The organism is Shewanella sp. HL-SH4, assembly GCF_051164845.1.
GTDB lineage: Bacteria > Pseudomonadota > Gammaproteobacteria > Enterobacterales > Shewanellaceae > Shewanella > Shewanella glacialimarina.
In genome coordinates, this window is sequence record NZ_CP195037.1 from 115,344 (window position 1) to 173,014 (window position 57,671).

The window sequence follows — 57,671 nt, forward strand, 5'->3', positions numbered from 1 at the left end:
ATCACTGATGATCAGGTTAATTTGCGCACCAGCAAGTTTTTTTAGTGCATCGACACCATCGCAGGCTTCCACTGTATTATAGCCCGCCCCTTTAAGGGTAATACTGACAACCTGCCTTAAACTTGCAGAATCATCTACTATCATAATTGTTTTAGCCATTAGTTCTTCCCTGTGTTTTTTATAATTTCCGACGTTGTTTAGTTAGTATTTTAAGATTAAAAGAAGGTTATCTCTTCCATGACATCCAATTTTTGCCTACCTGAGTTATGATTCATTCTTTGATCAAGCATGGCATAACCCTTTTCCATATTAGTAAGCCAATGACTGAGATCTTTGTCAGTAAACTCTTTGCCAATTTGCTTATTTTCATGTGCATGAGCCATGGTCACAGTCAGTTCATCAATACTGTTGTTAACTTGTGTCAAAATTTGGCTAGTTCGGTCTTGAAACTGAAGAGACACTAACATTTCAGATATTTCTTGTTGTATTTTTTGCCCTTCTTGTTGCATTGCCTGTTTAGAATCAGCTAACTCTTCAACAGTAATTGTAAAGCTAGCCAGCACTTCTTTAATGGATTTTTCCGCACGTTCCATGATGCCATCATCATCCTTAGTGGCTTTTTCTGCCACCGCAAATGCGCCATTAACGGCACCATTAATGACATTAACTTTTTCGGTCATATTTCTGCCAGTTGCACTGGACAATGACGATAATTTTCTCACTTCATCGGCTACTACGGCAAAACCTCTGCCCGCTTCACCCGCTCTAGCCGCTTCAATCGCGGCATTCAAAGCCAATAAATTTGTCTGTCCTGCAATAGCATCAACTTCAGTAGCCATCTTTTTTAACTCATCAGTGTAAGTCGTTAACATTCTAACTTCATCCAAGATTGCTGCTCTATCATGTTGTGTTGCTTGCAAGGAGGCCATAACACTATTCAGCGCTTTTTCTGAGAAAGAAAACGTTTTCTCTATCGTGTTATCTTGTTCACTGTTTGAACTTGAATGGGACGGAAAAGCTTGGCTTAAACTTTCAACTAACGAGCTAAAATTGTTGGCTAACTCTGTAGTTGCTGTTTCTGTTTGTTTGCGTGTTGTTTCTATTTGACGACTCCAGATAGGGAACACTGCTAAGCAGAGTTTATCTGTGTTATTGATTATTTTATTCGTTTCGATTTGAGTATTAACTTGAGATTTAAGTTCAACAAGTTGTGTGTTAATTGAACTTAACGTTTGACGTGTCCAGTGGCCAAACAACAAACCTAACCCAGTAAGAAGTAAAGCACTGATGATGGTAACGAGGGACACAGGGGAAAATGATAACAAAAGTATGCTACCAAGAACGCCAAGTACTATTGGGTAGATATGAACCTCTGTACGCATAACACTCCCTGTTACTCTGTCGGTTATATTTTTGACGAAAAAACCTGATGCCTTCCAAGATATCTAATTTAATTAAAATGGCTGCTTTCATTAACTATAAAGCACTAATAGACCAATCATTCAATAAAATTTATATAACGTCTGGAATTAAATATATCAGACATTTTCTTATTTGCAATCAAACACAAAAATAAACTTAACCACCATAAAATGAGTCATACTGAGCTATCTTTAGAGTAATTACTTTGTGCTAAATAGCGCTAGATAAATAGAGATCAGGACAATATAAAAAACCTATCCAACTGATTGTATTAACTTTAGCTATGAAAGTTGATTTCGAATACCTAGATGCAACTACACTCTTTAATTAACTACATTATCTATACTTGATTTTAAAGGAGGTTAAAAATCTAAAATAGGCACATTGTACTTGTATAAATGACATAGCTCATTAGAAATACAGGAGTAATACTTTTGGTTTACTTTATTTAATGGTATCTAGTAATTAATAACTATTTTTATTAAGGCTCCAACAGTCAATACCACTTAATTTAAAAATATTCTACCGGCATAACCTATCATTTACTTCAATAAGATAAACAACTGGGAGCTGTACTATTATGTCTTAATTTCTCTCTGCACACCGAATAGTATAAAAATTTAGTTACAGAATTTAGATGATTTAGATGATTTAGATGATTTAGATGATTTAGATGGCTATTTAATAAAAAATTGTGGTTTGAATTACTATCAAAGAACATTAAAGTAACAAATATTAATTGACGATAAAAATCAGAACTAATACATCCAGAAATCTTATAATAAATTTAAGGGCACCTAAGTACCCTTATATAGTTAGTCGCTAATTCAACTATTCTGGTTTGATTATATTAAAGTGCTGATAAGCCCTTTGAGTCGCAATACGACCTCGAGGTGTGCGCTGGATAAACCCTTGTTGAATGAGAAAGGGCTCTAGGACATCTTCAATGGTATCTCTATCCTCTCCAATTGCGGCTGCAAGGTTATCAAGCCCTACAGGTCCCCCCATAAATTTATCTATAATTGCTAACAACAGCTTTCTATCTAAATAATCAAAACCTTCAAGGTCGACATCAAGCAAATCAAGCGCTTGTTCTGCCACTTCCTTAGTAACAACCCCATCATGTTTCACTTCAGCGTAATCTCTGACTCGGCGTAATAGACGGTTTGCAATTCGAGGTGTTCCGCGGGAGCGCCGTGCAATTTCAACCGCGCCTTCTGGGGCAATAGACAAGTTCATCACGTTAGCTGAGCGAGTCACAATCGTGGTTAAATCAGCCACATTATAAAATTCAAGACGTAACGGAATACCAAAACGAGCTCGCAGTGGCGATGTTAATGCACCTGCTCTGGTGGTTGCGCCAACCAATGTAAAGGGTGGTAAATCTAATTTAATCGAACGCGCAGCAGGCCCTTCGCCAATCATTATATCGAGTTGATAATCTTCTAAGGCTGGATATAAAATTTCTTCAACTACCGGGCTAAGACGATGTATTTCATCAATAAACAGCACATCACCCTCTTCTAAATTAGTCAACAAAGCAGCTAAGTCGCCCGCTTTTTCTAAAACAGGCCCAGAGGTTGATTTAATATTAACGCCCATCTCATTAGCAACAATCATTGCCAAAGTGGTTTTGCCTAACCCTGGTGGGCCAAATATAAGCATATGATCAAGCGCTTCTTTTCGATTAAGTGCTGCTTGAATAAATACTTTTAGCTGTGCTCGAGTATCATCTTGCCCGGTATACTCATCAAGCATCTTAGGCCGCATAGCCCTGTCGACGACTTCATCGTGAATTTGAATTTCAGGCTGTATTAATCGATCCGCTTCAATCATGGTGTTACTGTCCTTTTACCTTAAAGCATCGACTTGAGTGCCGCTTTTATCAGTACTTCTGATGTCATCCCAAGCTTGAAATTAGCTGAAACAGCTTTGCTGGCTTGAGCTGGCTTATAACCTAATGATATTAAAGCTGAAATGGCATCTTCTTCAGCACTTTCAGCAACAGGAACTGGGGAATAATTTGATTGCAGCACAAATTCGCGCTCTGATCCTACTGACGCTTCAAGTAAAGATCTTAGCTTATCTCGCATTTCAACAATCAAGCGCTCTGCGGTTTTCTTACCGACACCGGGTAATTTAACTAAAGTGGCAATATCATCGCGCTCAACGCAAGCAACAAACTCACCCGCATTCATGCCCGATAAAATGGTTAGTGCCAATTTAGGGCCAACACCATTGGTTTTGATTAACAAACGAAATAACGCGCGTTCTTGTTTAGTAATAAAACCATATAATAATTGCGCATCTTCACGCACCACAAAATGGGTATACACCATCGCGGGTTGATTAAGTTCAGGTAACTCATAAAAACTGGTTAGCGGTACTTGAAGCTCATAACCTACGCCATTAACATCGATGACGATTTCTGGGGCATGTTTTTCAACTAAAATTCCATTCAAACGACCAATCATTTGTATCTTCCATATGTTCTTGTATTTGCACGGCCGCTTAATGCCACTAAGCTTTGGCTTGTGTGATAATGACATATCGCCACAGCCAGAGCATCTGCCGCATCAGCTTGCGGCGCTGCGGGTAATTTCAATAATTGAGTAATCATATGCTGCACTTGCGTTTTTTGCGCTCTGCCTGTGCCTACCACTGCACTTTTTATTTGTGTTGCACTGTATTCTGCAACGGGTAGGTCTGCACATGTTGCAGCCACAATAGCGGCACCGCGTGCCTGGCCTAGCTTTAGTGCTGAGTCTGCATTTTTCGCCATAAATACACGTTCAATGGCAAATTCATCGGGTTGATATTGTCTAATAATTTCAGATAATCCAGCATAAATCTGCTGTAACCTAAGGGAAAGTTCATCAGATTGTGTACGAATACAACCACTGCCTAAATACTGCTGTTGTCTACCCACACATTTTATTACACCATAACCGGTGATCCGTGAGCCTGGGTCAACACCTAAAATAATTGCCATTAATTGAGTTAGCCTAATTGTTCCATCACATCATTACTTATATCAGCGTTATGATACACTTCTTGTACATCATCATGATCTTCTAATGTATCGATTAATCTTAAAAATTGTTCGGCATTTTCAAGGTCAAGTTCGGCTTTGGTTGATGGCACCATAGTGACCTCTGCATTGTCACTGGTAAATTCAGCTTTATCTAATGCATCTTTTACTTTGCCAAACGCGTTTGGTGACGTATAAACATCAATAGTACCATCATCATTGACAATAACATCATCAGCACCAGACTCTATCGCTGCATCCATCACACTATCTTCGTCTAAGCCTTCAAGATACGAAATAACACCCAGTTTGGTAAATAAGTAAGCAACTGAACCATCTGTGCCCAAATTACCACCATTCTTACTAAAAGCATTGCGAACGCCTGAAACGGTACGATTTCTGTTATCTGTCATGGTTTCAACCATCACGGCACTGCCACCAGGACCATAACCTTCATAGATGATAGTTTCCAGTTGCAGCCCTTCGATTTCACCGGCGCCTCGTTTTACCGCGCGCTCAACAGTGTCACGGGTCATATTATTTGATAAGGCTTTATCAATGGCAGCTCTGAGTCGTGGATTCGCGTCAGGATCTGATCCGCCTTCGCGTGCAGCAACGGTCAACTCTCGAATAAACTTAGTAAATAACTTGCCGCGTTTAGCATCTTGTGCCGCTTTACGGTGTTTAATATTGGCCCATTTACTATGTCCTGCCATGAAAACTCCCTTGTATTTATTTGTAACGCTACCGCTTTTACAATAATCATTTACTGCTTGGTGAAAGCCTGTTGGCCACAAAAATAGAGTGCCATAAACACAGACCGAGGCATAAGCCTCGGAATGTAGGTAAAACTTAGCTTAACAGTAAATTACTCTGCGTCAGCTTTAGGCTTCTCAATCACTTGAATACCTAATTCGATTAATTGCTGTGGATTAGCAAAACCAGGGGCATTAGTCAAAGGACACGCCGCAGTGGTTGTTTTAGGGAACGCCATCACATCACGAATTGAACTAGCACCTGTCATTAGCATAATAATTCGATCTAAACCAAACGCTAAACCTGCATGAGGAGGCGTACCATATCGTAATGCTTCAAGTAAGAAACCAAATTTTTCTTTAGCCTCTTCTTTCTCGATACCTAATAAATCAAACACGGTACTTTGCATTTCAGCATTATGAATACGCACTGAACCGCCGCCTAACTCACAACCGTTTAATACCATATCGTAAGCATCAGATACTGTGTTAGCAGGATCAAGTTTTAATTGCTCTGCGTTCACACCGCGTGGCGCGGTAAATGGATGATGCACTGCGTGTAAGCCGCCTTCAACCTTTTCAAACATTGGGAAGTCAACAACCCATAATGGACGCCATTGCCCTTGCAATAAGTTAAAGTCTTCACCCGCTTTTAAGCGAAGTGCACCCAAGGCTTCTGCCACAACATTAGCTTTATCTGCACCAAATAATATGATGTCACCTGTTTGAGCGCCTGTACGGTCAATAATTTGCTTAACGATGTCTTCATTTAAGAATTTAAGCACAGGAGATTGAATACCATCCATACCTGCATCTACATCATTTAGCTTCATCCAGGCTAAGCCTTTGGCACCATAAATACCGGCGAATTTGGTGTAATCATCGATTTGTTTACGTGATAACGAAGCACCAGTAGGAATGCGAAGCGCCGTAACACGACCTTCTATATCATTTGCTGGACCGTTAAAGACTGCAAACTCAACGTTTTTAACTAAATCGGCAATATCGACTAATTCAAGAGGATTTCGTAAATCTGGCTTATCTGACCCAAAACGGCGCATTGCATCTGCATACGTCATTCTTGGAAAATCACCTAAATCAACATTTAATAAGTCTTGAAATAAACCGCGCATCATTTGCTCAGTTTTTTCCATCACTTGCTCTGATGTCATGAAAGATGTTTCGATATCAATTTGAGTAAATTCAGGTTGACGATCAGCACGTAAATCTTCATCACGGAAACATTTCACGATTTGATAATAACGGTCAAAACCTGACATCATCAATAACTGTTTAAATAGCTGTGGTGACTGTGGTAATGCAAAAAATTGACCTTTATACGTACGACTTGGGACTAAATAATCTCGTGCACCTTCTGGCGTTGCCTTGGTCAATATTGGCGTTTCAATGTCTAAAAAGCCATTGGTGTCGAGAAAGTTACGCACATAACTGGTGACTTTGGCGCGGAATACGATCCGTTCAGCCATTTCAGGACGACGTAAATCAAGATAGCGATATTTTAAACGTTGTTCTTCACTATTATTTTGATAATTATCCATGCTAAGTGGTAATGGCGCAGATGCATTGATAATCGTTAAGCCTTTACCTAAGATTTCAATTTCACCTGTTTTCATTTGCGCATTAACTTGGCTGTCTGGACGAGCACGGACTAAGCCAGTTACTTGGACACAAAATTCACCGCGCAAGGTACTGGCGATATCAAATACGTCTTTTAAGTCAGGATCGTAAACAACTTGAATTAACCCTTCACGATCACGTAAATCTAAGAAAACCACTCCGCCTAAATCACGGCTACGATTAACCCAACCTACTAAGGTAACTTCTTGACCTAAATGAGACTTATTAATGTCTCCACAATAATGGCTACGCATTGAACTCTATCCTTTAAATAAAAGCGATTTTAGCAAAGCAAACGTTCGCATATCAAAAATGATAAAAACGGCATTATATACCCAAACAAACCTAAGATGCTCGTCTCAAGCATAATTTATTAATCCTAATTGAGCCTATATTTCGCGGCGTTAGCTTTTATAAATTAAATAGCTAAAATAGCGGGCTTCATTAAGAATAATCAGGCTATATGTCGTTATCAGAATATAAAAGGCAGTATCAAGGAGAATGAGTTAATTGACCAGAGTAGAAGTGATTATTTGTCATCAACTGAATAAAAAAACGACACTCTATGTCGGCTTGAAAACAATATGTCTCGGTATATTGCAGATTCCAATATAAACGACTGCGATATTAGCCACATACTGGGATGCTCTACTTTAATGATTTGTTCGATATTGATGACCACCCACTCTTTTAGCTTGGTACATCAAAAAATCAGAATGCTTCATTAATTCCTCTGCTGTGACGCCATCATGTGGGTACATTGCAATACCAATACTGGCGGATATTTGAATTGATTTACCTTCAATGTTATCAATTTGAGACAAGCTATTAAGTAACGAACTCGCCAGTTTTTTGGCATCATCAACTTTTTCTAATTGATTGATTAAAAAAATAAATTCATCCCCACCGAAACGAGCAACAGAGTCAGTATCTTTGACAAGCGATTTAAATACCTCAGCAACTTGTGCTAAGAGAAGATCACCTATGGCATGGCCATGAACATCGTTAACAATTTTGAAGCCATCCAAATCAATAAACAATATTGCAAACTTTGAGTGAGTTTTTTGATGGGTCTCAATTGCGATAATTATCAGTTTATCGATTAATGTACGATTAGCTAATCCCGTCACACTGTCATGATTTGCCAAAAATACTAATTTCTCTTCGGCATGTTCGCGACGGTGAATCTCTAATTTTAATCGACGATTGACCACTAAAACCATTACAGTTATCGCACTTACTACCAAAAGCCCGATAATAAGAGAATTCATCCAACGCTGGTAAAACAGATCGTCGGTATTTAATTTAACATCGTTCCACTTTTGATAAAGTTGTTGTTGAGCTGCTTTATCAATTGTACCAATCACCCGATTAATAAGTGGCACCAGCTCCTCAAGGCCCGAAAATATACCAATCCTACTCTGTTGATCAGCTAAATCCGCAAGTAAAGACAGTTTTAAACTAGGGTAATCGCCATTTTTAAGTGAATCAGCCAATGAGGTTACTTTTTCAACAAACATGTCCGCAGTCCCACTCACCACAGCATTTAGGCCTGCACGTGTATCAGGGACTAATACTAATTTCAACTTGGGGAGTTGTTGATTTAATTGATCAATTAACTGATAGCCTTCGACAACAGCAATCGTTTTATTGTCTAATTGATTGATATTAAAAATTGGCGGTTGAGTTAAATCACTGGCCACAGCCCAAGGTGAAGGCCAATAGGGATCACTAAATAAAATGGTATTATCACGCTCACTGTTAGAGGCCAAACTGGCCACTAATTGAATCTCACCACTGCGCAGTTGCTGCATCATTTTATCAAAGGTTTCAAATGCAACAGGGATAACTGACACACCCAAGTGATTAACAAATAGAGACTTAATATCAGAGTTAACCCCTAAAAACTCGCCATTTTTACCTTGAAACTCCATCGGACGCCAATCTTTGACGTAACCCATTTTGATCGCGCCCAGACTCGATAAGTATGTTTTATCTTGACTGGATAAGACAATGTTTTGATGCTGCCCTGAAAAATATCGATCATCAGGATTAATAAGCCATTTTCGTTCTATTTGCAGGCGTTCTTCGGGAGAAATTAATTCAAATCCAGCGCGGATTCTCTCCTCTAAGCCACTGTCTTCCGGGCGGATCAAGCTATAAATATCAGTTGAGAACTCAATATTAATATATTGAGTAAAATCAGCCCAAAGCTTGCTGCCGAGTAAATAATGAGACGTGGTGGCAGAAGAGGCTATAAAACCAATAATGTCACCTTTAAGCGCAGCGTCAACCATCAACTCTGTCGATTCATAAAAACGTAATTGTGCATTTGGGTATAAATTGTGGATTTCAGAAATATAAGGCGCGGTAGGAAACACGCCGATTCGAATATTTTTAAGTGTATTTAAATCAGCTATGTTCTTTTTTAAACTGAAAAAACGGCTCTTCACTGACGTGATATGCCAAGCTTGTTTGAGACCAGTGTTCATTTCATTGCTTTCAGGATACCCAATATGAACATCAGCAAAACCACGCTTAATATCTGCAATAGAGCTGTTCATATCGCCAACAACAAAATCAATACTAATGCCACTTTTGCTTGACCAGAGCTTCCATAAATCAACAAATAACCCGTGGGGTAATCCGTCATTACCGATATCAACAAAGGGTTCTACATTGCTTTGCATGGCAATAAGTAGTCCGGCATTTTGTCGATTGTAACCTAACCAACGCCGCTCAATTCGTTTAATCTGTTCAACATCAACTTTTTCAAATCCTTGATTAATTTTAGCTAATAATGGGGTATTACCTTTTTTAACTGCTGCAACGAGATCAACCTTCGCTATCGGGATCCTTGAGGAACTATAATAGTCATTAGCAATATTTTGCTCCAATGCCATATCACGTTGATAGCCTTCAATTCCAGCAAAGACCAACACCTCGCCATTCATAGCTCCAACAAGTAATGCATCTCTACTACTATATTTGCGAAAATTAAAGTTGGGATTAACAGCTAGAAGTGTTTGTTCATGGGATGAACCGTCAACAATACCAATTTGATAAGGTATTAAATCAGTTAACTGATGCTTTTTGCTAATCGATTTATGAATAAATAAATAGGTTTGCAACGATGTAATTGGATTGGAGAAATCAAACAAGGTTTGCCTAAAAGCATTAGGTGCCATACCGATATGTATATCGGCATCACCCGACTGTAGCTGGTCCAAAGATTGCTGCCAATTTTGTATGAGGAATTCAACTTTAGTATCTGTAACAAGTGCCCACTCACGCCAAAGATCAACTAATAAACCTGCAGCATGCTGATTATCGTCTATGTATTGAAATGGATAAGTATCCTCTCCCATAACAATTTTCAATGTCCCCCCTGCAAGGGCGGTATCTTGTGAGCTTGCAAAAACTATATTGGCAGTACTGATTACCAAACAAAAGAGTAATCCGACGATTAATTTCAAGTGTCATCCCTATCTACTAGATTTACTAATCACTATTAACGGTTCTAAAGCATTGCTTGTTGATGATATTCCAATAATAGTCAACAAAAATTCAACAATCCTAAGAACGTAATTTACCGCAGATTGCGTCACAATTCTAATAAATATTGTCTTGTTAACGGCCATTTGAGCAAGGTTTTTACATAAAACTGCAAATAAGCCATCACACACAAGATAATAAATTTAATATATTTTTAACCAGCACTTGCTGGTCATCACTATGATTAGCTAAAATGTGCTTAGAATTTTAAAACCTGTTATCACATGCACTCAGAATTAGATAATATTTATGCCTCAGCTACTAATAAGGTTGCTGATTTTGTATTTGATCAAAAAGTCGCTGGCGTGTTTAACGACATGATACGTCGATCTGTTCCCGGTTATGGTCAAATCATTAATACTATTGGTGACTTTGCAAGCACTTATGTCACTAAAAACTCTACTGTTTACGACCTTGGCTGCTCTCTTGGTGCTGCAACATTAAGTATTAGGCGTCAAATTGAACAACGTCAATGTAAAATTGTGGCCGTTGATAACAGTCAATCGATGATAGAACGTTGTAGTGAAAACCTTCTAGCCTACGTCAGTGATACGGATGTAGAACTCGTTTGTGGTGACATCCGGGACATAGAATTTAAAAATGCTTCTATGGTGGTGTTAAATTTTACCCTACAATTTTTGCCAATAGCCGATCGTGACACGTTAATTAACAAAATATATCAGGGTATGCTACCTGGTGGTATTCTAGTTATTTCAGAAAAGTTACGTTTTGATGATGACACCATACAAGTGTTACTTGATAAACATCATTTAGATTTTAAACGTGCAAATGGCTACAGTGAGTTAGAAATAAGTCAAAAAAGAAGTGCACTTGAAAATGTGATGCGTCCAGATACACTTAATCATCATCAACATCGCTTCGAAAAATGTGGCTTTCAACACTTTAATGTGTGGTTTCAATGTTTCAATTTTGCATCGATGGTGGCGATAAAATGATAAGCTTTGGCGCATTTTATAAAGAAATTGCAGATTCTAATTTGCAACATTGGTTAGAAACGCTACCGTCTATTTTGGGTAATTGGCAGCGTGAACACAAACATGGCAACTTACCTAAATGGGAAAAAGTGCTCAATAAACTGAACTATCCAACACCAGATCTAGTTGAGTTTACATCAAATGTGACCATTGGGAGTGGCAAACAGCTTACAGATGGCCAGACAGAAAAACTGTCTAATTTGCTCGGCTTATTTCAACCCTGGCGAAAGGGTCCCTTCTCTATCCATGGCATTGAAATTGATACAGAATGGCGAAGTGATTGGAAATGGGATAGAGTTAAGCCCCATATATCGCCATTAAAGAACCGAACAGTATTAGATGTTGGTTGCGGAAGTGGCTACCATATGTGGAGAATGTTTGGTGATGGCGCAAAATGCGTTGTGGGAATAGACCCTTCTCCGTTATTCTTATGCCAATTTGAGGCTGTAAAAAGACTAGCTGGAAATCAGCATCCTATTTATTTGTTACCATTAGGTATTGAAGAACTTCCACCTCTAGATGCTTTTGATACGGTATTCTCCATGGGCGTACTTTATCATCGTCGCTCACCGATAGATCACATTATGCAGTTACGTGATCAATTAAGAATGGGAGGTGAGCTCGTTATAGAAACATTAGTTATAGATGGTGATGAAAATGCTGTACTTGTCCCAAAGGACAGATATGGAAAAATGAATAATGTTTGGTTTTTACCATCAGTGGCGGCATTAATTCTGTGGCTAGAAAAGTGTGAGTTTACTAATGTAAGATGTGTTGACGTCGACATCACTTCATTGGCAGAACAACGCAGTACAACTTGGATGAAAAATGAATCACTTGTTGATTATCTTGATCCAAATGATGTGAGCTTAACGGTTGAAGGCTACCCTGCACCGAAAAGAGCCATAATCATTGCCACTAAAAACCAACCCAATTTAGATTTAATTTAACTCATAATATCCAACAGGAATTGACATGTTTAAGCAGGCACTTGCACTAACTATTGCAGTATTGATTGTTTCAGGTTGTACAGCAACCCAGCATTCCCATGCTCCATCAATCTCAAATGCTGATTTAAACAGCACGCTGCAAACATCCCAAGCACAAATTATTACCGCTTTTAATGATCAATGCAGCAAACAATCTGACGATATTACTGGATTATCAATAGAGTTACGTAAGTTAAAGACACAAGTTAGCGAAGCAATGGCACAGTCGCAAAAGCTCGCTGTTGCCCCTGTAGTTGCTCCAGCACCTAGACCTGTAGCAGTACCGTCACAATGTCCTGAATCTCTCATTGGTGAGAAATTCTTACTAGGTGAAGCTGAAAGTGTTTATATGGATGAAGTTAAAACAACATTCGCTACCCGTATCGATACCGGAGCTGAGTCATCTTCATTAGATGCTCGAAACATTGTCCTTTTTGAACGTAATGGCGAAGAATGGGTGAGATATGATGTAATGACTAATGGCCCAGACAAAGCAGGAAATACTTTCGAGTCAAAAGTTGAACGCTTTGTCCGCATCAAACAAGATGCTACTAGTGATGATGACCGCCGCCCTGTTATTCATGCGCATCTAAAAATTGGTCAATATTCAGCTGAAACTGATTTAAATTTAACTGACAGAAGCCATTTAGATTACCCACTACTTCTTGGCCGTAAGTTTATGAAAGATATTGCCATCGTTGATGTAGGTCAAATCTACATTCACGGTAAAGATAAAAACCAAGTGACCACACTTATTAAATAGGCGACAAAATGCACTCTCGTAAACCGTTTTATATATTTGTATTTTTACTGTTTTTTGTCGGTATTGGTGCCAGCATCTATCGTGGTATTGAGCATAATGTGCCATTTTTGCCCGGTGAACAGGTTCAAAGTTGGGCAATTGATGCAAAAGTCAGCTTTAGTGGCCGTAACCAGCCTGCAGAAGTGCAATTTTCATTACCTAATGATCCCGCGTTTGACATTCTAGTCGAAAACACAACCTCACCAGGTTACGGTTTAACGATTACTGAAGAGCAAAATCGCAAAGCGATTTGGTCGATTAGAGAAGCATCTGGACCACAGTCTTTATTTTACCGTGTCACACTAGTGCCAACAGGCAAATTAGAAATCAAATCTGAACAAGAACCGACTGACACTGAAGTTTATCTTTGGCCTGCAACAGAAAAGGCCGCTGCAGAACAAATTGTAGAAGAAGTTTGGCTTCGCAGTGCGACCAATTTATCTTTTGCAAAGCAATTGTTGGATTTGATCCACGATAAAAATCAAAGTCAAAATATGTCGTTATTGCTATCGACTAACACTTCGACCAAATTATTCTTACAAATGCTACACACTAAAGGTGTTCCAGCACGAAATGTCAGTGGCTTAGTATTAGAAGATCAACGTCGTCGTCAAACATTAACGACTTATGTGCAAGTTTATCAAGATGGTTTATGGCACTTGTTTGATGTTGTTAACAACAAGCAAGGCAGAGACGGTAATCTTGTATTATGGGAATATGCTGGTGGCTCTGTTTTAGAAGTTATGGGCGGTCGTAGCTCACAAGTTAGCTTCTCAATGTTACAAGATACGCGCTCCGCATTAGCCACATCGATTGATATGATGATGACTGATGACGCATTAGATTTTTCTTTGTACCAACTTCCACTTGAGGAGCAAAGTTTATTTAAAGGTATATTATTGATCCCTATCGGTGTGATGGTGGTTGTTTTCCTTCGCGTGATTGTCGGTATTAAAACATCTGGTACTTTTATGCCAGTATTAATTGCGATGGCCTTTATTCAAACCACCCTACTAACGGGTTTAATAGGTTTCTTATTGATTGTCGCATTCGGATTAATGATCCGCTCCTACCTCTCAACCTTAAATTTATTGTTGATATCCCGAATATCCGCGGTGATTATTGTGGTGATCTTCATCATCGGCCTGTTCACCTTAATCTCATTTAAATTAGGTTTAAGTGAAGGGTTAACTGTGACCTTTTTCCCAATGATCATTTTAGCGTGGACAATCGAGCGTATGTCAATTTTGTGGGAAGAAGAAGGCCCTAAAAAAGTGTTCATTTCAGGTGGTGGCAGTTTGTTTGTTGCAACCATAGCTTACCTCGCTATGAGCAGTGAATTAGTACAACACTGGGTGTTTAACTTCCTAGGTATACATTTGGTTATCTTAGGTTTAGTGCTTGTAATGGGACAATACACTGGCTACCGTTTAACCGAGTTAAAGCGCTTTAAACCCTTAGTGGGAGAGAAGTAATGAAGTATGCCTGGCCTTGGGAATTAAGCCGCGCAGGCGTGCTGAACATGAACAAGCGAAACATCGGTTATATAGGTAGATACAATCCACGTAAGCACTACAAACGTGTGGACGATAAGTTAATTACCAAGCAGCTTGCATTAGCAAATGGCATTGCTGTACCCGATTTAATTGGTGTTGTTCAAGAACAACATGATATTGAACTGATACCTGCGATGGTAATTGATAGAAGCGGTTTTGTTATCAAACCCGCTAAAGGGTCTGGCGGTAAAGGGATCCTGGTGATTACTAGAGTTGACAATGGCCGTTATTACAAGGCAAATGGCGATGAAGTAACCCCTAACGAAATATATCGTCATGTTTCTAATACATTAAGCGGTTTATTTTCACTGGGTGGCAGACCCGATGTTGCCATTGTGGAAGGCTTAATTGTATTTGATCCCGTATTCAACGGTGTGAGTTACGAAGGTGTGCCTGATATACGATTAATCGTGTTTAAAGGGTTCCCTGTCATGGGTATGCTGCGTTGTTCAACTGCAGCCTCTGACGGTAAAGCTAACTTGCACCAGGGTGCTGTGGGTATTGGATTAGATATTGCCACTGGCAAAAGTTTACACGCGGTTCAATTTGACGTGCCGGTAGATAAACATCCTGATACTCACTTCCCTTTATCCGACATTCAAGTGCCGCATTGGGAAACGCTACTTCATACAGCTTCTAGAGCCTATGAAATGTGTGAAATGGGCTACCTTGGGACCGACATGGTATTAGATAAAAATCGTGGCCCCTTGCTGTTAGAGCTTAATGCTCGTCCAGGTTTAACCATTCAAATAGCAAATGGTAAAGGCATTCTCCCCCGCCTTAAACACGTAGAGTCTTTAAAAGGCGCGACAATGTCAGTTGACCAACGTGTAGAATATGCGAAAAAGCATTTTTGCGATCAGCCTAAGTTTTAATTTATTGGCCACGGCACTCGCCGTGGCCAATCCTTTAAGCCTGTTTGTAGATCAATGTTTACAATTTGATGCCGAAAGTCAGGTTGCAATTCCTAATGCCTGGCAATCATCAAGCAAAACACCTTATCCTCCCCTAACGCAATCAGTATCGTTAAATGAATTAGTTGCATTTGAATCGTCGCTTCTGTCACTGAATAATTTAAATGATCGCAATAATTACTATCGCCGCTTGACCCAACAAACAGAATATCAGCAGAATCTGCTGATGTGCCAAGTTCATTTAGCCGATGAACTCTCATGGTTACTTAATCAAATTGATCCACAATTATTACAAGCTGACAAAGCCAGCTTCAAATTATCGCCACATCAACAGCCTTATTATTGGTATCTAACCAGTATTCAACAATTAAAAAATGCCAAGCTCAATGTTGACGTTAAATCTATGCTACATGGTTTACAAACAAGCATAGAATACAACCTAAGACAGCAATATCTATTCGAGGCAAACGCAGAATGTGCACTTGAGACAGCCTCTGAATCAACAAAAAAATCTATTAATAATATCTCGACTACTGCACAGAATGTTGCTCGTTACCTGCTTTTACAACCGAAATCATCATGCAGACAACAAGCTTGGTTAGCTTATCAAGGACGAGCGAAAGAGGTTAACCAAACAAATTTACTTGTTATTCATAAAATTAAAACTAAACAGGCAAAAGAAAATGGATTTGCTGACTCTGCTGACTTCCAATTAAAAAACAGTGAGTTGACTGTTGAACAATTATCTCTATTTTTAAACAGCCAAACAGAAAACATCCAAGTTGCGCCTTGGGATTTACCACAAGCATTAAAAAAACAACCCAAAATTGCAACCGAGATTCAAACCACTACGCATTTCATTGACACGGTATTTGAGCAGCTATCCCTATTTAGTTTAGATTTTGAACGACTTCCAACAAGCGCAAATACCACCGATATTTATCGCGTTTGGCATAAAAAAAGATTATTAGGTGAAATTTTTCTGGATATCAATACAGGCGAAGCAGCCCAAGCAGTAAATGTTGACTATTTCACTATAAAGCAGTCTGTTGTAGGACAACAATTAGGCCAATATGCTTTAAATGTGCCTTTTGAATTAACCAAGGTAAAACAGTATGATGACCTAATATTTGCCCTAAGCGATATCGTCAATCAGTTAGCAAAGGGAAGTCAATTTTACTATGTTAATCAACAGAATATTTCGCCACTAAATCAGCAGTTAGGTACTTATTGGTTAGCAACATGGTTAACATCAAATTTAAAACTAGATCATGAACAACACCCTAGGGCCAAACTCATTAATTCATTTAAGAAACAACAGCTGGTCTTTCGCTCCAAAGTTGCGCTACTCTTTTACCAACAAGACCTATCTAAGTTTGAGTTATACCAGCCAATTTTGAACCGAATCTTGTCTCAATCCTTTGAAGACAGCTTTGGTGTGCCCTATTTATCGGCTTCTGATGCAATATTTAGTTATCTTGCTATTGCTAATGAAGGGATTAGTTATTATCTTCTGCTGTGGCAACAAACACTGGCGCAGTTAATCTACAATGAATCACTTTCCAGCAGCCAAGCCAAGGCTATATTTGATGTCATCGTTGTGAATGAACATCATCAAAGTCTTTATGATCAATTGTCTGCCGTATTTAAACAGCCAATGGATTTTGAACATCTATTATGGAGAATCAATTATGTTGGCACTAAGCAAGAGTAAAACACTCTCGTTTTTTGTATTATCCGCTGTACTATTAAGCAGTAGTTTATTTGCTAAAGAATCATACCTAAAACAGACTCATAACTTAACCGATGAACAAGTTTACCAGCAAATCAAAACCAATCTCGAAACTAATCTTTATACTTTACCTCCAAGAGTTCAAGGCCATTACGCTATTCGTCAATTCCGCATGACAGGTGATCCCAAATACGCTAATGGTGCGTTAATTGATTTACTCACCATAGCTGAATCACAAGCTTATTTTGCCTGTAATCTCAATAAACCGCACTTCATTGATGATGAGTCAGCATTGGCAGCAAGTCTGTTAGGTAATAAATCGAGAGGTATAGCACGTAAAGAAGCTATTGCTCCTTATCCAAAATTCATGTTATTTACTGACTTGTTGCGTTTTTCAAGTCGTATAGATGAGTTTGGTTTTACGGGTCCTTGTCATGATTTGCTATTCAGCAGCTTAAAGGCGCATGATTTTACTCCCTCCTTTACCGACAAGAAGATGATTGAGTCATGGGCTGCGCAACTGATTAACTATGTATATTGGGCTAAGCAAATCGGTGTGGGTGATTATTACCAGGCCTACAAAACGGCGTTTATTAATACTTATCCTGATAGTAAAGATGCGACACTTTCAAAGGCACAGTACAAGAATAAGATTTATGGCATGACCCATTTTATTTTTGCTGCCAGCGGATATTATCAAAATGAAGTTGAACCAAAAGAGTTCCAATGGATTTTAGATTATTTTGAAAAAAATCTAGATAAAATTATCGCCGACACTACAGAAGATATCATTACAGAAGTGGGAATTAGTTTCCTAATAACGGGGCATAGCAATCATAACGTCACTCAAAAAGTTAAAAAGCACATCATTGCGGCATATAATCCAGAAACTCAAATGATACCATCACCCAAGGGGAGATCAGACTTATCCTCTGGCGAACACAGAAATGTACTTGCCATGATGCTATTAAATTGGCCAGAAACGCTTCACCCTGGCCCATATCTGAACAATATCCCGAGTACGAAGAAGAATCTTCCTCGTTTAGTTAATGTAAAATCTGATCAAAATACACTCGACAGCAAGCAGTAATCACATTAATAATATCAATATATTTGCCAAGTCTTAAATACAAAAAACCCAATGCATGCATTGGGTTTTTCTTAAGCTAAATAATAAACAGCTTATTCTGCGGCATCTTCAGTGCGGAATTTATCTGCAGTCGCTTTAATAATCGGTTGTAACTCACCTTTTTGGAACATCTCGGTAATAATGTCACAGCCGCCAATCAACTCACCCTCAACCCACAACTGTGGGAAGGTTGGCCAATTTGCAAACTTAGGTAATTCAGCGCGGATATCTGGGTGCTGTAAAATATCTACAAACGCAAACTGCTCACCACAGTTAATCATCACTTGTGCAACTTGAGAAGAAAAACCACAACTAGGTAATTTAGGAGAGCCTTTCATATAAACTATGATTGGGTTTTCACTCAGTTGCTGCTTAATTTTTTCTACAGTTTCCATTTTCATTCCTAATGGTAGATAAAGTACTAATAGCCATATTGTACGACACCTTAAGCCATAACAAAATGCCACAGTTTGTAAGGGTATAGATTAATTCATCTTATGAATGGCCATAATCGAGATTTTTCCAGAAACAATGATTCACATCACAAAAATAATCAGTACAATAGCTGCAGAGCAGTGTACCTATTTAGTATTTAATTTAGGTATAAAAACGATAACCTAACTCCATGGAGAGAGACTAATGGCTTTCGAATTACCAGCATTACCTTATGCAAAGAACGCACTTGAACCGCATATTTCTCAAGAAACGATTGAATACCACTATGGTAAGCATCACAACACTTACGTTGTTAAATTAAATGGTTTAGTTGAAGGCACTGAGTTTGCAGGCAAAAGCTTAGAAGAAGTTGTTAAAACTTCTACTGGTGGCATGTTTAACAATGCAGCTCAAGTTTGGAACCATACCTTTTACTGGAACTGCCTAGCACCAAATGCAGGCGGCGCAGCGACGGGTGCTATTGCAGCAGCTATCGATGCTTCATTCGGTTCTTTCGAAGAATTCAAAACTAAATTTACTGATTCTGCAGTAAATAATTTCGGTAGCGCTTGGACTTGGTTAGTAAAGAAAGCTGATGGTTCATTAGCAATCGTTAACACCAGCAATGCCGCTACGCCACTGACTGATGAATCAGTGACGCCTTTAATGACTGTAGATGTTTGGGAACATGCTTATTACGTTGATTACCGTAATGCACGTCCAGAATATTTAAATCACTACTGGCAATTAGTTAACTGGGAATTTGTGAACAGCAACTTCGCTTAATCACAATCCCGTTATCTTAAAAAGAGCCCTAGGGCTCTTTTTTTATAGGTGTAATTTAGCTTATTTACTTCTTCAGAACAGCAAACCCCTATTGCTGACTATAAATGCAACTATTGCAATTGCTACGTTCCTCCTTGTTTTATAAACAATAATTTACAAAACTGTTGCGCAATATCACACTTTCTATTCTAAGCTTACATTGTAGAGGCCAAAAAGATTGATTGGCAACAACGCCAATATTGCTTAATTCCTCGCCATTGTTGCCATCCCGGCATAGACGTCTAAGGGGCTTATTATGGGCATTTTCGAACATTACCAACAACGTTACGAGAAAAAACTCGATGAGGAATATACCTTAGAGCAATTCCTTGATATCTGTAAACAGGACAAAGGTGCCTACGTTTCAGCTGCAGAGCGGTTGTTAATGGCGATTGGTGCACCTGAAGTCATAGACACATCGAAAAACTCTGTCTTAAGTCGTATTTTTTCCAATCGTCTCATCTCCCGCTACCCTGCTTTTAAAGATTTTTATGGTATGGAAGAAGCGATTGAACAAATTGTTTCTTACCTTAAACATTCAGCTCAAGGCTTAGAGGAATCAAAGCAGATTTTATATTTATTAGGCCCTGTGGGTGGGGGTAAATCATCACTGGCGGAAAAGCTTAAATCCCTTATTCAACATATGCCTATCTATATATTAAGCGCAAATGGCGTGCGTAGTCCGGTTAACGATCATCCATTCTGTTTGTTCGATTTGGATGAGGATGGCAGCATTTTACAACAGGAATATGCAATACCGCACCGCTACCTTAAAACCATCATGTCCCCTTGGGCAGTAAAACGATTACATGAATTTGGCGGTGATATTAGCAAATTTAGAGTCGTTAAAGTTTACCCATCAATTCTGGATCAAATCGGAATAGCAAAAACCGAACCTGGCGATGAAAACAACCAAGATATTTCGGCACTGGTCGGTAAAGTCGACATTCGCCAGTTAGAGCACTTCTCACAGGATGATGCCGATGCCTACGCCTATTCTGGCGCATTATGCCGAGCAAATCAGGGCATGATGGAATTTGTCGAAATGTTTAAAGCGCCGATAAAAGTGCTACACCCATTACTGACCGCTACACAGGAAGGTAACTATAACGGTACAGAAGGCTTATCGGCATTACCTTACACGGGCATTATTCTGGCCCACAGTAATGAATCAGAATGGACAACGTTTAGGAATAATAAAAATAACGAGGCCTTTTTAGACCGAGTTTATATCGTCAAAGTACCCTACTGTTTACGTGTTTCAGAAGAAATGGAAATTTACCAAAAACTGTTGTTTAATTCAGAATTATCTCAATCTCCTTGCGCGCCTGGCACACTGGAAACATTGGCCCAATTTAGTGTGTTATCCCGCATTAAAACGCCAGATAACTCCTCTGTTTACTCAAAAATGCGCGTATATAACGGTGAAAGCTTAAAAGACACAGACCCCAAAGCAAAGTCATATCAAGAGTATCGTGACTATGCGGGTGTCGATGAAGGAATGAACGGTCTATCTACCCGTTTTGCTTTTAAAATTTTGTCTAAAGTGTTTAACTTCGACCATACAGAAATCGCCGCAAATCCGGTGCATTTATTTTATGTGCTTGAGAAGCAAATCGAACAAGAGCAATTCCCCAGTGAAGTAAGTGAACGTTACCTTGAGTTTTTAAAAGGCTATTTAATCCCTAAATACGTTGAGTTTATTGGCAAGGAAATTCAAACCGCTTATCTAGAGTCCTATTCCGAATACGGTCAAAACATATTTGATCGTTATGTAACCTATGCTGACTTTTGGATCCAGGATCAAGAGTATCGAGATCCAGAAACAGGACAACAATTTGACCGAGCATCACTTAATGCTGAATTGGAAAAAATAGAGAAGCCAGCCGGAATAAGTAATCCTAAAGACTTCAGGAATGAGATTGTTAACTTTGTATTACGCGCCCGAGCTAATAATGAAGGCAATAATCCTTTGTGGACCAGTTACGAAAAACTGCGAACCGTGATTGAAAAGAAAATGTTCTCCAATACCGAAGACTTACTACCAGTGATTTCATTTAATGCCAAGACATCGAACGATGATCAACGCAAACATGATGATTTTGTTAATCGCATGATGGAGAAAGGCTATACCAAAAAACAGGTCAGATTGCTGTCGGAATGGTATTTACGCGTACGTAAATCATCATAACCCAACAACATAGGCTTTACTGAACAGTACTGGGATGTAAAGCCTACATTTAGGCTTGGGAGGTGCGTATGGCTAACTTTATAGATAGACGATTAAATGCTAAAGGAAAAAGCACGGTTAATCGTCAACGATTTATTGAACGATATAAAACCCAAATAAAAAAAGCCGTCAGTGATGCAGTGACTAGACGCAGTGTGACTGATATTGATAAAGGAGAACAGATTAGTATTCCAACTCGGGATATTAGTGAACCATCGTTTAGACAAGGACAAGGTGGTAGCCGTGAAAGAGTTCACCCAGGCAACGACCAATTTAATCGCGGCGATAAAATAGCCCGCCCTCAAGGTGGACAAGCAGGCGGCGCTGGTGACGGTGATGCTTCTGATTCTGGTGAAGGTCAGGAAGATTTTGTCTTTCAAATATCAAAAGATGAGTATCTTGAACTGTTATTTGAAGATTTAGAATTACCCAACTTACAGAAAAATCGCTTAAATAAATTGGTAGAATATCAAACGTATCGGGCAGGATTTACCAATGATGGGGTACCTGCCAATATCAATATTATTCGTTCATTACGCTCATCTTTAGCCAGAAGAATAGCCATGAGCGGCAGTAAGAAAAAGCAACTTAACCTACTTGTGCAACAGCTTGCTGAACTTGAAAACACCCCCGGTGCCAAAGCCGAACTTATTTTGGACTTAAAAGCTCAAATTGATATATTAAAAAAACAAATTGCTAAAGTGCCTTTTATCGACACCTTTGATTTACGTTTCAACAATTACGCAAAGCGAGAAAAACCTTCAAGCCAAGCAGTAATGTTTTGCTTAATGGATGTCTCTGGTTCAATGGATCAGGCAACCAAAGATATGGCCAAGCGTTTTTATATATTGCTGTATCTTTTTTTAACTCGTACGTATAAAAACCTCGAGGTGGTTTACATACGCCACCATACCCAAGCTAAAGAAGTGGATGAACAGGAGTTTTTCTACTCCCAGGAAACCGGCGGCACAATAGTGTCAAGTGCTTTAAAATTAATGCATGAAATCCAGCAAGCACGTTACCCCGCCAGTGAATGGAATATTTATGCTGCGCAAGCATCTGATGGTGACAATTGGTCAGACGATTCACCCGTGTGTAAAAATTTGCTTAGTCAGCATATTTTACCTTTAGTGAGGTACTTTAGTTATATTGAAATAACCCATAGACCTCACCAGAGTTTATGGCAGGAATATCAACAATTACAACAAATCTTCGATAATATAGCGGTACAAAATATTAAGCAAGTTGATGATATTTATCCGGTATTTAGAGAACTTTTTAAAAAACAAGCTGTATAGGAGGCACTATGGATACATCTTCCCGTTCGCCTTTAAGCGATGGTCCAGAGTGGACATTTGACTTGTTGCAGGCATATCTGCATGAAATTGAAGTGGCGGCTAAATTTTTTAAAATTGATACTTACCCAAATCAAATTGAAATTATTACCGCAGAACAAATGATGGACGCCTATGCCGGAATTGGTATGCCTATTGGATATACCCATTGGTCGTTTGGTAAACGATTTATTGAAACAGAACAAGGCTACCGTCGCGGACAGATGGGACTGGCCTATGAAATAGTGATTAATTCTGACCCATGTATCGCCTATTTAATGGAAGAAAATACCATTACTATGCAAGCATTAGTGATGGCGCACGCGAGTTTTGGGCACAATAGCTTTTTTAAAAATAACTATTTATTTAAAACATGGACAGACGCGAGTTCAATTATTGATTATTTAGTTTTTGCTAAAAACTATATTCATCAATGCGAGCTAAAGCATGGCGTTGAGCAAGTAGAGTTAACCATTGATTCATGCCACGCCTTAATGAATTACGGTGTAGATCGTTACAAACGTCCTTCTGAAATATCTTTTAGTGAGGAGCAGGCTAGACAGGAAGAACGTGAGGCTTATTTACAAAGCCAAGTCAACGACCTGTGGCGTACTGTGCCCACCAGCAACCAAGAGCAAACCACTAAAAAAAGTAAACAATTTCCGTCAGAACCTCAAGAGAACCTTTTGTATTTTCTTGAGAAAAATGCACCACTCCTTGAACCATGGCAACGTGAGATAGTGCGCATTGTGAGAAAAATGGCACAATATTTTTATCCGCAAAAACAAACCCAGGTAATGAATGAAGGTTGGGCTACGTTTTGGCACTACACTATTTTAAATCGCTTATATGATACCGGAAAAGTCACCGACAGATTTATGCTGGAGTTTTTGCGCAGCCACACAGCAGTAGTCGCTCAACCTGCATACAATAGCCCTTACTACAACGGCATAAACCCTTATGCTTTAGGTTTTAGTATGTTTATTGATATTAGGCGTATTTGTGAAAACCCTACCGATGAGGATAAACTTTGGTTTCCAGATATTGCTGGCAGCGATTGGTTAACCACCCTGCACTTTGCAATGAAAAACTTTAAAGATGAAAGTTTTATCAGCCAGTATTTGTCGCCTAAAGTTATCCGCGATTTTAAATTGTTTGGCATATTAGATGATGAAAAACGTGCTGAATTAAATGTGTCAGCAATACATAATGAACAGGGTTATCAACAAATTCGTCAAATGCTGTCGCAACAATATAACTTAGCGAATATTGAGCCTAACATTCAAGTACAACATGTCGACATTAATGGTGACCGTTCATTAACCTTGCGATACACACCACACAATGACATCCCTTTAGCCAATAATTATGATGAAGTATTGAAGCATTTACATCGTTTATGGAAGTTCAAAGTCAGCATTGAACAAGTCGATTCAAATAATCAAGTGTCGGTTTTATCAAGCTGTCCGGATCCAAAAACTGATACTGGAGATCAAAAGAGCACTATATTATCCCAATAGAATTCTTAACGAATAGTCTAGCCTTGTAAACAGATCCAATGTATCAGTCTCAATTACATCGATAAACATCAGCAACCTCTTCTCATCAATGGCCAGTAACTTGTTAATCAAAGTAGCTGGCCAGCTACTTTTACGCAATCAATAAACTAATACTGTTATTAATATATTTATTGATACAGTCGCTAATAAAGCAACTAGCTGATTTATGATATTGAACCTTACATCAGACATTATTGGTACATTAAGTCAAACTTAACAAATGTTAGTTATTCTCACCATTTATTTAACATTATAACTAGCGCTATAAATTCAACGAAGTCACCTGCAAACAAAATTAAACTTAAGTACCTGTAAGTAAATGATTTATTATTTTGGCACAATTAATGCTTTCAACTTTCATAAACTTATTATTAATTGTTACAAAAGTCAGCGTGACGGCAGCATTTATTGGCGTAGTCTTATTCTTAAGCTACCGCTAAATAATCGCAAGGTAGCACTTGGCTTCACTATAAAGGCAGGTTCCCATGGACAGGTTTCAATCCGTTAAAAAAGTTGTTATTCCTTTTTGTTGTTTAGTAATGTTAGCTGGTTGTACAGGAGATGAAGAGCAAGTAAAAGAACAAGAAAAATTTGCTGTTCCAGTAGAAACAACCTTTGTTGAACAAGGTAATGTGTCATCATTTTACAGCACAACAGCGACCTTAGAAGCCCCACAAGAAGCCCATGTGATGACCCGTATTTCTGGCTTGATAAATACTATCAATGTTGAAGAAGGCGACCGGGTAATTAAAGGCCAGGTTTTAGCAGTTATTGATGCAAAACGCCAACAGTATGACTTCAATCGCTCTCAGGCTGAAGTTCAAATCATAGAGCAAGAATTAAATCGTCTGCGCAAAATGGATAATAAAGAGTTTATTAGCCAAGACACGATGGCAAAATTAGAGTTTAACCTGCAAGCAGCTGTCGCCCAGCGAGACCTTGCTGAACTACAGGTGCAAGAAAGCCGTATTGTCTCCCCCATTAACGGTGTCGTCGCTAAGCGTCATGTAAAGCAAGGTAATACCGTTAAAGAGTTTGACGAACTTTTCTATGTTGTGAACCAAGACCAATTATACGGCATTGTCCACCTACCAGAGCAGCAACTACCTAGTTTACGATTAGGACAACATGCCAGTGTTCGTCAAAATCAACACACTACCGACATAATAGATGCCACCGTGCTGCGTATTAGCCCCATAGTTGATCCCCAAAGCGGTACCTTTAAAGTCACCTTAAATGTACCCAACAACAGTGGCCAATTAAAAGCAGGCATGTTTACCCGGGTTGAAATTAAATACGACACCCATAACAACGTCATTACCGTGCCTTATAACGCCTTAATTAATCAAGATGACACTCAAGCAGTCTATGTCATTAAAGACACTGTTGCTGAACGTCGTGAAGTTAGCTTAGGATATCGTCAAGATAATACCATTGAGATCACCTCTGGGGTGATATTAGGCGAGCAAATCGTTATCCGTGGTCAGCAAAACTTAAAAGATCAATCACTGGTCGAAGTGATAAATCCTCTAAACGTAGCTGCTATCAAATAACGGAGCGACACCATGTCTATCATTAATACTGCTGTCAACCGTCCAGTGACGGTGTGGATGTTCATGCTTGCGGTAATGTTATTTGGTATGGTCGGCTTTAGTCGACTTGCGGTAATGTTACTGCCAGATCTTAGTTATCCCAGTGTCACTATTCGTACCGCCTATGATGGCGCTGCGCCAGTTGAAATTGAGCAACTCGTGTCTAAACCCATTGAAGAAGCGGTTGGCGTTGTTAAAGGCTTACGTAAAATCAGCTCTATTTCACGCTCAGGTATGTCAGATGTAGTCCTAGAGTTCGAATGGGGTAGCAATATGGACATGGCCAGTCTTGAAGTGCGTGAAAAACTGGACACCATTGAACTGCCATTGGACATCAATAAGCCATTGTTATTAAGGTTTAACCCTAATCTTGACCCAATAATGCGCTTAGCCTTTTCAGTACCCGATGCGTCAGAGAAAAATTTAAAACAAATGCGCACCTTTGCTGAAGAGGAATTAAAACGCCGCTTAGAAGCGCTATCAGGGGTGGCTGCAGTAAGATTGTCTGGCGGGCTTGAGCAAGAAGTTCATATTCTCCTTAATCAACAAAAGCTTAGCCAGCTGAACTTAAATGCGGATGATATTAAACAAAGGATCAATCAAGAAAACATCAATCTGTCCGCGGGTAAAGTGATTCAAAGTGACAAAGAGTATTTGGTTAGAACTTTAAATCAATTTAATTCGCTGGAAGAACTGGGCAATGTCATCATCTACCGTAATGATCAAACCCTAGTGCGTCTCAATGAAGTGGCTGAAATTAGTGATGCCTACAAAGAGCGCAGTGATGTCACTCGTATTGGTGACGTCGAATCTATCGAACTCGCCATTTACAAAGAAGGTGATGCCAACACAGTTACCGTAGCTAAAAAGCTCCAAGCTGAGCTGGCTTTAATTAACAAAGCTGATGAAAACAAGCAACTGAATATTATTTATGACCAGTCAGAATTTATTGAAAGCGCGGTAAATGAGGTTACTTCATCGGCATTAATCGGCAGTGTGCTTGCCATGTTGGTCATTTACCTATTCTTGCGCAATATCGTCGCCACCCTGATCATTTCTATCTCTATCCCGTTCTCGGTCATTGCCACCTTTAATATGATGTATTTTGCTGATATCAGTCTCAATATCATGTCGTTAGGCGGTATTGCTCTCGCTATCGGGCTGTTAGTTGATAACGCCATTGTGGTGTTAGAAAATATTGACCGCTATCAATCGCAAGGTATGAGTAAAATTGAAGCGGCGGTTACTGGGTGTAAAGAAGTTTCAGGCGCAATATTTGCCTCCACATTAACGACATTAGCCGTATTTGTGCCGTTAGTGTTTGTCGATGGCATAGCAGGGGCATTATTCGCCGATCAAGCGCTCACCGTCACCTTTGCTTTGTTAGCTTCATTGTTTATTGCGTTAACAGCCATTCCAATGCTGGCTTCTCGCCAAGGGTTTAAAAGCTTACCTGCACCAACTGAAACACCCATCAAAACTATCCCACTATCGAAACTAGGTAAAACCGGTTATTACACTCTTGCAGTTATATCTTGGCCATTCAAGTTGTTGTTTAGCTATATACCAGCAGGTTTATTAACCTTCGGCTTATTGGCTATCCGCTTTTTCAGTTGGTTAATTGGCTTAGTCATGCGCCCACTCGCCAGTGCATTCAATTATGTTTATGACGCCTTAGCTAAAGTGTATGACGGTTTACTGAATAAAGTACTCAAACAAAAAGGGCTTACACTACTGATTGCCCTTGGTATTACTTTAGGCGCAGGAGGTTTATTACCTAAACTGGGAATGGAACTTATTCCACCAATGAATCAAGGTGAGTTCTATGTAGAGCTATTATTACCACCAGGAACCGAGGTCAGTGAAACAGACAAAGTATTACAGCAGTTAGCCTTAAGCATTAACGATAACCCGGATGTAAAACACACCTTCAGCCAGGCTGGCAGTGGCGGATTAATGACATCAGATACCGCCAGAGGTGGTGAAAACTGGGGACGTTTACAGGTTGTACTGGCCAATCCTAGTGCATTTGACGCTGTGGCTCATATTTTAAGACAAGCCGCTAAAAAAATACCCGAATTAGACGCTAAAATTGAGCAACCTGAGTTATTCAGTTTCAAAACACCCTTAGAAATTGAATTGTCTGGCTATGATTTAGCACAGTTAAAGCGAAGCGCCGACACTTTAGTGAGCGCGTTAAGCCAATCAGCCCGCTTTACCGATGTCAATACCACGCTACGTGATGGTCAACCTGAAATCAGTATCCAGTTTGATCACCAAAGGCTCGCCGCCTTAGGTATGGATGCGCCTACGGTAGCAAGTCGTATTGCTCAACGTGTTGGCGGAACCGTTGCCAGCCAGTACACAGTGCGCGATCGTAAAGTGGATATTTTAGTTCGCAGCGAGCTGTCAGAGCGCGATCAGATAAGTGATATTGACTCACTCATCATCAACCCTAACAGTGACCAGCCTATTCCGCTAAGCGCAGTAGCCGACATTAAATTACAGGTTGGCCCATCGGCGATTAACCGTATTAGTCAGCAACGTGTTGCTATTGTGTCAGCAAACTTAGGTTTTGGTGATTTAAGCGATGCAGTGGTAGAAGCTAAACAGATTTTAAGCCAACAGCAATTTCCCTCTTCCATTCAGTCCTCTTTTGGTGGCCAAAATGAAGAAATGGAACATTCATTTAGCTCATTGAAAATTGCCCTAGTGTTAGCAATATTTTTAGTCTATCTGGTCATGGCCAGTCAATTTGAATCATTGCTACATCCATTACTGATCTTAATTGCTGTTCCTATGGCGGTTGCTGGCAGTATTTTAGGCTTATTCATCACCAACACCCATTTAAGTATCGTGGTGTTTATTGGACTGATTATGTTAGCCGGTATCGTAGTTAATAATGCCATTGTATTAGTGGATAGAATTAACCAATTACGTCGGGAAGGAATAGAAAAAATCAGCGCCATTGAACAAGCGGCAAAATCACGTTTACGCCCTATTTTAATGACAACATTAACCACAGCGCTGGGGTTATTACCAATGGCGATTGGTATGGGCGATGGCAGCGAAGTACGTGCTCCTATGGCGATTACGGTTATCTTTGGTTTACTGGTTTCAACATTACTGACTTTGTTGGTGATCCCTTGTTTATATGCCCTGTTTGACCAGAAGTCTTATGCCAAAGAGTCAGAGCAGGCAGTATCAGCAGAGGCAACGGTATGAACCTGACCAAACTAGCGTTAAAACGCCCTGTCACCACCAGCATGTTTTTTGTTGCCATTATGCTATTTGGTATGGCGGCAAGCAGAATGTTGCCGTTAGAAATGTTCCCTGGTATCGACATTCCTCAAATCATGGTGCAAGTACCCTATAAAGGCTCAAGTCCTGCTGAAGTAGAACGCGATATTACCAAAGTACTTGAAGAAGCCTTAGCCACCATGGGCGGCATTGAAGAGTTGCACTCTGATTCCACCCAAGATGGTGCTTATATTCAAATGAATATGAAATGGGGAGAAGCTGTTGCCACTAAAAGCTTAGAAGTACGTGAGAAAATTGACTCGGTTAGGTACCTTTTACCCAAAGATGTTGAACGGGTGATGATCCAGCAATTCTCTACCGCCGATATGCCGGTGCTCACCATCAGGATATCCAGCGAACGTGAACTATCAAACGCCTTTGATTTACTCGACAAACAACTTCGCAAACCCCTTGAAAGAGTTGAGGGTGTATCAAAGGTCACTTTATACGGCGTTGAACAAAAGCAAATTGATATACGAGTAAATGCCGACAAATTAGTTGCAAGTGGGATCAGTAATCAACAACTGCAAACCAGCTTATCAGCACAAAATTTTGTCATCAACGCTGGCACATTAAGAAGCAATGGCAATGTGTTTCAAGTATCGCCTAAGGGTGAGTTTACCAGTTTAGATGATATCACCCGCTTAGTGCTTATTCCTGGTATCACCTTAGGCGACATTGCTACAGTTAAATTTGCCTTACCAGAAAAAATTGAAGGTCGTCATTTAGACCAAAAATACGCCGTGGGTATCGACGTGTTTAAAGAATCAGGGGCTAATTTAGTCGAAGTATCTGATCGGGTCATGAAGGTCATTGAAAAAACCAAACAAGATAAGCAATTCAATGGCGTAAAGTTATTTATTATGGAAGATCAGGCCTTTGGCGTTAAATCTTCATTACAAGATTTACTGTTATCCGGTTTATTGGGTGCCCTATTATCTTTTGGCGTACTGTATTTATTCTTACGCAATTTAAAGATGACGTTAGTGGTGGTCTCTTCTGTGCCTATTTCACTTTGTATGACCTTAGCTGGAATGTACTTTTTTGGATATAGCCTCAATATTTTATCCATGATGGGATTATTGCTCGCCGTGGGTATGCTTATTGATAATGCAGTAGTAGTGACTGAGAGTGTGTTACAAGAAAAACAAGCCGGTCATATAGATGATACCCAGCAAACTAAAGCCAATGAGCGTGCTGTGTTAACAGGGGTAGATAAAGTCTCCCTTGCGGTGTTAGCGGGTACATTGACCACAGCCATTGTATTTTTACCTAATATCTTTGGCGTTAAAGTGCAGCTAACTATTTTTCTTGAACACGTTGCCATTGCAATTTGTATATCATTAGCGGCATCGCTATTAGTGGCGAAAACACTTATCCCGTTAATGCTGAACAGCTTCCACTTCGATATTAAGACAGATGATAAGCAAGGTAAAATGGCGGCATTTTATCAGCGCAGTTTATCTTGGGTATTAACTAGACCTAAGCGTTCTGGGGTTATTGCCGTACTTATTTTAGCTTCAACGGCCTTGCCACTCAGTATGGTTCAACAAGACCAAAATGATGGCGAAGGCAATGACCGCCTTTATATTAACTATCAGCTAGAGGGACGTCATGCACTTAGGGTAACCGAAGCGCTTGTCAGTGAAATGGAGGCTTACTTATATGCCAATAAAGAGAAATTTTTTATTGATGCCGTATACAGTTACTATGCCCCACATGATGCACAATCCACCATTATTTTGCAAAAAGACATTCCTATTGACACCTCTGAACTGAAAAAAATGATCAGAGAAGGATTTCCTAAATACTCCATTGCCACACCACAATTTGGTTGGGGCAATGAGCAAAATGGTATTCGTGTCACTCTAACGGGTCGCTCAACTTCAGAACTGATTAACTTAAGTAATCAAGTGGTGCCTTTACTCAACGGAATTGAAGGATTAGTCGACGTCCGCTCTGAAGTGAATAGTGCCCAGCAAGAAGTGGTGGTGATAATCGATAGAGAAATGGCCGCAAGACTTGATGTAAAACTAAGTGAAGTGGCGTCAAGTATTGCACTAGCATTAAGAGGCACACCACTGAGATCATTTAGGCACGACCCATCTGGTGAGCTGCGAATTGAACTGGCCTACGATAAGCTATGGCAGTATTCCCTTGAGCAGTTAAAGCAGTTACCTGTGTTACGACAACAGGACAGGGTTTACACCTTAGACAGCCTTGCACAAATAAAAATTGTGCCTCGTTTTGACAGTATCAAACATTATAATCGCCAAACGGCTTTATCTATTGGTGCCAATCTAGATAAGTTAACCACTGAAGAAGCCCAGGAAAAAATCACTCACATTATGGATTCGGTTAATTTCCCCTACGGATACAGTTATTCATTGCGGGGCGGATTTGAGCGCCAAGATGAAGATCAAAACATCATGGCGGTTAATATGATATTAGCTATCATAATGATTTATATCGTTATGGCGGCATTATTTGAATCATTGCTACTGCCGACAGCAATTATCACCTCTATTTTATTTTCAATTACCGGGGTGTTTTGGGCCTTATGGTTTACCGCAACGCCTATGTCTGTTATGTCCATGATAGGGATCCTTATTTTAATGGGGATCGTAGTGAATAATGGAATTGTGTTAGTAGACCAAATTAATCAAATGACCCCAGCGCTAGATAAGCTGTCGGATACTATATTAAGTGTCTGTAGCACCCGTTTACGTCCAGTACTGATGACAGTGGCCACGACGGTATTAGGTTTAGTGCCATTAGCCATGGGGGATACCCAAATTGGCGGTGGCGGCCCCCCTTATTCACCTATGGCAATAGCCATTATTGGCGGATTAACCTTTTCCACTGTCACCAGTTTGTACCTTGTGCCATTGTGCTATCAAGCGCTATATAGAGTTCGCCATAACGCGGCGATTAGATTAGGTCTAGCTGACAAATTTGCCAAAAAGCTGCTACCTTGGACTCGGTAGCTATAATGTGTAAATGATATTTTAATAGACTATGTTAAGGAAAAATTATGCCGTTAAGTGCTTTAAACCAAAAAACAAAGCGTAAACCGCTCGCCAACTTACTTGCCTTAACAGTGCTTGCAAGTATGACGCTTAGCGGTCCGAGCTTTGCTGATGACAAATTTAAAGATGTCACTATTACCTCAAAGCAACTCACCGATACCACCTTTATGTTCACAGGTTCCGGTGGCAATATTGGCGTATCGGCTGGCACTGACGGCATATTGATTATTGATGACCAATTTGCTCCGCTGGCGGAAAAAATAACCGCATCGCTTAATAATATTCAACCCGGTGTGCCTAAATATATCGTCAACACCCACTACCACGGCGACCATACTGGCGGTAATGCTCACTTTGGTGAAAAAGGCACTATTTTAGCTCACCATAATGTCTTAAAGCGTTTAGCTTCAGATAGCAATACTCCCAAAAGTGCCCTTCCTGTCATCACATACACTGACAGTATCTCAATACATTTCAATCAAGATACCCTCGATGTGATCCATTTAGGCCCTGGACACACAGATGGAGATAGCGTTGTTCATTGGCAAAAAGCCAATGTTATCCATATGGGCGATTTATATTTTAAAGATAGATTCCCCTATATTGACCTAGACGGTGGTGGCTCTGTTTTAGGTTATCGCGATAATGTCGCTATCATATTAGATAGAATTGATGACAAAACTCAAATCATTCCAGGCCACGGTGATTTAGCCAATAAAACCGAATTACTCAAGTTTAAACATATGCTTGATGACAGCATTAACTGGATGAAATCGGAAAAGACCCAAGGCAAAACCTTAGCCCAGATGAAAAAAATGGGTGTACCAGAGGAATATAAACAGTGGAGTTGGGCATTTATCAATGGCGACAAGTGGATAGAGACACTTTACAATGACTTATAAAGCAATATACAACAGTCACTTAAAAAGTGACTGTGATAAAAATGGGTAACTAACCTAATAGGTGAAAATGGCTAACACAACTGTTAGCCATTTTTATTCAGGTAATATTTATAGTCAGTTTTAATAGGTTTACATCTCACACAAAAACATACCCTACTGTAAATAAAAAACATAGCCTGAAAACCCTACATTTTAAGCGGCTAAAAATGTTTGGCTATACTTAGTGAGGTACGAACAAAAGCCAACTGTTTTTTGTCCGACTTGAAAACCCTTGTTAGCTTTTACTACTCGTGAGCATGGCTACTCCCAACCAAGAAAACCATACAATTTGGCTTATGCCAAAAATTTCTGTGAGCACTTCAGCTGGATAAATAGTGAGAATCCCAACAATGCCAACGAAAAGCCCAAAGTAGTTAAGTATTTTAGGAAGCTCATTACCCTTTAAAGCGGCAAAACTTAACAATAGAACCCATAGACCTCCAACAACTTCGTTCCCACCACCTAGCCCTTCGACTACAGAGTAGATAGCCCGCCAGACTGTCATTGCTTGTTCTGGATCCTTAGCTGATAGCTCCAAGACCGTAGCTAAACCTATATTTGCAATCATTCCACTAGCAATGACTAAACCCACCCATACGACCCCAAAAATAGAAGCAATTTGTGAAAGGATTGGGGTATTCCCCTTCAAGCGTTCATGAAGCGCCAGTACTAATACAGCCAAAAGAATTCCAAATAGTACATACATAATAAGATTTACGATGGACAGGATAACCTGATTTTCTGCTAGAAAAGCAAATTGTTTCACAGAATCAGTATCCGCAGGGTAATTCCAGAATGCACCAAAAAACACGAAAGCTGACACGTAAATAACGGATTCCAAAAGAGCTGAAACTCCCCCAAATTTTTGTAAATTATTCACGATATAGGCTCCATGTTGATTGAATACTCAGAAAGCTAACGCCCCATTAACGGGCTTAAAATTGTTGGCTATAATGTTGAGGGACGAAAACAGCCAACAGTTTTAAGTCCCTGTTTAATGGCTTGTTATGCATTTTACTACCCTATTACTTGATAATTATAACTAGCTAAGTACCAAACTCCATTTTTACTAATTAAGGTTAATGTTTCTCCAATCTTTTCTTTTTCAAATTCGGCTATTAGAATAACTAAGATAATATCTCCCGCCAGTCCAGATGGAAGCTTATTAGTTTTAATGGCTCGATTAAATTCAGATGATTTACGTTCACCATAACTATTTTTAAGAACCGAAAATACTGCTTCCCATTCATCTTTACTAACTGAACCTTTTAAATCATCAGACACTAGATCCCAGCCTGGGGATGAATTCCCCTCTTTATACTCACTTATGAATTCATTTGTAACTTTAAGTGCATTTTGTAGCTCTAAAGGTGTTGGAGCCCAAGTTTTTATATTTTGCTGCTTTGTTGAATTGGGAAGTGTGACTTTTTCTTCACCTGCAAAAACAAATGTACTAAATAGAGCTAAGGAAAGAACTTTTATTAAAATACTCATAGATTATCCTGATGCATAACGCCGCGTTAAACGGCTAAGTAATGCTTGCTAAAATGTGAAGCGAAGCGGAACCGAGCAAGCATTACGGTGTCCGACTTTTTAAACGCCTTGTTAGCATTACTTTACGTACATAAACTTACATACTACTTCAATATTAGATGTGACATCCCACTCAGAGTCACTACTTATCATTTCATCAGAATATTTTGCTATGACAGCACTTCTATCCATAGAGTCACTTGAACCGAAATAAATATCAATTAAACCAAGATAATATGTCCCAGATACTTTAATTGGGTAAATTTCTAATTGATAAAGGCCATGCTTTTTATAAGCCCAGTTACCTGTTGAATACAAACCAGGCCAAGAATAAATGTCTTTCCATATATACTTTTGAGTACCATCGAGAGCTATTTTTTCATCTAGAACTCGATAATACTCCCCAGGAATTTGACTTGACCATGAGAAAAAAGAAAGGACCAATTCATCATTTCCGTCATTGTCGATATCAAACTCTAAATATGGCACTCTCTCTTCTTTATAATTTTTAGAAGTACCTTTAACTTGAATAAAGCCTTCTTTCCATTTAAGTTTGTCATCCGTCTCCGAAATTAAATCAAGAGTTTTTTTCAATTTCATTACATCTGCACGTCTTCCGTAATTCTTAGTGTCATTAACATCAATAGAAATTCTCTTAGAGTATATTTGTTTACATATATCTCTATCGCTACCTTCAGATATCTCCAAATGAGTCGCTTTGGCATTAAATGTTAAAACAAATAAAATAATTAAGAACGAAGAATATTTTGTACAATTCAAAGCTAAACTTTCCCTGTAATGCTAACAGCTTATTGAACGGCTCGACCGATAAAGCCGCCCGTTTAAGTTATTGATTAATATCATCCTACATTTCCTATGTCTTTGAAGTAAAGCAATTTAATGACTCTTACACTCAAATATAAAACTAAAATTGCGCGTTAAAAGTGTCTGCGGCAACTGTAAAAAAATAAACCAAGCAAGATCAATATATTAGAGCAGCCCTATTTTTCTCGACATAGTCCTTTAGACTGCTTTTTGTTCACTTATTATTGTCATTCCGTCAAAACCCATTATAACTGTATATAAATAAGGGCTATCCATTTAGCACAACCAACCACTATATGTTGTGGTTATCGATTTTTAATTGATTGGTACGTTATCGGCTTGGAACGCACTGCTTGTTCAAGCAACCTGTAGAATAATAATCCCCGAGAATCTGACTTTCTTCTATTGAAGCGAAATGCAAACTCATCTAAATAATAATCAAGTTGCTTAGCCTTTACCGCGCCTTGATATGTACCTAAAAGCCATCTTTTACATAATGATGAGACTCGATGTACCCCAGCCATTGTTTCATGTGCAGGTACAGATGAACCTAAATGCACTATTCGGTTATGCTTATATCCTTTCTTGTCTATTTGTTTGTATGCTTGAGAGCCATCACTACAAATTGTACTACCAGGTTCAATTACATCTTGAATGAATTGATGGATATGTTCTTTGGTTGCGCTTTCCACTTGCCTTAAACGTATCCGGCCAAATCCAGAGGGTGATAGCAGCTCAACAGCGACCAAAACTACAGCTTTACGCTTACCCTGTTGATTTTTAATAGATGATTTTGAAACGACGCCACCTATTAGTGTTTCGTCAACCTCTACGATGCCGGACAGTTTATCCCTTTCAGGATCAACCATGGCATGTCTTAACTTGTGCATTAATGACCAAGCGGTTTGATAACTCCCAAGACCTAATAACCTTTGAACTCCAAGAGCGCTGACACCATTTTTTTGATTTGTAATAAACCAGACAGCAGCAAACCAACTTTTCATGGGGATTCTTGTTTTGTCAAAAAGTGTACTTGATGTTACTGAACACTGAGAACGGCAAGCATGACATTTTAACTTGCCATTACTTAACTGATAAGGTGATTGATGGCTTGAACAGCTTGGGCAAATGAATCCGTTTGGCCAACGAAGTTTGTAAAGGTAGCTAATGCAGGATTGTTCATCATGAAACCAATCAACAAATTCGCCCCAACTTGTAGGGTAATCTACACCAGCTTTTAATAAATACGATGAAGTTTTCATCACTACATATTGACACTGGTGGCGCTAAATGGATAGCCCTTATATAAATACAGTACAGGTAACATAAAGGTGGAAATGATGGCAGGAACTGGATATTTAGAAGCGATTAGACCACAAATTAGAGTAAGGCATTACAGCTACCAAACTGAAAAGTCATACCTTTATTGGAACCGTTATTTTATAAGATATTTTAAGTTTACTGCTGCAAAGCATATTTTACCTACGCACATTGAACAGTTTTTATGTTTTCTAGCAAACGAACGGCGAGTGTCTAGCAGTACGCAACAGTAAATTAGTAAATTAAATTAGTTGGGTCAGGGTAAACATTTTAGGGGTGTTAATAGGCACATGTTATTGAGTGATTTTTCTTCCCTAAATGGCGCGCTCGATGATTATATTCGAGGTTGCCCTACTTCGTCCTTAAGTTTTCATACTTTAATCTACTTTATAGCTTTAATTCAATGTTTTAATACAAGTTATATTGGGTAGGTTAAGTAAATTCGCAAATTCTATCTAACCAATTGCCTGCCGCAGGACTATGTGCAGATGATCCAGCGAGACGCCGCAAGCACATCCATGTGGGCTTAACCAAAACGTCCTGTTTTGGATACTCGCTGGCTCATCGGAAGCGTTAGGGCTTTTCGACAATGGCCGAAGCCGGATACAGATGAAGTTGAAAGCTGGATCGATCACCATCGAAAATTGTGCGCTTTTCAGCATTTTTCGTCTGGGGCGGCAGGGCCCAATTCTTTAATCAAAAGTAAAGATGGTATTGCTGTTGATACCCTCTTGGTCTGGTGTGGGTTAAGCGCCGCGACGTTGGTGGCCGCAGGCCATATTTCCAAACAAAGCTTGGGGCAAAAACGTATTACAACATTTCTTTATTTTGAACAAAAGAGCACTAGTAATTATCAGACGTTAATAAACGGACGTGTGGTGCTGCAACCAAATTAATATTATTTACCCAACCAATTGTATCTAATTTGTTACGAAAGTAGGTGTGGTATTTATTTTCAGTCGCTTAGCGAGTAGTATACTTTTGCATTAGGCTTAAAGAGCCAGGGATGGTCGGTAAAGAGTTTACAGGGCAGTCAAAGATACTTCACGCTTGTTTAATCAGCTTCCCGCCCGGCCCTAACTCAAAAAAGCTTAACCCTTTGATTAAAAATATTAAAAAAAATAACCTGACTCTCTTGGTTTAGCCATTAGATCAACATAATAATGTAGTAAGGATATTACATGACCTTAGTTCCAAATAAGTGGTTAGTACCCGTCGCGATAGCTATAACGTTATCGTTAACGGCTTGTGGTGGTAGCTCAAATTCAGCCGATACTGAAGTAATTTCACCACCTCCGCCACCACCGCCGCCGCCACCTCCGCCGCCGCCGCCGCCGCCGCCGCCACCTCCGCCGCCGCCGCCACCTCCGCCGCCGCCACCTCCGCCGCCTCCACCGCCGCCACCGCCGCCGCCACCGCCGGTGACTGTAGGTTTGTCTGGTAAGGTGATTGACGGTTATGTATCTGGTGCAACTGTGTGGTTAGATATCAATGGCAACAGTATTTTTGATGTAGATAGCGAGCCATCTGCAATATCTGGTGCAGCGGGTGAATATGCGTTTGAGTTCACTCCAGAACATGCTGAATGTGTCCCATATTCAACTATGTATGTGGATGTGCCTGTGGGCGCGATAGATGAAGATACTGGCCCTGTCACAGAGGCTTATCAGATGGCATTGCCGCCTTCTATTACCCCGCTAACAGATGATGATATCCGTCATATATCACCACTAACATCGCTATTATGGGAGCAAATCTCTGCCAAGCTAAAAGCAACTCAACAGCCTATTTTAAGCTGTGAGAATTTAAAAAATAATGTTCAGCTCACAAATGACCTGCAAAATGAAATTCGATTAGTAATGATCTACTTAGTGACTCATTATAATCTTTCTGAAGCACAAATTTTTGCTGATTTTATTGCTGATAACAATGCCCAGGCCTATGAAATAGCTCAAGCTATCGTTATAGGATTAAAGGCCTCTTTTGGTCACAGAGCAAAAATACAAGCACAATATCCCGACGCGTTAGAAATTCGGGTCATTATTTATCAAGATAAAAATAAGGATGAAAAATATCAATTCGATAATGCTTGGTATCGAGAGACTTTTGTCAGCCTATCAGACGGTTGGATATTGAACATTGTTAAAATGAAACAAGACTTATCTGAAATTGATATTATCTTGTCTGATGTAGTCGCCCACAATAGTAGCTGGGGAGATCAAACATTAGCGGGAAAATTACAGATCCGTAAAGATGCTTACTACGATATAGAGCGTGGATATAATTGCTCGGCTTCTGAACAAGTCACCTTTAAAAAAGATGATATTGAGTATCAATTAACTAACATCCCTAAATTTAATTCTGTTAATGCAATGTCTGAGTGCACACAAAATCTTGAGGTCCCTCTAGATCGTATGCATACGGTGTCGTTTTCCGAAAATGGCATGGACTACTTTGCAGAATTTATTTTCCGTGAGGCGGATCCTGAATTTGCGTCATTGCCTGACTGGATAAATATGAAGGATAAGGCTCAACAGCTTAATGCTACCGAACTTATCGAGCATTTATCTATTCTGCCAAAGGGCTGGGATGAGCACGTGTCGTTTGACACTCACTATTGGCGTAAACGGATGAATAACAGCTTGGTGCAAATTGATAAGAATAGTTTAGGTGAATGGACTAAAGCCACGCGTCAGGACGACGGTACGATGATTAATGAATGCAGCACAGATGGAGAAATCTGGACTGGCTGTAATTAATATTCTCTAAAACAAGTCTACCCTGGTTGTCATGTTAACAATAATGCCTTTACTATTAAGTGAAGGCATTATTTTATCTAACCTGAACCTAAACCACCTTTTAAAAGCTGTGCAGCCATAGCAACTCGTCTTTTTCACCTGTTAACGATTCTTTTTAGGGTAAAAACAACAAAACTAAATATTTTATACCCTTGAGACATCTTCAGGCAGAGAGCGTCTAATAATCACTGCCTATGATATTCCTCAGGCGGCTAAAGTATAAATTTTTGGTGAATGGAATTTACATTACAAAGGCATAGACATAAAAAGATATAGACATAAAAGATACAGACATAAAAAAGCCCCGACATATTGTCGAGGCTTTTTTATCCATCACTCTATTTTAATTTTGCAATTAAAAGAGTCTAATAATGGTACCCGAGGCCAGACTTGAACTGGCACGCTTATTCAGCGAGGGATTTTAAATCCCTTGTGTCTACCGATTCCACCACTCGGGCAAACTGTTGTTTAAACTGTATTGTGCAGTACAAACTCAATTTGGAGCGACATATCGGGTTCGAACCGATGACCTATACCTTGGCAAGGTATCGCTCTACCAACTGAGCTAATGTCGCTGAATCTTTATCGCATCTAGAAATACTTTACATAAACTGTATAAGTTCCCCTGAGTGCGGGTTCGCATTCTACCGTTTTCACTTTCAGAGTCAATCAATAAAATAACAATTATTGGTTATTTTGAGTTAACTGCTGAATAAACGTTCATCACTGTTTAAAAGTTAACAGATAGACCTAAAAATAGAAAAAGTACCCTAAGGTACTTTTTCTAAATATCCATTCCAAGCTCGTTAAACGACAGCAGGAACTGAGTTATCTATTGGCTATTTGGTAAAGATAAGGTGGTTAATCCAAGCATTTTTTGCATAACACCAACAACTTGACAGCTATAACCAAACTCGTTGTCATACCAAACGTATAAAATCGCACGTTTTCCCTCAGCAATAGTCGCTTGAGAATCAATCACACCGGCATAACGTGAACCGACTAAGTCACTTGATACAATTTCTGTCGATTCTGTAAAATCAATTTGATTCTGCAATTCAGACAATAAAGCCATATCTTTTAAGTATTCATTTAAGTCATGACGGTTAGTTTCAGCGTTTAAATTGACACTAATTATCGCCATAGAAACGTTAGGCGTTGGGACGCGGATCGCATTACCGGTTAATTTACCTTCTAATGCAGGTAGCGCCTTAGAAACAGCTTTAGCCGCACCGGTTTCTGTGATCACCATATTAAGTGGTGCACTACGACCACGGCGATCGGCGCTATGATAGTTATCAATTAGATTTTGATCATTGGTGTAAGAGTGAATCGTTTCCACGTGACCATTTTCAATTCCGTATTTATCGTTTAATGCTTTAAGCACAGGCGTTATCGCATTGGTAGTACAACTGGCCGCTGAGACAATGGTGTCTTCTGGTAGAATATCATTATCATTAACACCATGAACCACGTTCTTGATTGCGCCACTCGCTGGTGCGGTTAATAAGACTTTTGCCGCGCCAGGACTCTTAAGATGTAAGCCAAGACCTGCTTCGTCTTTCCAAATACCGGTATTATCAACAATTAAAGCATCTTTAATACCGTATTGAGTGTAATCAACTTGATCTGGTGAATTAGCATAGATAATTTGAATATAAGTACCATTAGCAATTATGGCATTATTTTCTTCATCAACTTCTACCGAACCATTAAAAGGACCGTGTACTGAATCGCGACGCAGTAAACTTGCACGCTTCTCTAAATCACCCTTCTTACCACCACGTAACACAATGGCACGTAAGCATAGTTTATTACTTTTACCTGTACGTTCTATTAATAAACGCGCGAGTAAACGACCAATACGTCCAAAACCGTATAACACCACATCACGTGCTGGTGTATCATCGCCATAGTTCATTCCCGCTGCGAGTTCAGTCGCCATATAAGCTTCTATTTGGCTAGCATCGCTATGGTCACGCCAATAATTGACGGCTAATTTACCAATATCGACTTTACACTGCTTGACAGCAAGCTTGCTAAGAGCTTGAATAAATGGGAAGCTTTCACGTAGTCGTAATTTATCACCTACATGACGACGAACCAAACGGTGAGACTTGATGATTTCAATGGTTGATGCGTTTAATAATGGCTTGCCGTATACCACAACTTCGACACCTTGGTTACGATATAACTTACCAAGTAAAGGTTGCATGGCCTCTGCCATTTCAAAACGTTCTTGCCAGCTTTGTAGATGTTTATCTGCGCTCATGTAGGGTTCCTTTATCTCACTTTTCTTTAAATAGTTTTAGAAAGGTTTGAGTAACAAAAAGAAAAGACCAATAATTAGTGTATTGATGGGGAGTCATCCCCACTAGGTCGGCGTCATTGTAATGAAATCGGCTGCATTTCGCCAGTAACTAATTTTCGCTAAACCTGTAATTTTATTAGACAATTACTCGCCAGGAGCCTCTTTTGAAGCAAAATCTAGTAATAATTACATCATTTAGTTTTTTTATAGGTTTTTTAGGCCTTTTGGGCTGTGAAAATGACCGAAACAGCGACATCATTTGTAAAAATAATCCTGAAATTTGTGCCGATTTACACCAAGATAGTTGGTGTCGATTTGAAAAAGCCGACCTAATCCGCCATAGACTACAATTAAAACAAACCGAAAATCCGACTGGTCTGCAGCTTTATCAACAACTCATTCATCTGGAAAACTACAGTAATTGTGTCGAATTAGCCGCTGGAGTTCAGCACATATTAAATCCGCAGCGAACCCAAGAACGTGCAAGAGCCTTTGCTGTTAGCACTCAAACACTGAGTGAATTACGTGACTATACCAAGGACAATCCAGATATTTACTTAGCTTATTACCGTTGGATACGATTTAACGATAAACCATCACAGGATATCGTTATCGAACATTATCAAAATGGCGCAATTGACGATCCAGAAATACTCAGTCAATTAGCAGCTTATTATGTTCGTGTATCTCCAATGGATGCTAAACGGATATACCGCTATTTATTTACCGCCGTTGCCGCTGAACAATTTAATCCAGACTGGTTGTTAGGTTTGGCCAGTGTTTTTCAGCAACAACAAAATTTTGAACACGTATATTTGTTTACCAAGGCCAATTCGTTAATGACTGATAATCAAATTGATCAAAAGCAACTCAACGGATTAGTCAATGGTAATACTGAATTAGCGACAGTTTTAGATACACAAGCGCAAGCCTTAATCATCGACATAAAAAGCGCTAATTTTGCCAATTCAATCAGTGCTCAGTTATTAGAAGATAAATAAGATATGCATGAACACTTTCAATTTCCTGTCTAAAAAAGCCACCAAATGCACAAAATGGATAAAAATTACGAAATTTTTAGGTCTAAAAGCGCTTTTTAGACCGATTTAGCTTGACGAAAGCCGTCAATTTGGTAATTTTACAACCAGGCGATTTATATGCCACCTAATTTATTTTCAATTGAGGGATATGAGATGACTATCCGTGTTGCAATTAACGGCTACGGCCGTATCGGTAGAAATGTTTTACGTGCACTTTATGAAAGCGAAAAAGACTACCCAATCGAAATCGTTGCGTTAAACGATTTAGGTGATGCGTCAATTAATGCTCACTTAACTAAGTATGATACCGTACATGGTCGTTTTAACGCCAAAGTTGATCATGACGAAGAAGCTATCTACGTTAATGGTGACAAAATTTTAACTTTCCAAGAACGTGACCCGTCAAAGTTACCTTGGGCTGAGTTAAAAATTGATGTTGTGTTTGAATGTACTGGTATTTTCACGTCAAAAGAATCAGTTCAATCACACCTTACTGCTGGTGCAAAGAAAGTGCTTATTTCTGCGCCGGGTAAGAATGTTGATGCTACCGTGGTTTACGGCGTAAACAACGAAGTATTAACTGCTGACATGACTGTGGTTTCAAACGCATCTTGTACTACTAACTGTTTAGCACCTATTGCTAAGCCGTTAAATGATGAATTAGGTATTGAGTCAGGTTTAATGACCACTATCCATTCCTACACTAACGATCAACGTTTATCTGATGTGTATCACACAGATTTACGTCGTGCTCGTGCTGCTGCAATGTCAATGATCCCAACTCAAACAGGTGCAGCTGCTGCTGTTGGTTTAGTGGTTCCTGAGCTTCAAGGCAAATTTGATGGTTTAGCGGTTCGTGTACCTACCATCAACGTGTCTTTAGTTGATTTAACATTCTTAGCATCTCGTGACACCACGGTAGAAGAAGTTAATGCCATCATTACCCGCGCTTCACTAAAGGCGCCAATGTCTGAAGTGTTAGCGATTAATGTTGAGCCATTAGTGTCTATCGACTTTAACCACAACCCTTTCTCTTCAAATTTCGACGCAACACAAACACGTGTTAACGGCCGTTTAGTGAAAGTGATGTCATGGTATGACAATGAATGGGGTTTCAGTAACCGCATGTTAGACAACGCTGTTGCACTAATGAACGCGAAGTAATCTACTTTTAGATTAACTTATCGGATTTAGTTTGAGAGCCTCGCATTTATGCGGGGCTTTTTGTTGTTTGTAATTTACTTGTAGTTAAAGCTTATCAGTTCAAATTCATTACTTAACGTCATACTGGCTTATCTGTTTACCACTGAGATTAATACTTCATTGTGGTGATTATTATCTTTATTTAATAACATCCTCTAGCGCATCGGCTAAAGTTGAATACGTCACGCACTGCACGCCGTCAGGCTTAAAGCCTGCTTTAGCTAAGGTTTTAAGTGGCTGAAATTGAAAATCTGCCAACAATACTCGAGTATTATCACGCTGACATTTATCAATAAACTTATACAGCGCCGAGACACCACCAGAATCTAAAAGCGATACCCCGTCGAAATACAATATCACCCCATCTTGGTCGCCGCTCAAATGCGCCAACTCAGCAAACACACTGTCGGCGGCAGCAAAAAATAATGGCCCATTAATTTTAAACACTTTCCAGCGTGGCGGTAACTCAACATGCACGTGCTTTTTCTGCTCGCTAATGTCTTGCACCTTGGTCATGTCGGCCACTTGTTTCATGAATAATAACGACGCCAAAATGATCCCAGCACTGATCGCAATGACCATGTCGAAGAATATAGTCAGTAACAAACACACCATCAACACTAACACTTCGCTGGCAGGGGCTTTTTTAACAAGATGGACAATCTTAGGCGCTTCGCTCATGTTCCATGCCACCATGATAAGCAGCGCCGACATACCCGCCATGGGGATATAAGCTAAAACAGTACTGAGCGACAATAAAGACACTAATACCACCACCGCATGGATCATGGCCGCGATTGGGCTTACCGCCCCCGACTTATAGTTAGCCGCCGAACGTGCGATGGCAGCAGTCGCGGTAATACCGCCAAAAAATGGGGCGATAATATTACCGATACCTTGGCCAAGTAATTCGCTATTAGCGCTGTGTTTTTTACCAGACATGCCATCTAACACCACTGCACACAGTAACGATTCAATGGCGCCTAACATGGCAATCGCAAAGGCGGCAGACAATAGGTCACTGGCTAATTGCCAAGTGAGTACCAATGGCACTTCACCGGATTGCGCGCGAAGCCAAGGCCATTCAAAGTCAGGCAGCATAGAGGGAATGCCTGCACCGACTGAGCCGTCGGCTAAGGTAAAGCTGAAAGTTGAGCCAATTGTTGCGACATTAAAACCAATTTGATTCAGTACCAGCGCCACAATGCTCGCAACAACAACAGCAGGAAGATGTGCGGGTACCGCCAACTTGAGTTTTGGCCACAAAGTAAACACTACCAAGGTGCTTAATCCCACCAGCAATGTTGGTCCAGAAAAACTAGAAATTTCTTGAACTAAGGTTGCTACTTTACCGACAAAACTTTCTGGCATCTCGGTAATAGTTAGCCCTAAAAAGTCCTTCACTTGTAGCACGGCTATCACCACCGCAATACCACCCGTAAACCCTAAGGTGACTGATTCGGGAATATATTGGATAAAACGGCCTAAGCGAAACAATGCCATGATAATCAACATTAGTCCGGATAACAGGCTGGCCAGCAATAAACCAGACAGACCATATTGATGCACTATGGGATAGAGGATCACCACAAAAGCGGCAGTAGGCCCGGACACGCTATAACGTGAGCCACCGGAGAGCGGAATAATAAACCCAGCAATAATGGCAGTATACAAACCGTATTGCGGCGCGACCCCAATCGCAATCGCAAGCGCCATTGCTAATGGAATAGCAATAATGCCTACGGTTAAGCCGGCTAATAAATCTTTAGTGAATGCATTGGCATTATAGGGAGCGTCTTTTAAAGACTCTCGCAGTGCATTCCCGATACGAAGAGAAAATAAATGTGTGCGGTATTTCATTGCGGCGATCCCATAACCTGGTACGGCGTCAAGATACCCCTCATTATAGACCGATCACATTACAGTACAATCGAATTAAATTATCATCTGATGATAACCTTATTATAGTAAGGTGATAATGAATGGTAACTCGAGTACATCTGGTACCAATGTGGTTAATTTAGCGTGTAAATACTCTTTTAATTATCTAACCTTTTCCTGGCTGAGATCACTGTCATTATAATGAGCAGAGCTGTCAGCTTTTCTGACTAAACAAAAAAGCCGACATGATGTCGGCTTGATATTTTATCTTCACAACAAGCTTAACGCTTACGCGTTACCCTTCACTTTCATGTTCAATTCTTTGGCAAAATCTAGCATGCGTGTCAGTGGAATTAATGCTTTTATGCGTAGTTCATCATCAACAAAAATCTCGTGGTCTGTTTTATCCATATCAGATAACGAGGCTTCAATGGCTTGTAGACCATTCATCGCCATCCATGGGCAATGGGCACAGCTTTTACAGGTTGCGCCGTTGCCGCCGGTTGGGGCTTCAAGTAATATTTTACCGGGAGCCGCTTGTTGCATTTTATAGAAAATACCGCGATCGGTTGCGACAATAAACTTATCATTTGGCATGGTTTGCGCGGCTTTAATCAACTGACTAGTGGAGCCTACTGCATCAGCAAGTTCAACTACACTTGCTGGTGACTCTGGATGAACCAGAATTGCAGCCGTTGGGTGCAGCTTTTTAAGTTCGCGTAATGCCTTAGCTTGAAACTCATCATGCACAATACAGTCGCCTTGCCATAACAGCATATCAGCACCAGTTTGTTTATTAATGTAAGCGCCTAGGTGACGATCCGGTGCCCAAATAATTTTTTTATCTTGGCTATCTAAGTGCTCAACAATTTCTAATGCAATACTTGAGGTGACAACCCAATCTGCACGGGCTTTCACTGCCGCTGAGGTATTAGCATAAACCACCACTGTATGATCAGGATGCGCATCACAAAAAGTATTGAACTGCTCAATAGGACAACCTAAATCTAATGAACAGGTTGCTTCTAACGTTGGCATTAAAATGGTTTTTTCTGGGCTTAAAATTTTAGCGGTTTCACCCATAAATTTGACCCCTGCGACAATTAATGTTTTCGCAGGATGATCACGACCAAAACGAGCCATTTCTAATGAGTCAGATACACAACCACCGGTTTCTTCAGCCAAGGCTTGAATTTCAGGGTCGGTATAATAATGGGCAACTAATACTGCATTATGATCGTTCAGTAATTGCTTAATGCGTGCCTTATAGTCCTGCTTCTCTAAAGCTGATAAAACGGCAGGTTTAGGCGGAAATGGATAACTAATCGTTTCGATTTGGGGTGCCGACAAGCTCATAACGGTTCCAATTGTGTGACTAATGGGCGAATTATACGAAAACTCACCCTAAAACAAAAGGACGCATTACGCGTCCTTTATCAAATTAGCATTTATTCTGTATATGATAACTAGCGCATAGCCATTAACATCTCTTGTGGCTGCTCTAAATAGTGCTTCCACAAGTTACAGAATCTCGCAATGGTGCCGCCATCAATCACACGGTGGTCGCCAGACCAACTGACTTGCATGATCTTACGCGCCTCAACTTCACCTTTGGCATTAAAACGTGGCAATACTTGTAACTTACCTAATGCCACTATAGCGACTTCAGGTTTGTTAATAATAGGCGTTGCGACTGTGCCACCTAATGCACCGATATTTGAAATAGAAATTGTGCCTTCTTTCAAATCAGCAGGTGAGACTCGGCCACTTCTTGCATCTGTGGTCAAACGGGTGATTTCAGCAGCAATATCTAAAATAGATTTTAACTGTACGTCCTTGACGTTTGGCACTAACAAACCCACTTTTGAATCAACCGCCATCCCAATGTTATGGCGAGATTTATAGGTTAACTCAGTACAATCGGCATTGACTTGGCTATTCAAAATCGGAAACTGAGTTAAGGCTAAAGACATGGCTTTCATAAAGAAAGGCATCATGGTTAGCTTAACTTCATCAGTTGAATAGCGCTGCTTCATCGTTTCACGTAATGCGACCAGCTCAGTTAAATCAAACTCTTCACAATAGGTAAAATGAGGAATAGTCGATACAGATTCAACCATCATTCGCGCCATAATGGCTTTAACGCCTTTAATTGGCTCGACACGATCTGCTGCGCTAACAGTTGCTGTATTAACAGAGCTAGAAACTGTCGCTGAAGGTGCTGATGTCAAAGCGTTAACCGCTGACACTGGCGCAGACTTAACATCTCCGCCTTGCTGATGACGTTCTACATCTTCTTTGTATACTCGACCATGCTTACCTGAGCCTGACACATCGGCAATGTTAATGTCTAAGCTACGCGCTAAACGGCGCACGGCTGGGCTAGCTAACGCTTTACCTTGACTAACAGGTTCCGAAGACAAACTGTGGTTTGAACTTGATGCGTGCTGAGTATCTTGTTGCACAACTTCAGTTGTCGCAGCTGTATTAACAAATTCACTTTCAACTTCAATGGCAAATAAAGGTGAATGCACTTTAGCTAACTGACCTTTACGGTAATAATGCTTCACAATTTTACCGGCTTTCATTGCTGGTATTTGTACTAGCGCTTTATCTGTCATCACATCAGCAATGGGTTGGTCTTCAACAACCATTTCACCTTCTGCAACTAACCAATCAACTAATTCACACTCAACAATGCCTTCACCAATATCAGGCAATAAAAAGTCTTCAATTGTTGTGCCTGATGCATTTGCACTTGAAACAATATTGGTTGTTGTTTCTTGGTGTAAAGGTGCAGCTTCAACTGTGTCTATATCTGTATCATCAGCTAATCTGACTGAATATAAAGGCGCGTGTACTATCGCTATCTCGCCTTTGGCATAGTACAGCTTAGTGATCACCCCAGCGTTAGGAGCCGGTATTTGCACTAACGCTTTGTCAGTCATCACATCAGCTATCGGTTGGTCTTCTACTACTGTGTCACCTTCGGCAACTAACCAATCCACCAACTCGCATTCAACAACGCCTTCACCAATGTCGGGTAAAATAAAATCTTTAATCATGCCCACTCCTAAAATGCCATTGTGGTTTTGATGGCTTCAAATGTTTTCAGCTCATCTGGCATATATTCTTTTTCATGAATAAGTGGATAAGGTGTATCTAAACCACAGACTCGATTGATCGGAGACTCTAAATGTAAGAAACATTCCTGTTGAATTGTCGCCGCGATTTCACCCGCAAAACCACCTGTCAATGGTGCTTCATGGTTTATAACTAAGCGGCCTGTTTTCTTAACAGATTTAGCCACAGTATCAATATCCCAAGGTGCTAAGGTGCGTAAATCGATAATTTCGCATGAAATACCTTCTTTAGCCGCCATAGCACAGGCTTTCTCAACGATTTCAACCTGAGCGCCCCAGGCTAGAACAGTCACATCAGTGCCCTGTTTAACCACGTCAGCTTTGCCAAGTTCAATAATGTAATCGCCTTCAGGCACTTCGCCGACCGATGCGCGATATAAACGCTTTGGCTCGAAGAAAATCACTGGATTTGGATCGCGGATTGAGGCTAACAATAACCCTTTAGCTTGCTCAGGATTACGCGGTATAACCACTTTTAATCCCGGAGTTTGGGTAAAGTAAGCTTCTGGAGACTGGGAGTGATAATGACCACCAGCAATACCACCGCCATAAGGGGTGCGGAAGGTTAATCCACCCACATTAAACTCATTACCACTGCGATAACGGAATTTAGCCGTTTCATTGACGATTTGATCGAACGCTGGAAAAATATAATCTGCAAACTGGATCTCAGCTACCGCGGTCATGCCGTGTGCAGCTAAACCGTTAGCAAAACCCGCAATACCTTGTTCGGTTAGTGGTGTATTAAAGCAGCGATCACGACCAAACTGCTCTTGTAATCCAGAAGTTGCTCGAAAAACACCACCGAAGTGGCCAACATCTTCCCCAAAAACTACCATGCGCTCATCGGCTTTCATGGCAATTGATAACGCCTCATTGATGGCGTGTAACATATTCATTTGAGCCACGGCTTATAGTCTCCCTGCACTTTTTGGATAGGCTTTAGGATATTTGTTGATGTGTTCTTTCAACTCTTTAAGCTGCTTTTTCAGCACTGCTGTTGGTTGGTCTAACACATCTTCAATAATTTCATCTAATCGAGGTACAGGTATCTTCTCGGCGACTTTCACCGCAGCAAGCACTTCTTCACGGTATTTTTCGTGAGCTTTACTGTCATCAGCTTCGTTAATCCAACCTTTATTGATTAACCATAGCTTGAAGCGTTTTACTGGGTCATGTTGTTGCCATTTTGCTTCTTCATCTTTAGAGCGATATCCAGATGGATCATCTGATGATGAATGCGCACCAAGACGATATGTCATGGCTTCAATTAATACTGGTGCATTGTGCTCTAATGCATACGCACGCGCTTGCTGTGTTGCAGCAAGTACTGCCAACATATCATTACCATCAACACGAATGGTATGCATGCCATAACCCACACCGCGACTGGCAATACCGTTACCAGCAAATTGCTCTTCTGTTGGGGTTGAAATAGCATAGCCATTGTTACGACAGAAAAAGATGACTGGGGCTTTTAACACCGCCGCCATATTTAAGCCTGCATGGAAATCACCTTCTGATGCAGCACCTTCGCCAAAATAACAAATAGTGACATTACGCTCGCCCTTTAACTTTTGCGCATATGCAACGCCAGTAGCTTGCGGTATTTGAGTGGCTAAAGGTGATGAAATAGTATGGTAATTAAGCGCTTTACTACCATAGTGGATTGGCATTTGACGGCCTTTACCCAAATCTTTTTCATTACTGAACATCTGATTCATAAATTGCTCAGTGGTAAAACCACGATAACGCAGTGCAGCATGCTCACGGTACTGAGCTAAAATCACATCACCTTGGTCTAACGCAGCAACACTACCAATAATGGCCGCCTCTTCACCGGTACAGGTCATATAAAAGCTAATACGCCCCTGGCGCTGTGCACCTAACATACGTTCATCTAAAACTCGGGTAAATATGCAAGTGTCATAGATTTTCGCCGCTAAATCTTGATCGATAACGGGTAACACTGCGTTTTCGTAAGTGGTGCCATCTGCCTGTAAAACACGCAAAATGGGAATGTGCAATGACGCCTTGTCGAGAAAGCTGACACGATGCACTGTTTCGTTGCTCAGTGGTGCGTTGCTCATAATGTGCTCTTGTTCTTGTGAGATGCTACCTCAAGAGTAGCAGTCTAATTATAGTTTGCCGACAAACATTACGTTAACGTAAACTTCCATACAATAGTTTAGCCAGGCCATTAATGAATTCTTAGTCTGTTAAATTGTATAATTTGCTTTACGCTAACTCAGTAGCCTACTGTACATCTTCATTTGGTGCAGGTACTAGGCACAATACGGTTCGTTGACCTATAGGTACTTTAGCATTAGGAAACACTATCGCCTCGACTTCTTGTTGCACTTTTATCTCAGTGCCGGCCTCTGTTGCAAGGATTTCACCTTGGTTAAATTGGCTAAAATTGGGTGCATCATTAGCAAAGCTGAAAGCAAAATCGTCAGCACTTTTATTAATTGAACGCGATACTTTGTATAAATTCAATGATGCTGAATTATAGTCTGGCAACTTGACCACATCTTGGGTAATTAACGCCGTTAACATTTTGTGGGTATCTTCAAAACGAGTCATATCGTTTTCGCCAAATGGCATCACTTTACCCAACTCAACCGTAAACGCATCAGCTTGAAAATGCTCAGAAGAGTAATAACTGAATGTGGTTGTTGGCTCATGGTGAAACAATATGGTGTCAACGCCACATGCAGCCAAAAACATCATTTGCTCACCACTAAATGCTCGACCTGGGCGGTAAGGATAAATAGCAAATTTTTCATGTTTTGATGGGCGTATCGCTGTATGCAAATCGTAATGAATACGCTGGCTACCTGATACGCTATTATTGAAAAAGTCGGCCACATACTTTTCTAAAGCTTTGGCACGAATACGCTCAGCATTAACTAAACCCTGTCCTTTTGAATGGGCACCGCTAAATAAACGGTTCATATTCTCTTCAAGAAAACGGGTTTTATTGAGTATTGCCGAAGGATTGCCGATTAAAAACAATAGTCGATGTTGAGTAATAATAGTTTCACTCAATAACGACTTAATCAGTTGATTACAAATCTCAATCGGGGCGGTTTCATTACCATGCACAGCACACGACAGTACAATATCTTTTTTAGCAGTGGCAGTTGCAGTTAACGGGGTAAATACAATCACACCGGTATCAAGGATATCAACCTGAGTGTGGTCCCCTAAATGAAAATGGTACTGCTGTGGTAGTGAGAGCGGGCTTGCTAAGGTAAAAGCTAGAAAATCTCTGGTATCCATAAGCGGTAAAGTCAATTTAAGCTCCTTGTTGTTTTTATTATGCAAATCTGGACAGTTTGCTTGTATTTCCTACGTCTAATTCTACCACAAGCCAAACAAAATGAAATTGATCGCCACTAAACTGCAGTTAAAGACGAATCAATGCTTGCAATAATGGTTAAACTTGAACACAATCATAGCCATCTAGACTTCTATTAAAACTTTTGTAAGGGTGTGTCATGGCGTTAGCAACTTTTGGTGCCGGTTGTTTTTGGGGTGTTGAATACTTTTTTCGTGAAATTAACGGCGTAAGTAATGCTACCTGTGGGTATATGGGCGGAAAAGATACTGCAACAACCTATAAAGAAGTTAAAACTGGCTCAACGGGTCATGCTGAAGTCGTTCAAGTTGAATTCGATCCTGCTGTGGTGAGCTATGATGATTTGTTAACTGTTTTTTGGCAAAATCACAACCCGACACAACTGAATATGCAAGGTGGTGATATCGGTAACCAATATCGCAGTACTATTTTCTTCCATGATAAGCAGCAAAAAGCTGAGGCTGAAGCGTCTAAGTTGGCCTTTGCACGTAGTGGCCGTTGGGGACAACGCCATATAGTGACTGAAATAGTGCCTTTACAAACATTTCATATCGCTGAAGATTATCATCAAAATTATTTAGAAAAAAATAATCTGCCTTCGTGTCATATCGCATATTAATGACCTGACAATAGCAAGGTGTCTGTTGATTAATACATCACTGACACCATTTATTGACAGATTAGATTGCCTCAATCGATTATCAATCATAACCGCACCCTTTACCCGCTTTGCTAAATTCCCTACAATCCTGCCTAATTGCATTTTTATTGATTGCACTTTTTTTATTGCGCAATGTATCGTATCTAATCGGAGAATTAACATGAGTGAAGCTCGTCATAGTAACCTATTGATTTTAGGTTCAGGCCCAGCGGGTTATACCGCTGCAGTATATGCAGCGCGTGCCAACCTAAAACCTGTCATGATCACAGGTATGCAACAAGGTGGTCAATTAACCACGACAACTGAAGTTGAAAACTGGCCTGGCGATGCTGAAGACTTAACCGGTCCTGCACTAATGGAACGTATGCAAAAGCATGCTGAAAAGTTTGATACTGAAATTCTTTTCGATCACATCAACGAAGTGACTTTAACTGAACGTCCATTTCGCTTGAAAGGCGACAATGGCGAATACACCTGTGACGCATTAATTATTGCCACCGGTGCATCAGCTAAATATTTAGGCTTACCATCAGAAGAAGCCTTTATGGGCCGTGGCGTATCAGCTTGTGCTACCTGTGACGGGTTTTTCTATCGCAACCAGAAAGTTGCTGTAGTCGGTGGTGGTAATACTGCGGTTGAAGAAGCGCTTTATTTAAGTAATATCGCCTCAGAAGTTCACCTTATTCACCGTCGTGACAGCTTCCGCTCTGAAAAAATCTTAATTAATCGTTTAATGGATAAAGTGGCTAACGGCAATATCATTCTCCACTTAGATGAAACTCTAGAAGAAGTGGTTGGTGACAACATGGGTGTAACCGGTCTGAAGAAAAAAGTACCAAAGACGGTTCAATCACTGATTTAGAAGTCGCAGGCGTATTTATTGCCATTGGCCATAGTCCTAATACTGGTATTTTTGCCGGTCAATTAGAAATGAATCACGGTTACTTACAAGTGAACAGTGGTTTGCAGGGCAATGCGACCCAAACCAGTATTGAAGGTATTTATGCCTGTGGTGATGTGATGGACCAACATTATCGTCAAGCTATTACTTCTGCTGGTACAGGCTGTATGGCTGCATTAGATGCAGAACGCTACCTAGACGCACTTAAGTAATCATTTCTGTTCGCTTTGCTCCTTGGATTAAAGGGCACAATTAAAAATGCCAATCGCAAGATTGGCATTTTTGTATGTAGCCCCTTGTCAGTGAGGATAATAATCTTACGTTCGCTGAGGTACTACATCGCGGCTATTTGTTAAGCGAAAGACGATAAAAAACCACCTGCTGATTGTTAGGTACGTCAGGATGAGCTTGTTTTTTATCAAAGGTCATGCCCAGCTTTTTCATAATATTAATTGAGCCAGTATTATCTTCATCGGCTATCGCACTCAATGAAGTGACTTCGGTATGATTCGAAACAAGATCGGCAACGGCCTTGGCCGCCTCAGTGGCGATGCCCTTTCCCCAGGTGGATTGCTTAAAACGCCAGCCTAGCTCAATGTCATGTAAATGAGGGTTGTCAGTAAAAAAGAACATCGGCCTCACTAAAATCCAACCTAAAAACTGCCCAGCAAGCTCTTCTGTAACACTGTTGCTCTCAGTAGTAACAGACGCGGCTTTAGCAATAACCTTCCATAAACCATATCCTTTTAGGGGATTATGATAGCGGCGTAGTCTGGGCATAAAGCGTTGTTCAATGTCTTCCATGGTTGTTTTACGCCCACCATTAATGTAACGCATCACGGCTTCATCTTGATCAAGCTCAAACAGTAAGTCTTGTTCATTTAAAGACATTTGTATCAAGATCAGACGCGCAGTTTCAATAACAGTAGGTACCGATTCGGCAGTGATAGGCTGACAAGCGTGATCATTTTCCATTAATATCTCGTATTTATTGGCTTATTGACACACAAGTTTACACATTGAAATAACACACAAACAACATATAGATTAATATAACCTTAAATATGCTTGGAAACGAAACTGCAACCAGGCTAAAAAGATAAAACTGACAACAATCATTACATAAAAATAATCAGATAAATTGAGGAAGAGTCGTGGCGACAAAAAAACAGATTATATTACCCATAGTTGTCTTAGGACTGGGTATTGGCGCATTAGCAGGGATTTCAGCTTTAAAGAAGCCGCCTGAAGAAAAACCTGCACTGGATACCACTCCTTTGGTTTCAGTCGAAGAGATCCAATTTCAGCCGATGATGTTTAACGTATCGTCATATGGTGTAGTTAATCCGAAATATAATACCAATTTAGTGTCACAGGTAATGGGTGAAATAACCTATTTATCTGATTCATTTGTCAAAGGTGGATTTGTTAAAGCTGGCGATATTTTAGCTAAAATTGATGCCAGTGACTATGAAGCCGATTTATTAGATGCTCAGGCCAGTATTGCTTCCGCAAAAGCAGCCTTGGTACAAGAGCGCGCTAACGTGAAAGTGGCTGAAACAGAATGGGCTCAAATTAGTAACGGAACGCCTACTGATTTAAGTCTACGTAAACCGCAATTAGCACAAGAAATAGCAAAATTAAAAAGTGCAGAAGCGGGCTTACATCGCGCACAACGAAATCTTGAACGAACGGTTATCCGCGCTCCATATGATTCATTAGTCTCTAGCCGAGAAGTGGGTTTAGGCTCTTATGTTAGCAAGGGCACACCTGTCGGGGCACTATTAAGTACTGACATTGCAGAAGTCCGCTTACCGCTAGCAGATAAAGAAATTCAATACCTTGAAGCCAAAGGCGTTAATGCCACTGTTGAACTAGTTGGTAACTTTGCCGGCAGTAAACAAGAATGGATCGGTAAAATCGTTCGCAGCGAAGGCGTTGTAGACAGTAAAAGCCGTATGACCTACTTAGTCGCTGAAATTGTTGATCCCTATGGATTAAAAGCCGACAAGCGCGAATTACGATATGGCACTTATGTTACCGCCAATATTAGCGGTGCAAGCGCTGGAGAAGTTACCATTGTTCCTCGTCACCTGATTGTTAACGGTCAAGTTGCTATTATGGACGATGAAAAATTATTACGTTACATAGATGTCACTATGCTGCGTCAAGAAGGCTCTAAAGTAGTTATTTCTGATGGTCTTGAAAATGGCATGAAACTGATTACCTCAGCATTAGATTATCCTATTGAAGGCATGAAGCTAGCACTGCCAGAAGACAGGATACTGCAAAAAGAGACCCAAGATGAAGCAGCACAAAGCACTGAATTAGCAATGGATAGTGAGGATTAATGATGGAGGACACCAATAAGGGGCTAATTGCCTGGTTTGCGCGTAACTCTGTTGCAGCTAACCTGTTAATGATCATTATCATCATCGGTGGTTTACTCACCGCCAACTCTATCCGTAAACAGTTTTTCCCTGCGGTAGAAATTAACTGGATTGAATTCAGCGCAGTTTATTCAGGCACGGCACCACAGGAAGTTGAGGAAGGCATTACGGTTAAAATTGAACAAGCACTTGAGCGGGTTCAAGGCCTTAAAAGAATTATCACTTATTCAAATAGAAACATGGCAAATGGCTATTTTCAAATTGAAGATGAGTATGATCCACAGGTAGTGTTGGAAGAAGTTAAGTCTGAAATTGACTCAATCTCTACCTTCCCTGCTGGCATGGAACCGCCAAAAGTAGAACAAATTAAAATACGTCAAGAAGTCATGTACCTCAGTTTATATGGCGATTTAGAGCAACGTCAGTTAAAAGATTTAGGTGAGCGTATTCATCAAGAGATGATGCAACTGCCAGGGGTTAATATCACCGAATACTATGGTGGTTTGGCGTATGAAATTAGTATCGAAGTCAGTAAAGA

Annotated in this window: 44 protein-coding genes, 2 tRNA genes and 1 pseudogene (2 of these 47 cut by a window edge); 24 read left to right on the plus strand and 23 right to left on the minus strand. The window is 40.1% G+C overall.

What is annotated here, in order from left to right:
- The 8 genes from ACRWQL_RS01510 to ACRWQL_RS01545 all read right to left on the minus strand — a co-directional run.
- Positions 1–159, minus strand: partial view of a response regulator gene (locus ACRWQL_RS01510; RefSeq protein ID WP_434926095.1) — the 5' portion only. The gene continues 204 nt to the left of window position 1, outside the view; the window shows 159 of its 363 coding nt (coding positions 1–159); the start codon lies at positions 157–159; its stop codon lies off the left edge, out of view.
- Between the two features lie 56 nt (positions 160–215).
- A complete protein-coding gene (locus tag ACRWQL_RS01515; protein WP_434951920.1) occupies positions 216–1,382 on the minus strand; it encodes a methyl-accepting chemotaxis protein in 1,167 nt (388 codons plus the stop codon).
- Between the two features lie 871 nt (positions 1,383–2,253).
- The gene (gene ruvB / locus ACRWQL_RS01520; protein WP_434926093.1) at positions 2,254–3,258 is read right to left on the minus strand and encodes a Holliday junction branch migration DNA helicase RuvB; all 1,005 of its coding nucleotides are present in this window, start codon (positions 3,256–3,258) and stop codon (positions 2,254–2,256) included.
- A gap of 20 nt (positions 3,259–3,278) precedes the next feature.
- The gene (ruvA, locus tag ACRWQL_RS01525; RefSeq protein ID WP_434951922.1) at positions 3,279–3,896 is read right to left on the minus strand and encodes a Holliday junction branch migration protein RuvA; all 618 of its coding nucleotides are present in this window, start codon (positions 3,894–3,896) and stop codon (positions 3,279–3,281) included.
- Positions 3,893–4,414, minus strand: coding sequence for a crossover junction endodeoxyribonuclease RuvC (ruvC, locus tag ACRWQL_RS01530; RefSeq protein ID WP_434926091.1), 522 nt, complete (start codon positions 4,412–4,414; stop codon positions 3,893–3,895). The genes ruvA and ruvC overlap by 4 nt, the downstream gene beginning before the upstream one ends.
- Positions 4,415–4,422: 8 nt before the next feature.
- Complete coding sequence (locus ACRWQL_RS01535) at positions 4,423–5,169, minus strand: YebC/PmpR family DNA-binding transcriptional regulator (protein WP_434951924.1); 747 nt, start codon at positions 5,167–5,169, stop codon at positions 4,423–4,425.
- Between the two features lie 152 nt (positions 5,170–5,321).
- On the minus strand, positions 5,322–7,100 hold the full coding sequence (gene aspS / locus ACRWQL_RS01540; RefSeq protein WP_434951926.1) for an aspartate--tRNA ligase: 1,779 nt from the start codon (positions 7,098–7,100) through the stop codon (positions 5,322–5,324).
- A gap of 399 nt (positions 7,101–7,499) precedes the next feature.
- Positions 7,500–10,322, minus strand: coding sequence for a transporter substrate-binding domain-containing protein (locus ACRWQL_RS01545; RefSeq protein ID WP_434951928.1), 2,823 nt, complete (start codon positions 10,320–10,322; stop codon positions 7,500–7,502).
- A 303-nt stretch (positions 10,323–10,625) separates the two neighbouring features.
- On the opposite strand from ACRWQL_RS01545, the gene cmoA reads away from it, so the two are divergent.
- Genes cmoA through ACRWQL_RS01580 form a run of 7 tightly spaced genes read left to right on the plus strand, consistent with a single transcriptional unit; the run spans position 10,626 to position 18,479 of the window.
- Entirely contained in the window at positions 10,626–11,357 is a 732-nt protein-coding gene (cmoA, locus tag ACRWQL_RS01550) for a carboxy-S-adenosyl-L-methionine synthase CmoA (RefSeq protein WP_434951930.1), read from the plus strand.
- Positions 11,354–12,346 (plus strand): tRNA 5-methoxyuridine(34)/uridine 5-oxyacetic acid(34) synthase CmoB, encoded by a 993-nt coding sequence (gene cmoB / locus ACRWQL_RS01555; protein WP_434932014.1) that lies wholly within the window; start codon positions 11,354–11,356, stop codon positions 12,344–12,346. Before cmoA ends, cmoB begins: the two co-directional genes overlap by 4 nt.
- A 25-nt stretch (positions 12,347–12,371) precedes the next feature.
- On the plus strand, positions 12,372–13,148 hold the full coding sequence (locus tag ACRWQL_RS01560; protein ID WP_434931939.1) for an ATP-dependent zinc protease family protein: 777 nt from the start codon (positions 12,372–12,374) through the stop codon (positions 13,146–13,148).
- Positions 13,149–13,156: 8 nt separating this feature from the next.
- Positions 13,157–14,662, plus strand: a complete 1,506-nt coding sequence (locus ACRWQL_RS01565) for an inactive transglutaminase family protein (protein WP_434926084.1) — start codon at positions 13,157–13,159, stop codon at positions 14,660–14,662.
- Positions 14,662–15,618, plus strand: coding sequence for an alpha-L-glutamate ligase-like protein (locus tag ACRWQL_RS01570; protein ID WP_434926083.1), 957 nt, complete (start codon positions 14,662–14,664; stop codon positions 15,616–15,618). Before ACRWQL_RS01565 ends, ACRWQL_RS01570 begins: the two co-directional genes overlap by 1 nt.
- A complete protein-coding gene (locus tag ACRWQL_RS01575; protein WP_434951931.1) occupies positions 15,581–17,371 on the plus strand; it encodes a hypothetical protein in 1,791 nt (596 codons plus the stop codon). Before ACRWQL_RS01570 ends, ACRWQL_RS01575 begins: the two co-directional genes overlap by 38 nt.
- On the plus strand, positions 17,349–18,479 hold the full coding sequence (locus ACRWQL_RS01580) for a DUF3541 domain-containing protein (protein WP_434951933.1): 1,131 nt from the start codon (positions 17,349–17,351) through the stop codon (positions 18,477–18,479). Before ACRWQL_RS01575 ends, ACRWQL_RS01580 begins: the two co-directional genes overlap by 23 nt.
- 92 nt (positions 18,480–18,571) lie before the next feature.
- Here the strand turns inward: ACRWQL_RS01580 and grxD are convergent, their stop codons facing one another.
- Positions 18,572–18,913, minus strand: coding sequence for a Grx4 family monothiol glutaredoxin (gene grxD, locus ACRWQL_RS01585; protein ID WP_434926080.1), 342 nt, complete (start codon positions 18,911–18,913; stop codon positions 18,572–18,574).
- 244 nt (positions 18,914–19,157) lie between these two features.
- On the opposite strand from grxD, the gene sodB reads away from it, so the two are divergent.
- The 8 genes from sodB (at position 19,158) to ACRWQL_RS01625 (ending at position 33,724) form a co-directional block, all read left to right on the plus strand.
- Positions 19,158–19,739, plus strand: coding sequence for a superoxide dismutase [Fe] (gene sodB, locus ACRWQL_RS01590; protein ID WP_434951935.1), 582 nt, complete (start codon positions 19,158–19,160; stop codon positions 19,737–19,739).
- Positions 19,740–20,034: 295 nt separating this feature from the next.
- Positions 20,035–21,969 carry a PrkA family serine protein kinase gene (locus ACRWQL_RS01595; protein ID WP_434951937.1) on the plus strand — a complete coding sequence of 645 codons (1,935 nt, stop codon included), beginning with the start codon at positions 20,035–20,037 and terminating at the stop codon, positions 21,967–21,969.
- A 68-nt stretch (positions 21,970–22,037) separates the two neighbouring features.
- Complete coding sequence (locus ACRWQL_RS01600; RefSeq protein ID WP_434951939.1) at positions 22,038–23,306, plus strand: YeaH/YhbH family protein; 1,269 nt, start codon at positions 22,038–22,040, stop codon at positions 23,304–23,306.
- A gap of 8 nt (positions 23,307–23,314) precedes the next feature.
- Positions 23,315–24,862, plus strand: a complete 1,548-nt coding sequence (locus ACRWQL_RS01605; protein WP_434951941.1) for a SpoVR family protein — start codon at positions 23,315–23,317, stop codon at positions 24,860–24,862.
- Positions 24,863–25,386: 524 nt separating this feature from the next.
- Positions 25,387–26,454: an efflux RND transporter periplasmic adaptor subunit gene (locus tag ACRWQL_RS01610; RefSeq protein ID WP_434951943.1), complete on the plus strand. Its 1,068-nt coding sequence runs from the start codon at positions 25,387–25,389 to the stop codon at positions 26,452–26,454.
- Between the two features lie 12 nt (positions 26,455–26,466).
- The gene (locus ACRWQL_RS01615; protein WP_434951945.1) at positions 26,467–29,718 is read left to right on the plus strand and encodes an efflux RND transporter permease subunit; all 3,252 of its coding nucleotides are present in this window, start codon (positions 26,467–26,469) and stop codon (positions 29,716–29,718) included.
- Positions 29,715–32,780 (plus strand): efflux RND transporter permease subunit, encoded by a 3,066-nt coding sequence (locus ACRWQL_RS01620; protein ID WP_434951948.1) that lies wholly within the window; start codon positions 29,715–29,717, stop codon positions 32,778–32,780. Before ACRWQL_RS01615 ends, ACRWQL_RS01620 begins: the two co-directional genes overlap by 4 nt.
- Before the next feature lie 47 nt (positions 32,781–32,827).
- A complete protein-coding gene (locus ACRWQL_RS01625) occupies positions 32,828–33,724 on the plus strand; it encodes an MBL fold metallo-hydrolase (RefSeq protein ID WP_434951949.1) in 897 nt (298 codons plus the stop codon).
- A 274-nt stretch (positions 33,725–33,998) separates the two neighbouring features.
- Here the strand turns inward: ACRWQL_RS01625 and ACRWQL_RS01630 are convergent, their stop codons facing one another.
- The 4 genes from ACRWQL_RS01630 to ACRWQL_RS01645 all read right to left on the minus strand — a co-directional run bounded on the left by ACRWQL_RS01630 (position 33,999) and on the right by ACRWQL_RS01645 (position 37,383).
- Positions 33,999–34,643, minus strand: a complete 645-nt coding sequence (locus tag ACRWQL_RS01630) for a hypothetical protein (protein ID WP_434951951.1) — start codon at positions 34,641–34,643, stop codon at positions 33,999–34,001.
- Between the two features lie 137 nt (positions 34,644–34,780).
- On the minus strand, positions 34,781–35,257 hold the full coding sequence (locus ACRWQL_RS01635) for a DUF4019 domain-containing protein (protein WP_101233402.1): 477 nt from the start codon (positions 35,255–35,257) through the stop codon (positions 34,781–34,783).
- A gap of 117 nt (positions 35,258–35,374) precedes the next feature.
- Positions 35,375–36,076: a hypothetical protein gene (locus ACRWQL_RS01640; protein ID WP_434951953.1), complete on the minus strand. Its 702-nt coding sequence runs from the start codon at positions 36,074–36,076 to the stop codon at positions 35,375–35,377.
- A gap of 350 nt (positions 36,077–36,426) precedes the next feature.
- Positions 36,427–37,383 (minus strand): IS1595 family transposase, encoded by a 957-nt coding sequence (locus ACRWQL_RS01645; RefSeq protein WP_434951954.1) that lies wholly within the window; start codon positions 37,381–37,383, stop codon positions 36,427–36,429.
- A gap of 75 nt (positions 37,384–37,458) precedes the next feature.
- Here ACRWQL_RS01645 and ACRWQL_RS01650 point away from each other — a divergent pair, with 75 nt between their 5' ends.
- From ACRWQL_RS01650 to ACRWQL_RS01660, 3 genes are all read left to right on the plus strand, one after another.
- Positions 37,459–37,674: a phage integrase N-terminal SAM-like domain-containing protein gene (locus ACRWQL_RS01650; protein ID WP_434951957.1), complete on the plus strand. Its 216-nt coding sequence runs from the start codon at positions 37,459–37,461 to the stop codon at positions 37,672–37,674.
- A 312-nt stretch (positions 37,675–37,986) separates the two neighbouring features.
- Positions 37,987–38,337: a hypothetical protein gene (locus ACRWQL_RS01655; RefSeq protein ID WP_434951959.1), complete on the plus strand. Its 351-nt coding sequence runs from the start codon at positions 37,987–37,989 to the stop codon at positions 38,335–38,337.
- Between the two features lie 285 nt (positions 38,338–38,622).
- Positions 38,623–40,200 carry a hypothetical protein gene (locus tag ACRWQL_RS01660; protein ID WP_434951961.1) on the plus strand — a complete coding sequence of 526 codons (1,578 nt, stop codon included), beginning with the start codon at positions 38,623–38,625 and terminating at the stop codon, positions 40,198–40,200.
- Positions 40,201–40,611: 411 nt separating this feature from the next.
- Here ACRWQL_RS01660 and ACRWQL_RS01665 read toward each other — a convergent pair.
- From ACRWQL_RS01665 to ACRWQL_RS01675, 3 genes are all read right to left on the minus strand, one after another.
- Positions 40,612–40,697, minus strand: a tRNA-Leu gene (locus ACRWQL_RS01665).
- A gap of 41 nt (positions 40,698–40,738) precedes the next feature.
- A tRNA-Gly gene (locus ACRWQL_RS01670) sits at positions 40,739–40,814 on the minus strand.
- 257 nt (positions 40,815–41,071) lie between these two features.
- Complete coding sequence (locus ACRWQL_RS01675) at positions 41,072–42,511, minus strand: glyceraldehyde-3-phosphate dehydrogenase (RefSeq protein WP_434929785.1); 1,440 nt, start codon at positions 42,509–42,511, stop codon at positions 41,072–41,074.
- Between the two features lie 203 nt (positions 42,512–42,714).
- Here ACRWQL_RS01675 and ACRWQL_RS01680 point away from each other — a divergent pair, with 203 nt between their 5' ends.
- Complete coding sequence (locus tag ACRWQL_RS01680) at positions 42,715–43,551, plus strand: DUF2989 domain-containing protein (RefSeq protein ID WP_434951963.1); 837 nt, start codon at positions 42,715–42,717, stop codon at positions 43,549–43,551.
- Positions 43,552–43,743: 192 nt separating this feature from the next.
- Entirely contained in the window at positions 43,744–44,754 is a 1,011-nt protein-coding gene (gene gap / locus ACRWQL_RS01685; RefSeq protein WP_226415926.1) for a type I glyceraldehyde-3-phosphate dehydrogenase, read from the plus strand.
- A gap of 177 nt (positions 44,755–44,931) precedes the next feature.
- Here gap and dauA read toward each other — a convergent pair whose 3' ends face one another.
- The 6 genes from dauA to astE all read right to left on the minus strand — a co-directional run bounded on the left by dauA (position 44,932) and on the right by astE (position 53,117).
- Positions 44,932–46,653, minus strand: a complete 1,722-nt coding sequence (gene dauA, locus ACRWQL_RS01690) for a C4-dicarboxylic acid transporter DauA (protein ID WP_434951964.1) — start codon at positions 46,651–46,653, stop codon at positions 44,932–44,934.
- Positions 46,654–46,962: 309 nt separating this feature from the next.
- On the minus strand, positions 46,963–48,030 hold the full coding sequence (gene nadA / locus ACRWQL_RS01695) for a quinolinate synthase NadA (RefSeq protein WP_434951965.1): 1,068 nt from the start codon (positions 48,028–48,030) through the stop codon (positions 46,963–46,965).
- A 110-nt stretch (positions 48,031–48,140) separates the two neighbouring features.
- A complete protein-coding gene (locus ACRWQL_RS01700; protein WP_434951968.1) occupies positions 48,141–49,739 on the minus strand; it encodes a dihydrolipoyllysine-residue acetyltransferase in 1,599 nt (532 codons plus the stop codon).
- Positions 49,740–49,747: 8 nt separating this feature from the next.
- Complete coding sequence (locus ACRWQL_RS01705; protein WP_226409972.1) at positions 49,748–50,725, minus strand: alpha-ketoacid dehydrogenase subunit beta; 978 nt, start codon at positions 50,723–50,725, stop codon at positions 49,748–49,750.
- Positions 50,726–50,728: 3 nt separating this feature from the next.
- Entirely contained in the window at positions 50,729–51,907 is a 1,179-nt protein-coding gene (locus ACRWQL_RS01710; RefSeq protein WP_434926057.1) for a thiamine pyrophosphate-dependent dehydrogenase E1 component subunit alpha, read from the minus strand.
- Between the two features lie 166 nt (positions 51,908–52,073).
- Positions 52,074–53,117 carry a succinylglutamate desuccinylase gene (gene astE, locus ACRWQL_RS01715; RefSeq protein ID WP_434951970.1) on the minus strand — a complete coding sequence of 348 codons (1,044 nt, stop codon included), beginning with the start codon at positions 53,115–53,117 and terminating at the stop codon, positions 52,074–52,076.
- Between the two features lie 203 nt (positions 53,118–53,320).
- On the opposite strand from astE, the gene msrA reads away from it, so the two are divergent.
- Together msrA and trxB are read left to right on the plus strand one after the other, a co-directional pair.
- Complete coding sequence (gene msrA, locus ACRWQL_RS01720) at positions 53,321–53,800, plus strand: peptide-methionine (S)-S-oxide reductase MsrA (RefSeq protein WP_226409975.1); 480 nt, start codon at positions 53,321–53,323, stop codon at positions 53,798–53,800.
- Positions 53,801–54,002: 202 nt separating this feature from the next.
- Positions 54,003–54,955 (plus strand): annotated as a pseudogene (gene trxB / locus ACRWQL_RS01725) (thioredoxin-disulfide reductase).
- 133 nt (positions 54,956–55,088) lie between these two features.
- On the opposite strand, the gene ACRWQL_RS01730 reads toward trxB, so the two are convergent.
- The gene (locus tag ACRWQL_RS01730) at positions 55,089–55,718 is read right to left on the minus strand and encodes a GNAT family N-acetyltransferase (protein ID WP_434951973.1); all 630 of its coding nucleotides are present in this window, start codon (positions 55,716–55,718) and stop codon (positions 55,089–55,091) included.
- Positions 55,719–55,897: 179 nt separating this feature from the next.
- Here ACRWQL_RS01730 and ACRWQL_RS01735 point away from each other — a divergent pair, with 179 nt between their 5' ends.
- Both ACRWQL_RS01735 and ACRWQL_RS01740 read left to right on the plus strand, forming a co-directional pair.
- A complete protein-coding gene (locus tag ACRWQL_RS01735) occupies positions 55,898–57,094 on the plus strand; it encodes an efflux RND transporter periplasmic adaptor subunit (RefSeq protein WP_434926054.1) in 1,197 nt (398 codons plus the stop codon).
- A gap of 2 nt (positions 57,095–57,096) precedes the next feature.
- On the plus strand, positions 57,097–57,671 hold the start of the coding sequence (locus ACRWQL_RS01740) for an efflux RND transporter permease subunit (protein WP_434926053.1). It continues 2,602 nt past the right edge of the window; 575 of the gene's 3,177 nt are visible here — the first part of the coding sequence; it begins with the start codon at positions 57,097–57,099; its stop codon lies off the right edge, out of view.

Bases quoted from the DNA above. Each gene is read 5' to 3' on its own strand.
- ACRWQL_RS01515 (WP_434951920.1), bottom strand. From the start codon at position 1,382: ATGCGTACAGAGGTTCATATCTACCCAATAGTACTTGGCGTTCTTGGT.
- ruvB (WP_434926093.1), bottom strand. From the start codon at position 3,258: ATGATTGAAGCGGATCGATTAATACAGCCTGAAATTCAAATTCACGAT.
- ruvA (WP_434951922.1), bottom strand. From the start codon at position 3,896: ATGATTGGTCGTTTGAATGGAATTTTAGTTGAAAAACATGCCCCAGAA.
- ruvC (WP_434926091.1), bottom strand. From the start codon at position 4,414: ATGGCAATTATTTTAGGTGTTGACCCAGGCTCACGGATCACCGGTTAT.
- ACRWQL_RS01535 (WP_434951924.1), bottom strand. From the start codon at position 5,169: ATGGCAGGACATAGTAAATGGGCCAATATTAAACACCGTAAAGCGGCA.
- aspS (WP_434951926.1), bottom strand. From the start codon at position 7,100: ATGCGTAGCCATTATTGTGGAGACATTAATAAGTCTCATTTAGGTCAA.
- cmoA (WP_434951930.1), top strand. From the start codon at position 10,626: ATGCACTCAGAATTAGATAATATTTATGCCTCAGCTACTAATAAGGTT.
- cmoB (WP_434932014.1), top strand. From the start codon at position 11,354: ATGATAAGCTTTGGCGCATTTTATAAAGAAATTGCAGATTCTAATTTG.
- ACRWQL_RS01560 (WP_434931939.1), top strand. From the start codon at position 12,372: ATGTTTAAGCAGGCACTTGCACTAACTATTGCAGTATTGATTGTTTCA.
- ACRWQL_RS01565 (WP_434926084.1), top strand. From the start codon at position 13,157: ATGCACTCTCGTAAACCGTTTTATATATTTGTATTTTTACTGTTTTTT.
- ACRWQL_RS01570 (WP_434926083.1), top strand. From the start codon at position 14,662: ATGAAGTATGCCTGGCCTTGGGAATTAAGCCGCGCAGGCGTGCTGAAC.
- ACRWQL_RS01575 (WP_434951931.1), top strand. From the start codon at position 15,581: ATGCGAAAAAGCATTTTTGCGATCAGCCTAAGTTTTAATTTATTGGCC.
- ACRWQL_RS01580 (WP_434951933.1), top strand. From the start codon at position 17,349: ATGTTGGCACTAAGCAAGAGTAAAACACTCTCGTTTTTTGTATTATCC.
- grxD (WP_434926080.1), bottom strand. From the start codon at position 18,913: ATGGAAACTGTAGAAAAAATTAAGCAGCAACTGAGTGAAAACCCAATC.
- sodB (WP_434951935.1), top strand. From the start codon at position 19,158: ATGGCTTTCGAATTACCAGCATTACCTTATGCAAAGAACGCACTTGAA.
- ACRWQL_RS01595 (WP_434951937.1), top strand. From the start codon at position 20,035: ATGGGCATTTTCGAACATTACCAACAACGTTACGAGAAAAAACTCGAT.
- ACRWQL_RS01600 (WP_434951939.1), top strand. From the start codon at position 22,038: ATGGCTAACTTTATAGATAGACGATTAAATGCTAAAGGAAAAAGCACG.
- ACRWQL_RS01605 (WP_434951941.1), top strand. From the start codon at position 23,315: ATGGATACATCTTCCCGTTCGCCTTTAAGCGATGGTCCAGAGTGGACA.
- ACRWQL_RS01610 (WP_434951943.1), top strand. From the start codon at position 25,387: ATGGACAGGTTTCAATCCGTTAAAAAAGTTGTTATTCCTTTTTGTTGT.
- ACRWQL_RS01615 (WP_434951945.1), top strand. From the start codon at position 26,467: ATGTCTATCATTAATACTGCTGTCAACCGTCCAGTGACGGTGTGGATG.
- ACRWQL_RS01620 (WP_434951948.1), top strand. From the start codon at position 29,715: ATGAACCTGACCAAACTAGCGTTAAAACGCCCTGTCACCACCAGCATG.
- ACRWQL_RS01625 (WP_434951949.1), top strand. From the start codon at position 32,828: ATGCCGTTAAGTGCTTTAAACCAAAAAACAAAGCGTAAACCGCTCGCC.
- ACRWQL_RS01635 (WP_101233402.1), bottom strand. From the start codon at position 35,257: ATGAGTATTTTAATAAAAGTTCTTTCCTTAGCTCTATTTAGTACATTT.
- ACRWQL_RS01645 (WP_434951954.1), bottom strand. From the start codon at position 37,383: ATGAAAACTTCATCGTATTTATTAAAAGCTGGTGTAGATTACCCTACA.
- ACRWQL_RS01650 (WP_434951957.1), top strand. From the start codon at position 37,459: ATGATGGCAGGAACTGGATATTTAGAAGCGATTAGACCACAAATTAGA.
- ACRWQL_RS01660 (WP_434951961.1), top strand. From the start codon at position 38,623: ATGACCTTAGTTCCAAATAAGTGGTTAGTACCCGTCGCGATAGCTATA.
- ACRWQL_RS01675 (WP_434929785.1), bottom strand. From the start codon at position 42,511: ATGAGCGCAGATAAACATCTACAAAGCTGGCAAGAACGTTTTGAAATG.
- gap (WP_226415926.1), top strand. From the start codon at position 43,744: ATGACTATCCGTGTTGCAATTAACGGCTACGGCCGTATCGGTAGAAAT.
- dauA (WP_434951964.1), bottom strand. From the start codon at position 46,653: ATGAAATACCGCACACATTTATTTTCTCTTCGTATCGGGAATGCACTG.
- nadA (WP_434951965.1), bottom strand. From the start codon at position 48,030: ATGAGCTTGTCGGCACCCCAAATCGAAACGATTAGTTATCCATTTCCG.
- ACRWQL_RS01700 (WP_434951968.1), bottom strand. From the start codon at position 49,739: ATGATTAAAGATTTTATTTTACCCGACATTGGTGAAGGCGTTGTTGAA.
- ACRWQL_RS01710 (WP_434926057.1), bottom strand. From the start codon at position 51,907: ATGAGCAACGCACCACTGAGCAACGAAACAGTGCATCGTGTCAGCTTT.
- msrA (WP_226409975.1), top strand. From the start codon at position 53,321: ATGGCGTTAGCAACTTTTGGTGCCGGTTGTTTTTGGGGTGTTGAATAC.
- ACRWQL_RS01730 (WP_434951973.1), bottom strand. From the start codon at position 55,718: ATGGAAAATGATCACGCTTGTCAGCCTATCACTGCCGAATCGGTACCT.